The sequence below is a fragment of the Gordonia soli NBRC 108243 genome, from assembly GCF_000334455.1.
GTDB lineage: Bacteria > Actinomycetota > Actinomycetes > Mycobacteriales > Mycobacteriaceae > Gordonia > Gordonia soli.
Genome location: NZ_BANX01000035.1, coordinates 57672 through 106628, shown reverse-complemented (window position 1 = coordinate 106628; position 48957 = coordinate 57672). Strand labels below are relative to the sequence as shown.

The 48957-nt window shown below is 68.7% G+C and carries 42 protein-coding genes (1 of these 42 cut by a window edge); 19 read left to right on the top strand and 23 right to left on the bottom strand.

Going from position 1 to position 48957, the window contains the following annotated elements:
* The 6 genes from GS4_RS21660 to GS4_RS21635 all read right to left on the bottom strand — a co-directional run.
* Positions 1-1358, bottom strand: a 1358-nt coding sequence (locus tag GS4_RS21660) for a bifunctional ADP-dependent NAD(P)H-hydrate dehydratase/NAD(P)H-hydrate epimerase (RefSeq protein ID WP_007624604.1), incomplete at its 3' end; no start/stop codon positions are given.
* A gap of 15 nt (positions 1359-1373) precedes the next feature.
* Positions 1374-3236 (bottom strand): glutamine--fructose-6-phosphate transaminase (isomerizing), encoded by a 1863-nt coding sequence (gene glmS / locus GS4_RS21655; protein ID WP_007624602.1) that lies wholly within the window; start codon positions 3234-3236, stop codon positions 1374-1376.
* A gap of 6 nt (positions 3237-3242) precedes the next feature.
* Positions 3243-4163 carry a dienelactone hydrolase family protein gene (locus tag GS4_RS21650; protein ID WP_007624601.1) on the bottom strand — a complete coding sequence of 307 codons (921 nt, stop codon included), beginning with the start codon at positions 4161-4163 and terminating at the stop codon, positions 3243-3245.
* A 9-nt stretch (positions 4164-4172) separates the two neighbouring features.
* Positions 4173-4433 (bottom strand): hypothetical protein, encoded by a 261-nt coding sequence (locus GS4_RS21645; RefSeq protein ID WP_007624599.1) that lies wholly within the window; start codon positions 4431-4433, stop codon positions 4173-4175.
* On the bottom strand, positions 4430-5890 hold the full coding sequence (locus GS4_RS24955) for a hypothetical protein (RefSeq protein WP_007624597.1): 1461 nt from the start codon (positions 5888-5890) through the stop codon (positions 4430-4432). Before GS4_RS24955 ends, GS4_RS21645 begins: the two co-directional genes overlap by 4 nt.
* The gene (locus GS4_RS21635; RefSeq protein ID WP_007624595.1) at positions 5887-6258 is read right to left on the bottom strand and encodes a hypothetical protein; all 372 of its coding nucleotides are present in this window, start codon (positions 6256-6258) and stop codon (positions 5887-5889) included. Before GS4_RS21635 ends, GS4_RS24955 begins: the two co-directional genes overlap by 4 nt.
* A 185-nt stretch (positions 6259-6443) precedes the next feature.
* On the opposite strand from GS4_RS21635, the gene GS4_RS21630 reads away from it, so the two are divergent.
* From GS4_RS21630 to GS4_RS21620, 3 genes are read left to right on the top strand one after another with little or no spacing between them, the layout of a single operon-like run.
* Positions 6444-8285, top strand: coding sequence for a hypothetical protein (locus tag GS4_RS21630; RefSeq protein WP_007624593.1), 1842 nt, complete (start codon positions 6444-6446; stop codon positions 8283-8285).
* Positions 8282-8554 (top strand): hypothetical protein, encoded by a 273-nt coding sequence (locus GS4_RS21625; RefSeq protein ID WP_007624588.1) that lies wholly within the window; start codon positions 8282-8284, stop codon positions 8552-8554. Before GS4_RS21630 ends, GS4_RS21625 begins: the two co-directional genes overlap by 4 nt.
* Complete coding sequence (locus tag GS4_RS21620; RefSeq protein WP_007624586.1) at positions 8529-9875, top strand: hypothetical protein; 1347 nt, start codon at positions 8529-8531, stop codon at positions 9873-9875. Before GS4_RS21625 ends, GS4_RS21620 begins: the two co-directional genes overlap by 26 nt.
* Before the next feature lie 117 nt (positions 9876-9992).
* Here the strand turns inward: GS4_RS21620 and GS4_RS21615 are convergent, their stop codons facing one another.
* Together GS4_RS21615 and GS4_RS21610 are read right to left on the bottom strand one after the other, a co-directional pair.
* Entirely contained in the window at positions 9993-10769 is a 777-nt protein-coding gene (locus GS4_RS21615; RefSeq protein WP_007624584.1) for an enoyl-CoA hydratase, read from the bottom strand.
* Complete coding sequence (locus tag GS4_RS21610) at positions 10762-11847, bottom strand: enoyl-CoA hydratase/isomerase family protein (RefSeq protein ID WP_007624582.1); 1086 nt, start codon at positions 11845-11847, stop codon at positions 10762-10764. Before GS4_RS21610 ends, GS4_RS21615 begins: the two co-directional genes overlap by 8 nt.
* Positions 11848-11963: 116 nt before the next feature.
* On the opposite strand from GS4_RS21610, the gene GS4_RS21605 reads away from it, so the two are divergent.
* Together GS4_RS21605 and GS4_RS21600 are read left to right on the top strand one after the other, a co-directional pair.
* The gene (locus GS4_RS21605) at positions 11964-12419 is read left to right on the top strand and encodes a nitroreductase family deazaflavin-dependent oxidoreductase (RefSeq protein WP_007624580.1); all 456 of its coding nucleotides are present in this window, start codon (positions 11964-11966) and stop codon (positions 12417-12419) included.
* 115 nt (positions 12420-12534) lie between these two features.
* Positions 12535-13380 (top strand): hypothetical protein, encoded by an 846-nt coding sequence (locus GS4_RS21600; RefSeq protein ID WP_007624578.1) that lies wholly within the window; start codon positions 12535-12537, stop codon positions 13378-13380.
* Positions 13381-13649: 269 nt separating this feature from the next.
* On the opposite strand, the gene GS4_RS21595 is transcribed toward GS4_RS21600, so the two are convergent.
* The 6 genes from GS4_RS21595 to GS4_RS21570 form a co-directional block, all read right to left on the bottom strand.
* Positions 13650-14366, bottom strand: a complete 717-nt coding sequence (locus tag GS4_RS21595; protein ID WP_007624576.1) for an HAD family hydrolase — start codon at positions 14364-14366, stop codon at positions 13650-13652.
* Positions 14363-15709, bottom strand: a complete 1347-nt coding sequence (glmM, locus tag GS4_RS21590; protein WP_007624574.1) for a phosphoglucosamine mutase — start codon at positions 15707-15709, stop codon at positions 14363-14365. Before glmM ends, GS4_RS21595 begins: the two co-directional genes overlap by 4 nt.
* Positions 15710-16255 (bottom strand): 30S ribosomal protein S9, encoded by a 546-nt coding sequence (gene rpsI / locus GS4_RS21585; protein WP_007624573.1) that lies wholly within the window; start codon positions 16253-16255, stop codon positions 15710-15712.
* On the bottom strand, positions 16252-16695 hold the full coding sequence (rplM, locus tag GS4_RS21580; protein WP_007624572.1) for a 50S ribosomal protein L13: 444 nt from the start codon (positions 16693-16695) through the stop codon (positions 16252-16254). Before rplM ends, rpsI begins: the two co-directional genes overlap by 4 nt.
* A 237-nt stretch (positions 16696-16932) precedes the next feature.
* A complete protein-coding gene (locus GS4_RS21575; RefSeq protein ID WP_007624571.1) occupies positions 16933-18369 on the bottom strand; it encodes a type VII secretion-associated protein in 1437 nt (478 codons plus the stop codon).
* 10 nt (positions 18370-18379) lie between these two features.
* A complete protein-coding gene (locus GS4_RS21570; protein WP_040511427.1) occupies positions 18380-22459 on the bottom strand; it encodes a type VII secretion protein EccC in 4080 nt (1359 codons plus the stop codon).
* 116 nt (positions 22460-22575) lie between these two features.
* Between GS4_RS21570 and eccD the strand changes: the two genes are divergently transcribed.
* On the top strand, positions 22576-24120 hold the full coding sequence (eccD, locus tag GS4_RS21565; protein ID WP_040511396.1) for a type VII secretion integral membrane protein EccD: 1545 nt from the start codon (positions 22576-22578) through the stop codon (positions 24118-24120).
* Between the two features lies 1 nt (position 24121).
* Positions 24122-25528: a type VII secretion-associated serine protease mycosin gene (gene mycP / locus GS4_RS21560; RefSeq protein ID WP_007624568.1), complete on the top strand. Its 1407-nt coding sequence runs from the start codon at positions 24122-24124 to the stop codon at positions 25526-25528.
* A gap of 69 nt (positions 25529-25597) precedes the next feature.
* Here mycP and GS4_RS21555 read toward each other — a convergent pair whose 3' ends face one another.
* Complete coding sequence (locus tag GS4_RS21555) at positions 25598-26551, bottom strand: 4-hydroxy-3-methylbut-2-enyl diphosphate reductase (RefSeq protein ID WP_007624567.1); 954 nt, start codon at positions 26549-26551, stop codon at positions 25598-25600.
* Positions 26552-26716: 165 nt separating this feature from the next.
* Between GS4_RS21555 and GS4_RS21550 the strand changes: the two genes are divergently transcribed.
* From GS4_RS21550 to GS4_RS21540, 3 genes are all read left to right on the top strand, one after another.
* Positions 26717-27439, top strand: a complete 723-nt coding sequence (locus GS4_RS21550; protein ID WP_007624566.1) for a lipid droplet-associated protein — start codon at positions 26717-26719, stop codon at positions 27437-27439.
* 74 nt (positions 27440-27513) lie between these two features.
* Positions 27514-28770: an exodeoxyribonuclease VII large subunit gene (xseA, locus tag GS4_RS21545; RefSeq protein WP_007624564.1), complete on the top strand. Its 1257-nt coding sequence runs from the start codon at positions 27514-27516 to the stop codon at positions 28768-28770.
* Positions 28767-29060, top strand: coding sequence for an exodeoxyribonuclease VII small subunit (locus GS4_RS21540; RefSeq protein WP_007624562.1), 294 nt, complete (start codon positions 28767-28769; stop codon positions 29058-29060). The genes xseA and GS4_RS21540 overlap by 4 nt, the downstream gene beginning before the upstream one ends.
* Positions 29061-29077: 17 nt before the next feature.
* On the opposite strand, the gene GS4_RS21535 is transcribed toward GS4_RS21540, so the two are convergent.
* Positions 29078-29647: a DUF4245 domain-containing protein gene (locus GS4_RS21535; protein ID WP_007624560.1), complete on the bottom strand. Its 570-nt coding sequence runs from the start codon at positions 29645-29647 to the stop codon at positions 29078-29080.
* 123 nt (positions 29648-29770) lie between these two features.
* On the opposite strand from GS4_RS21535, the gene GS4_RS25370 reads away from it, so the two are divergent.
* The 5 genes from GS4_RS25370 to GS4_RS21505 all read left to right on the top strand — a co-directional run bounded on the left by GS4_RS25370 (position 29771) and on the right by GS4_RS21505 (position 35505).
* Positions 29771-31237: an ABC transporter permease subunit gene (locus tag GS4_RS25370; protein WP_007624558.1), complete on the top strand. Its 1467-nt coding sequence runs from the start codon at positions 29771-29773 to the stop codon at positions 31235-31237.
* Positions 31234-32091, top strand: a complete 858-nt coding sequence (locus GS4_RS21520) for an amino acid ABC transporter ATP-binding protein (protein WP_007624556.1) — start codon at positions 31234-31236, stop codon at positions 32089-32091. The genes GS4_RS25370 and GS4_RS21520 overlap by 4 nt, the downstream gene beginning before the upstream one ends.
* A gap of 168 nt (positions 32092-32259) precedes the next feature.
* Positions 32260-33255 (top strand): class II fructose-bisphosphatase, encoded by a 996-nt coding sequence (gene glpX / locus GS4_RS21515; RefSeq protein ID WP_007624549.1) that lies wholly within the window; start codon positions 32260-32262, stop codon positions 33253-33255.
* A gap of 90 nt (positions 33256-33345) precedes the next feature.
* Entirely contained in the window at positions 33346-34746 is a 1401-nt protein-coding gene (locus GS4_RS21510) for a class II fumarate hydratase (RefSeq protein WP_007624547.1), read from the top strand.
* 69 nt (positions 34747-34815) lie between these two features.
* Complete coding sequence (locus tag GS4_RS21505) at positions 34816-35505, top strand: PIG-L deacetylase family protein (RefSeq protein WP_007624546.1); 690 nt, start codon at positions 34816-34818, stop codon at positions 35503-35505.
* Here the strand turns inward: GS4_RS21505 and GS4_RS21500 are convergent.
* The 5 genes from GS4_RS21500 to GS4_RS21480 form a co-directional block, all read right to left on the bottom strand.
* A complete protein-coding gene (locus GS4_RS21500) occupies positions 35483-37048 on the bottom strand; it encodes an APC family permease (protein WP_007624544.1) in 1566 nt (521 codons plus the stop codon). The genes GS4_RS21505 and GS4_RS21500 overlap by 23 nt on opposite strands.
* Positions 37049-37265: 217 nt before the next feature.
* Positions 37266-38558 carry an NtaA/DmoA family FMN-dependent monooxygenase gene (locus tag GS4_RS21495; protein ID WP_007624542.1) on the bottom strand — a complete coding sequence of 431 codons (1293 nt, stop codon included), beginning with the start codon at positions 38556-38558 and terminating at the stop codon, positions 37266-37268.
* A 55-nt stretch (positions 38559-38613) separates the two neighbouring features.
* A complete protein-coding gene (locus GS4_RS21490; RefSeq protein WP_007624540.1) occupies positions 38614-39546 on the bottom strand; it encodes an LLM class oxidoreductase in 933 nt (310 codons plus the stop codon).
* Between the two features lie 2 nt (positions 39547-39548).
* Positions 39549-40799: an acyl-CoA dehydrogenase family protein gene (locus tag GS4_RS21485; protein WP_007624539.1), complete on the bottom strand. Its 1251-nt coding sequence runs from the start codon at positions 40797-40799 to the stop codon at positions 39549-39551.
* Between the two features lie 117 nt (positions 40800-40916).
* Positions 40917-42116, bottom strand: coding sequence for a GNAT family N-acetyltransferase (locus tag GS4_RS21480; protein WP_007624538.1), 1200 nt, complete (start codon positions 42114-42116; stop codon positions 40917-40919).
* A gap of 288 nt (positions 42117-42404) precedes the next feature.
* On the opposite strand from GS4_RS21480, the gene GS4_RS21475 reads away from it, so the two are divergent.
* The 4 genes from GS4_RS21475 to GS4_RS21460 are packed head-to-tail and all read left to right on the top strand — an operon-like array spanning position 42405 to position 47704.
* Positions 42405-43994, top strand: a complete 1590-nt coding sequence (locus GS4_RS21475) for an ABC transporter substrate-binding protein (RefSeq protein WP_040511420.1) — start codon at positions 42405-42407, stop codon at positions 43992-43994.
* Positions 43994-45055: an ABC transporter permease gene (locus GS4_RS21470; protein ID WP_007624536.1), complete on the top strand. Its 1062-nt coding sequence runs from the start codon at positions 43994-43996 to the stop codon at positions 45053-45055. Before GS4_RS21475 ends, GS4_RS21470 begins: the two co-directional genes overlap by 1 nt.
* A gap of 1 nt (position 45056) precedes the next feature.
* The gene (locus tag GS4_RS21465) at positions 45057-46013 is read left to right on the top strand and encodes an ABC transporter permease (protein ID WP_007624535.1); all 957 of its coding nucleotides are present in this window, start codon (positions 45057-45059) and stop codon (positions 46011-46013) included.
* The gene (locus GS4_RS21460) at positions 46010-47704 is read left to right on the top strand and encodes an ATP-binding cassette domain-containing protein (protein ID WP_007624533.1); all 1695 of its coding nucleotides are present in this window, start codon (positions 46010-46012) and stop codon (positions 47702-47704) included. The genes GS4_RS21465 and GS4_RS21460 overlap by 4 nt, the downstream gene beginning before the upstream one ends.
* A 52-nt stretch (positions 47705-47756) precedes the next feature.
* On the opposite strand, the gene GS4_RS21455 is transcribed toward GS4_RS21460, so the two are convergent.
* Positions 47757-48356 (bottom strand): pyridoxamine 5'-phosphate oxidase family protein, encoded by a 600-nt coding sequence (locus GS4_RS21455; RefSeq protein WP_217997703.1) that lies wholly within the window; start codon positions 48354-48356, stop codon positions 47757-47759.
* A 215-nt stretch (positions 48357-48571) separates the two neighbouring features.
* Positions 48572-48957, bottom strand: partial view of a L,D-transpeptidase family protein gene (locus GS4_RS21450; RefSeq protein ID WP_040511394.1) — the 3' end only. Its footprint extends 574 nt past the window's final position; the window shows 386 of its 960 coding nt (coding positions 575-960); the start codon falls outside the window, past its right edge — the gene reads right to left on this strand; its stop codon occupies positions 48572-48574.

Sequence of the window (48957 nt, the reverse complement as noted above, 5' to 3'; positions counted from 1 at the left end):
GCCGACGCGGCGTGGACCCGGGCGGCCGCGGCACCGGCGTCCAACGGGCGGAGTCCGGCGGCCAGCAGTGCGCCTGCGATGCCCGACAGCACGTCGCCCGCGCCCGCGGTGGCCGCCCACGAAGCCTGGGCGTCGTTGCCGAGCATCCGGCCGGACGGGTCGGCCACCAGCGTGATCCGCCCCTTGAGCAGCACCGTCGCATCCACTTCGCGGGCCAGACCGACGACTGCCCCCGCGCGGTCGGCGCCCACCTCGGCGCCGGTGAGGCGGGCGAACTCCCCGGCGTGCGGTGTCAGCAGCGTCGGGGCCGCACGATCGGCGACCCATGCGCGGTGCCTGGCGACGATCGTCAGCGCGTCGGCATCGAGAAGCACCGGTAGATCGGTCGAGAGGATCTCGCGCACCAACTGTTCGCCGTGGTCGTCGGTGCCGATACCCGGTCCGATCGTCCATGCCTGTACCCGACCGGCGTCGGCGAGGTCGGTGACGGCGACGACCTCGGGGTGATGGGACACGACCTCGTCCGCGGCGGTCCCGACGTATCGGGTCATCCCCGACGTCGCGGCGACGGCTGCCCCGGTCGCGAGCAACGCCGCCCCGGGATAGGTGGCCGAGCCGGCGATGACACCCACGACCCCCTGGGTGTACTTGTCGTCGGTGGGACCGGGAATCGGCCACCGGGAAGCGACCTCACCGTCGGTGAGGACGCCGAGCACGCTGTCGTCCGGATCGCCGGCGTCGCCGATTCCTGGTGCGGCGCCACCGATCCCGATGTCGATGATCTCGACGCGACCACATCGGGGCGCAGCCAGCAGATGTGCCCGCCGAGGAAAGCCGAAGGTGACGGTGACGGCTGCGGCGACGGCCGGCTCGTGTACCTCACCGGTGTCGGCATCCACACCCGACGGGACGTCGACCGCGACGACTGGTGCCGTGACGTCGGCGAACACCGCCGCCGCCGCGGGCCGCAGCGGACCGTGCCCACCGATGCCGACCACTCCGTCGATCACGAGATCCATTGCCTCGGAGAACTCTTTGACCACCCGACCGCCGGCGTGTCGATACGCCGACAATGCGTCGGTGTGGGTCTTCTCCGGGGCGAGCAGGAGGGCGTCGCAGCGGACACCGCGGCGGGCCAGGGTCGCTCCGGCGAATAGGGCGTCGCCGCCGTTGTCGCCGGACCCGACCACCAGCCCCACCCGACGGCCGTAGACTCCGCCACTCGCCGACAGCTCACCGGCGACGACGGTCGCGACGCCGAATGCGGCACGGCGCATGAGGATTCCGGCCTCGAGCAGGTCGGCCCGGGCGTGCTCGGCATGCCGCACCTGGTCGGCGGTCAGGTATCGGATCGGCACCTGAGGCTCCGCGGTCTATTCGACGGTGACGGACTTGGCGAGGTTACGCGGCTTGTCGACGTCGTAGCCACGGGCCTGGGCGACGGTCGCGGCGAACACCTGGAGCGGGACCGTCGACACCAACGGCTGCAGCAGCGTGGGCGTCTTGGGGAGCGGGATGAAGTGGTCGGCCACCGAGGCGGCCCCCACGTCGTCGTGCTCGGCGATGACGATCGTCTGCGCCCCGCGCGCCTGGATCTCCCGGATGTTGCTGACCATCTTGGAGTGCAGCACCGCTCGACCGTCGGGTGCAGGCATCACGATGATCACCGGCAAGCCGTCTTCGATCAAGGCGATCGGACCATGCTTGAGCTCGCCTGCGGCGAATCCCTCGGCATGCATGTACGCGAGTTCTTTGAGCTTGAGGGCACCCTCGAGCGCGACCGGGTAACCCACATGACGGCCGATGAACAACACGGTGTTCTTGTCTGCGAGCGAGCGCGCGAGCTTCTCGACCGGCTCCATCGTCGTCAGGACCTCGTCGATGACGCCCGACATCCGCTCCATCGCGGCGAACTCGGCCGCGACCTCGTCTGCGTACTTCGTACCGCGGGCCTGAGCGAGTGCCAGACCGACCATGTAGGCCGCCGCGATCTGCGCGAGGAAGCACTTGGTAGACGCCACACCGATCTCTGGACCGGCGTGGGTGTAGAGCACGGCGTCGGATTCGCGCGGGATCTGGGCGCCGTTGGTGTTGCAGATGGCTAGGACACGGGCCTTCTGGTCCTTGGCGTGGCGGACGGCCTCGAGGGTGTCGGCGGTCTCTCCGGACTGCGAGATCGCGACCACCAGCGTCGATCGGTCCAGGACCGGGTCGCGGTAGCGGAACTCGCTGGCCAGTTCGACCTCCACCGGAAGGCGGGTCCAGTGCTCGATGGCGTACTTGGCGAGCATCCCGGCGTGGTAGGCCGTGCCGCAGGCCACGACGAACACCTTGTCGATGTCGCGCAGGTCGTCGTCGGTCAGTCGCTGCTCGTCGAGGACGATCCGCCCGCCCTCGAGGTGGCCCAGCAGGGTGTTGGCGACCGCCTCGGGCTGCTCGGCGATCTCCTTCAGCATGAAGAAGTCGTAGCCGCCCTTCTCGGCAGCGGCGAGGTCCCAGTCGATGTGGAACGGGGTGCCCGACCGTGGGTCACCGTCGAAGTCGGTGATCGTGTAGCTGTTCGCGGTGATCACCACCACCTCGTCCTGACCCAGCTCGACCGCATCGCGGGTGTGCTCGATGAAGGCGGTCACATCCGAGGCGACGAACATCTCGCCCTCGCCGACGCCCACCACCAGCGGGGTGGACCGGCGGGCGGCGACGATCGTGCCGGGGTGGTCGGAGTGGGTGAAGACGAGCGTGAACGCACCCTCGAGACGACGTAGCGCCGCGTACGCACTCGCGGTGAAGTCACCCGCGGTGGCACCGGAGGTGTACTCCCGCTCCAGCAGGTGCACGGCGGTTTCGGTGTCGGTCTCCGAGGTGAACTCGATGCCGGCATCCTCGAGTTCCGCTCGCAACGGTGCGTAGTTCTCGATGATCCCGTTGTGCACCACCGCGATCCGACCGTCGGTGCTCGCGTGCGGGTGTGCGTTGCGGTCGGTGGGCTGACCATGGGTGGCCCAGCGGGTGTGGCCCATGCCGGTCGACCCGTTGAGGGTCGAGCGACCGACCGTGGCCAACTGCTTGTCGAGGTTCTCGAGACGGCCGGCCTTCTTCTCGATGGCGGTGTGGCCGTGGCCGTCCAGGATCGCGACTCCCGCGGAGTCGTAGCCGCGGTACTCCATACGCCGGAGTGCTTCGACGACGATGTCCAGCGCATCGCGCTGTCCCACATATCCGACGATTCCACACATAGGTAGTCAGCGTACCCGCGAGCGCTTCTTCGGCGGCTTCGCACCGACCAGGCGCGACACCATGTCGAGACCGTCCTCCGGCGGATCGTCGAGGTCCACCGGGGAGGCCGCACCGAGCGCCTGTTCGGGGTCGCCGAAGGCCTGGTACTCGGGATCGTCGGTGAGCTGGTGCAGGAAGAAGCCGACGAGCAGCGCCCGAGCCACGCCGTGCGTGCCGCGGTTGGCTCCGTTGACACCGATCAGCGACTTCACCGACCGCTTCTCCAGCAGCCCCCGGGACACCCCGCCGATGGTGCGCAGGGTCACGTCACCGCCATACGCACGGGTCAGTCTCAGTGCGTTCGCATCCACCGAATCGAGGTCGCCGGCAGTCGCGACGAACATTCCGGGCGCCTGCACCCGCGCTGCGGCGGGCTCGAGGATCGACGTCGTGGGTGCCGGGAACAGTCCCGCCACCGCACCGATCGACGGTGCCTGCTGACCGAGGAGTCGCTCATCCGAGGCCGCGATCACCGCGGCCGATGCGCCGAACCCGTGTCCGGCGAGACCGAGACGACGCGGGTCGACAGTGACCTGTCCCAGGCCCAGGGACACCGACGAGACAGCGGTCAGGGTTGCCCGCAGGTCCGCGGCGAGCGCGACGTCGGAGGGAAAGAACCCACGCTGCCCGTCGGGTGCTGCGGCGACGATGCCCCAGGACGCGAGGTGCAGCAGCAGGTCGCGGTATCTCCGACTGTCGGCACCCCAGGAGTGTCCGAAGGCGATGGCCGGCAGACGCGAGCCCTCCGCCGGGGTGAAGACCTGGCCGGAGATGCCGACGATGCCGAGATCTCCGCGCAGGACCTTGTGGGGTCCGCGTCGGGTCAGCGCCGACACGAGTTGCGACGGCGATCGAGAGGGCGTCTTCCCGCGTTTCTTCCCGGCCACCCCGACAGCCTATGCGTCCGGGTTGCGCCGGTGCGGGCTGGCCTCGGCCGTGTCGGCGGGCAACAGGATCCGCGGTGTCGCAGTGTCGGCGAGGTCGGCGGCCCGCTCGAGGGCCTCGCGGTGGTCGACCTCGGCCCCGGCGCCGGCTCGGCGGTGCTCCGCGAACTCGGCCGCGAGCCGGTTCTGGGTGGTCGAGAACTCGGTCGACGCCGCGACGATGGTGTCGGTGGCCCGACGCGACACGGCCTCGATCTGGTCGGCGAGGTTCATTCGTCGCCCGCCAGCGCGAGGTCGCCACCCGACCCCGAGTGCCCCGACCGTCCGGATGTGCCCGACGGTTCGTGTTCACCAGCGCCGCGCTCGCCCGACCCCCGCTCGTCAGTGCGCTTCTCGTCAGTGCGCTGCTCGCCGGCCCCCGCACCGGCCGCATCGTCGCCGCGGAGGGTGGAGGTCCCGTCCGGCACCGTGTCCCCGTCCCGGGTGTCGCTGTCCGGGGCGTCGGTGTCCGGGACGGCGCGATCCGGTGAGTCGGTGCCCGGAGATCCAGTGTTCGGAGAGGCCGTGCCGGGAGATGCCGTGCCGGGAGTGGGGGCACTCGCGGTGCCGGCGGCCCCTATCCCCGACCGGCCGACGTCGAGTCGCGTCTCCTCGGCGTGCTCGTTGGGTGCCTGGCGATGCGTCCCCGGCCGTTCACGCCCGTCTGGCCCGTTCCCGTCTGACCCGTCCCCGCCTGCACCTGCCCCGGCGCGCTCCGCCCCGGGCACCCGATCGCCGGTGAGGCGTTCGTCGACGGTGCCCTCATCCGCAGACGACGCGGCGGCGTCCGTCCGGCCGTCAGCAGGAACATCGGGGGCAGGGACATACGGAGCAGGGACATACGGAGCAGGGACATACGCCGTACTGGACTCCACCGTCGGCGCCCCTGGATTCGACAGTCGGAGAGGCAGATCCGAGCCCGGAACAGGACCGTCGGACGGTTGACCGCCACCTGATCCTCCACCTGATCGCCGATCCGGTTCGGCATAGGTCCTACCGGTCTCGACGGAGTTGGTGGAGGGCTCGACGCCCCGGACCTGCCGTACCTGCGCATCACGCGTCGTCGGTTGGTCGAGGCCGTCGACGGCGCGGTCGAGTGCCTGCAGGATCTCGGTGATCCCGGTGGCCGCTGCGGACGAGGTCGTGGTGAACAAGTGGATCCGCGCGGCGATGTCGTCGGCCACCACTGACAACGGCACCGCGCCGGTGGCGACCGCGGCCGGCACGGCGGGCAGTGGATGGTCGGCGATCACCGGGGTGGTCAGTCGGGCGACCGCGAGATACCAGGCCCGCACCAGACGGTCGATGCCGGCGGCCGCGGCAGTGGTCGAGTCCGCCAGGGTGCGGAGCACCTGGGCATCGGACTCCGTCGCGTGCCGGTGCTCGGCGATCCGGGCCAGCGCGGCCGCACCCGCCGCACCCGCCCATGCCTGCCCGATCCGGATCTCCTGCTCGGGCAGACGATCGAGATGCTCGCCGACCGCACGCACCGCGGCCTGCAGGCGCTCACCGTCGGCGGCCATGGCGGGCAGGCCCACCCGACCGACGGCGCGGAATCCGGCGCGGATCTCGTCCGCCGTCGGGACGTCGAGGCCGAGTGTCGCTCCGAGACCGAGCACGTCGGCGAGGTGCTCGACACCGGCCACCGCACGATCGCGCAGATCAGCGATGGGGTCGGCAGCGGTGGTCATCGATCACCGCCGCGCGCGGGAGGCGGGAACGACGCGGCGACCTCGGCGTCGGCGGTCCGGAACTCGTGCACACCGCGCTCGAGGCCGTCGGCCAACTCCGCTGCCGCGGCGGCCCGCGTCGCCAGCCTCTCGGCGACCCGCCCGACCATCGCGGTGTGACGGACCGCGTGCTCGTGGTGCTCATCGTCGGCGTCGGTCCAGGCCCCGAATCCGTGGTCGCGTAGGTCGCGTACCGCATCGCCCACGGTCCGCCCCACGCCGCGATAGAACTCGACCACCTCGGCTGCCCGTTCCACGTCGACCGACACGGCATCGGTCCGCCCAGACGGACCCGCCGACAGCCGTGGGGCTGCTGCGTCGTCGGTCATCGCGACCCTCCTCCGAGCAAATGCCGTGCGCATGATCTGGTGGCGCTGAAGTGTAGACGCAGTGGACCCGTTCACGGTTCCGTCGCGACCCGCCGACCAGGTGTCCGAGACGGCCTCTGCATCGCTCGCACACCATTTGCCGGGTTCTCTTCCGCGCGCCGACAGTCGTCTTGCATACTTCAACCATGACAACACGCGATGTCACACCGATCACCCTCGCCGCCGAGGGTGGTGGCGCGGCTCTGGACCAGGTCTTCCTGATGTCCGCCGTGGCCGCAGTCGTATCGGTGGGGCTGCTCTGGATCGGCTACATGCACCGCACCCACAAGATCACGTGGCTCACCGCGCTCGGCGACTGGGCCGCACGCCGCGTCAACCGGCCGCCGTGGGCCGCGTTGCCGATCTTCCTGTTCACGAGCACGATCATCTGCGCACTGTTCGGCTTCCTGTGGGACGTCAGCCTGCACATCGGCGACGGTCGCGACGAGGGCCCCTTGGCCAACCCGGCCCACTACTTCATCCTGGTCGGACTGTTCCTGCTGTTCATCTCGGGAATGCTGTCGATCTTCCTGCCCTTCGACAAGCCGGGCCGCTCGGCCATCCGCATCACGCGGCACTGGTACGCCCCGGTCGGCGGAATCCTGTTGGCCGGATGCGGTTTCTACGCATTGCTGGGCTTCCCGCTGGACGATGTGTGGCACCGCATCTTCGGTCAGGACGTCACGCTCTGGGGGCCCACGCACCTGATGCTGATCGGCGGCGCCGGGCTCTCCCTCATCGCGGTCGTCATCCTCGATCGTGAGGGCAAGGCGGCCATGGGCCCCGACGCACCGGCCGACGGCCGCAGCCAGTGGTTGGTCCGATGCCTCGCCTTCGGCGGTCTGGTCATCGGCATGTCCGTGTTCCAGATCGAGTACGACTTCGGCGTCGAGCAGTTCCGTCTCGTGTTGCAGCCCATGATGATCGCCGGCGCAGGTGCCTTCGCGCTCGTCGCGGCACGGATCAGCCTCGGCCCGGGCAGTGCACTCGTCGCGGCGGTGTTCGCCATCCTGCTGCGCGGTGTCGTGGCAGTGGTCGTCGGTCCCGCGCTGGGCGCTCCGATCAACGTCTTCCCGCTGTACCTCGGTGCGGCCGTGGTCGTCGAGTTGCTGGCGCTGACCCCGCTCCTCAAACGCCGAATCCTGTTCGGGGCGGTCGCCGGTCTCGGTGTCGCGACCCTCGGTTTGTGGATCGAATCCTGGTGGATCGCTGCGGCATACCCGTTCCCGTGGGTGACCGGTATGTGGGGTGAGGCGCTGGCCATGGCGATCCCGGTCGCCGTCGTCGCCGGTGTGTGCGGCGGGATGCTCGGACTGGTGTCCGTGGGTGAGCCGCTTCCTCGGCGATGGATCAGCGTGACGGCCGTCGTGCTGTCAGTGGTGGTCATCGGCGGCGCGGTCGCCAACGGACTGCGGGTGTCGGTGCCCGCGGACACCACCGCGCGAATCGTGTTGATCCCGTCCGGACCCAACGCCGCCGCCGAGCAGAACGCCACCGCCGAGGTCTTCCTCGACCCGTCGAACGCGGTCGGCGACGATCCCGAATGGGTGACGCTGATGTCCTGGCAGGGCGGTAAGGAGAATGCGCGCGGCATCGTCATCGATCGCCTGGATCGGGTCGGACCGAACCACTTCCGGTCGACCGAGCCCGTGCCCATCTCGGGATCGTGGAAGACCATCCTGCGTGTGCAGGACGGGACGACGATGGCCGGCGTGCCGGTCTACCTGCCGGCCGACCCGGCGATCGGCGCCCAGGGCGAACCCGCACTGCCGACGTCGACCAAAGAGTTCGTGCCGGAGATCTCGATCCTCCAGCGCGAGCGCAGCTTCGACCATCCGTCCTGGCTGTTCTCGGCTGCGTCGATCGTCGTCCTCGTCTGTTCGCTGGCGCTGATCGCCGCACTATCCTGGGGCGCGGGTCGGGTCAACGCCCGTGAGCAGCGCACGGAAGCGCGGGCTCCCACACCCCAACCCCAACCGCAGCCGTGATCGACGGCCCGGAACCGGTCGTCTATCACCTGGCGACCCACTCCCTGCTGCTCGCCCTGCCCGCGGTGGTCCCCGCCTTCCTGCTGGTGGGGATCATCATGGTCATCGTCGTCCGCGATCGCCGTCTGGGCGATGACGACGACGATCTCACGAACGACGACGAACCGTCGGACCCTCCAGCAGGTGACGGAACAGGCTCCGTAGCACCAGAACCGACCGAGAACACGACCGGAGACGAGGCCGATGACCCGGACCATGGGGCCCGATGACCTGTTGCTCGCCCATGGACTGGGGGGATCGCAGTACCTGCCCGTCCCACTCACCGCGGTACTGATCGGCGGAGCCTGGGCGCTGACGATCTCCTTCGCGGTGATCGCCTTCGCCTGGAAGCGGCCTCGGTTCGGCAAGCCGGACGCCGGACGTCCGCTCCCACAGTGGGTCACGCGGTTCGTCGACAACCGGTGGGTTCGTTCGGTCGTGGCCGGCGCCGCGCTGGTGCTGACCGTCTGGCTGGTCATCGCCGCCTTCGGCTCGGATGTCGACGAGAACCCGCTACCGGGTGCGTTCTATGTCCTCCTGTGGGTGGGCATGATCGTGGTGTCAGTGCTGATCGGTCCCGTCTGGCGACTCCTGTCACCGGTTCGCACGGTGCTCCGCGCCGCCGGTGCCGTCCTGCATCGCGAGATCGGCATCCGCGCCTACCCCGACTCCCTCGGCTGGTGGCCCGCAGCGTTCGGACTCTTCGCATTCGTATGGCTGGAGCTGGCCTACCCGCACAGCAGTTCGCTGTCGGCGGTGCGGATCTGGCTGCTCGTCTACCTGATCGTCACGCTGGTCGGCGGTCTGGTCTACGGGCTCCGCTGGACCAGCAACGCCGATCCGTTCGCCGTGTACAGCACGGTCGCCTCGCGGCTGTCCCCGTTCGCGCGTGCCCGCGACGGTCGGGTCGTCGCACGCAACCCGATGAATTCGCTCGGCACGCTACCGATCCGCGCGGGCACGGTCACCGTGCTGGCCGTGCTGCTCGGATCGACGGCCTTCGACAGCTATTCGGCATTCCCGAGCTGGCAGGGATGGGTGGACGATCGCGCGCAGGGCAGCGACGTCATCGACACCCTGCTCAACACTGCGGGCCTGCTGGTGTTCATCGGCGTGGTCGCACTGACCTTCTGGGGTGCGGCACGAGCCGTCGGCGGCATCGACCCCGGCAAGCGCCGACTGCTGCCCGGCCAGATGGCGCATTCGCTCATCCCGATCGTAATCGGCTACATCCTCGCCCACTACCTGCAGTCCCTGGTCGAACAGGGACAGGAGGCGCTGCACGCGCTGGGAGATCCACTCGGCAAAGGGTGGAACGTGCTGTGGCTCAGCGACATGCATCCCGAGTACGTGATGTCATCTCACCCGACCTTCACCGTGACCCTGAAGGTCGTCTTCGTGGTCGGCGGGCACATGCTGGGCGTCGCAGCCGCCCACGACGCCTCACTGCGCCTCTTGCCCAGACGTCAGCAGTTGACCGGGCAGCTGACCATGATGGTGACCATGGTCTTCTACACGTTCCTGGGGCTGTACCTGCTCTTCGGCGGCTGAGTCGTCGAAAGCCGGTCGCGATCGGCTACCGGCCTGCCGGAAACCGATCACGTTGCCGTCGGGGTCGCTCAGGGGCGCGAACCCTCGCTCACACCGTGGTTGCGACCGTCCCCGATGTCAACGGTGGCGGAAGTCCGGCTCCCGCTTCTCGACGAATGCGGCCATGCCCTCGGTCTGGTCGTCGGTGGCGAACGTCGCGAAGAACAGTGCGCGTTCGGCCCTGACCCCCTCGGCGAGAGTCGTCTCGAAGGCCGTGTTGACCGCCTCCTTCGCCAGGATCACGGAGGGAAGGGACTTGCTCGCGATGGTCTCGGCGACCTCGACGGCAGCGGTGAGGTGGTCACCCGCGGGCACCACCCGCGACACCAGTCCGAGGCGTTCGGCCTCGTCGACCTTCAGTCGCCGACCGGTGAGGATCAAGTCCATCGCCTTGGCCTTGCCGATGGCACGCGTGAGCCGTTGTGAGCCACCGATTCCGGGGATCACACCGAGGTTGATCTCGGGCTGGCCGAACACCGCGGTCTCGGAGGCGACGATGATGTCGGCGAGCATCGCGAGCTCGCAGCCACCGCCGAGCGCGTAACCCGACACCGCCGCCACGATGGGCGTCCGCACCCGGGTGAGCGCATCCCAGCCGGCGAACAGCGCCTCGCCCAGGACCTCTGCGTAGGACTTGGTCGACATCTCCTTGATGTCGGCGCCCGCGGCGAATGCCTTCTCCGAACCGGTCAGCACGATGGCACCGATCACCGGATCGGCGTCGAAATCCGCCGCCGCAGCTGTCACGTCGCGCATCACCTGGGCGTTCAAGGCGTTCAGCGCCTTCGGCCGGTTGAGGGTGATGATCCCCACGCGCCCGGAGGTCTCGGTCAGGATGGTCTCGAAGTCAGGCATGGCTCTCCTCGCGGGGCGTGCTGGGGAAGGTCAGATCGTCGGGCAGCGGCTCGAAGAAGCCGTCCACCGCGGCCGCGTCGACGGCGTCGAGTGTGGGCGGCCGCCACGATGGCGACCGGTCCTTGTCGATGACCTGCGCGCGAATACCCTCCGCGAGGTCGGGATGGATCAGGCAGCGCACCGAGACCCGGTACTCACGGATCAGCGCTTCCTCGAGAGAGGACTCGTCTGCGGCGGCGCGCAGCGACCTCAGGGTCACGGTCACCGCGGTCGGGCTCTTCGCCTCGATGGTGTCGGCGGCCGTGGTCGCGTCCTCGGTGCCGAGGCTGCGGAGGCGAGAGATGATCTCCGGAACGGAGTCTCCTGCGAACGCGTCACGGATCCATTCACGTCCGGCGGCCAGCGCGGAGGTGGGCGGATCGACGGCTGTGTCGGCGAGCGCCTCGCCCACCGACCGCGTGGCCAGCGCTGACAGCAGGTCGTCGAGTCGGTCGGCCGGGACGTAGTGGTCGGCGAGACCGAGTACGACGGCATCGGCCCCGCTGACGGACTTCGCCGTGAGCGCCGCATAGGTACCCAGTTCGTCGGGCACCTGGGCGAGGAGGTGCGTACCGCCGACATCGGGGACGAAGCCGATGCCGGTCTCGGGCATGGCCAGTCGCGTGCGGTCGGTGACGACGCGGGTGTTGCCGTGGGCGGAGACACCGACGCCGCCACCCATCACGATGCCGTCCATCACGGCGATGTACGGCTTCGGGTAGCGGGCGATGTCGGCGTTGAGGAGGTACTCGTCCCACCAGAACCGAGCGGACGGACTGGCCTCGGCAACCGAGTCGCCCGTCGATGCCGATGCGTCACGGTGGATGGCGACGATGTCGCCGCCTGCACAGAGTCCGCGCTCCCCCGAACCCGTCAGAGCGACGGCGGTGATCGAGTCGTCGTCGGCCCATGCACTCAGCTGGCGATGGAGGATGCGAACCATCTCGTGGTCGAGCGCGTTGATCGCTTTCGGCCGGTTCAGGATCAACCTGCCGAGTCCGCCCTCGACCCGGGTGATCACCGGTGCTTCGTCTGCCATACCGCTCCCTGCCGTGGAATACGTCGCAAGAGACATTACTTGCATCTCCTACTAAATCAAGGTCGGGGGGCTCGTGACCCGGTGCACCCCCGACCACCAGGTCTATCGTCGACCGCATGGGATTCGACACTCCGTCCGGGAGCCACGGCGGGCGGCAGCCCGGTGGCCTCGCGCTCCGACTCGTCAACTCGGTAGCCGCGCGATGGATTCGTCGGCGCGGGGCCATCGGCGGTACCAGAGCACTGATCCTGCACACCGTCGGTCGCAAGTCCGGGGAGCCGAGGACCAGCCCGGTGAACTGGTTTCCAGGACCCGACGGGAGTCGGATCATCGTCGCGTCCGCTGCCGGCGCACCCAAGCATCCGGCGTGGTACCACAACATCGGTGCTCACCCGGACCAGGTCGCCATCGAGGTCGATGGTGCAACCATCCCGGTCGTGGCAGCCGAACTCGAGGGGGCGGAACGCGAACAGGTGTGGGCCGAGATCAGCGGCGCCTCTGCGCAGTTCGCCGGCTATCAGGAGAAGACCGACCGCCGACTCCCGGTCATCAGGTTGTCCCCGCGAGTCTGACCGGGTGTCGGTCGGCGGGTGCCGCGCCGGCGGACGCGACCGGTGGTGCCAGCACTACCCGAAGACGGGTGACTCCACCACTGACCCCGAGCCGTCGCTGCGGTGAGGTGAGACCATGACCACCTCAACAGCTCTCAGACCTGAACGCCCGACAGCACCCCGGCTCTCGTCGTACCGATCCGGCGGCCTGGTACTCACGGCCATCGCCTTGGTCGGCGCCTTCGTCCTCACTCCCGCGCTCCTGGCCGGCGGCGGGTACGGCAGCGTTTTCGACGCATCGCCGCTCGTGCGTGCGCTGCGCGATGGATTCGTGGCGACGTGGCAGAGCGGACGCGTCGAACCGACGGCCGGATTGGATGAGGTCGTCCACTACTGGTCGAACTATCACCTGGTGAAGACCGTGATCGCACTCGCGCTGCTCGCCTGCCTCGTGATCCTGTCCCGCATGATCTGGCGCGCCTACGTCACGGCGGGACCGCAGCGTCAGGTGGCGCTCGCGACGTCGGGGGTGATCGCAACCACCGGCGCGGTGGGTGCACTGGGGCTCCTGATGGCCAACATCCAGGCGACCCTCGCCCCGCTCTCGGCGCTGCTACCGCTGCTTCCCGCGCGCCCGGGCCCTGGTTCGTACGCAGTCGTCGTCGGTGAGATCCGCAGCGGACTGTCGGCGAACGGCGCTGGCGGACAGCCCTTCCTCGGCGCACTGGTAGACGACTACGCGCGGTACCACCTGATCATGGCGGTGATCGCCGCCGTCCTCGTGGTGGTCGCCACGGTGTGGTGTGTGGCGTCGTGGCGACATGCGCGACGGTCCGACGGTCGGTCACGGAAACTGGCTCGATGGTCGACTGCGATCTCGGCCGTCGTCGGGCTCGGCCTGGCCGTCCTGCTGGTGGCGAACACGAGCACCGTCGTCGATCCCGAAGCCGGGCTGGCCATGTTCTTCTCGGGTTCCTGGTAGCCGCTACCGGCCACGGCAGATCATCGCGGCGGGCCCGATACCGTCGAAGATCTGTACGTGGGAGCGCCGCCGTCGACATATCGTCGGCGGCGGCGCGCTGGTGTACAGATTTTGTTCGGGCCCTGCGGACCGGAGGTGACCCGCGTTCTGACGCGGCGTCGTGACCCCACATTGGCGCCCAGCGCGACACCGCGTGGACAGTGCACGCGACCGACCACTCACCAGCAGTTTGTGGCCAGGCCAGACCTCGGTAGAAGTGGCCCCGACCCTCAGCCCAGATCGATCCCGAACGCCCCGACAGCATCCAGGAGCGCACGCGGCCGAGCGTCGGTGGGCAGTGCCTCGACCAGGGCGAAGCGCAATCCGACTGCCTCCGAACCACCGTCGGCTTCCGCGCTGTCCCCGACCATCAGCGCATCGGCGGGTGCGACACCGAGCCGGTCCAGGGCGTCGGTGAAGATCCGCGGCTCCGGCTTGATGGCACCGACCTCGTACGAGAGGCTGACGGCGTCGACGGCGTCGGTCAGGTCGTGCAGTGCGAGGACGGCCCGGAGGTCGAAGGCGATGTTGCTGACGACGGCCGTGGCGATGCCGCGATCGTGCAGGCCGCGCAACACGGCCGCGGTGTCGGGGTACGGCTGCCACGAGTGGGGATCGAGTACGCGCTCGTAGAGCGACTCCGCGTGGCCGGGCACGGCCAGGCCCGACGACCGGAGCATCGCGAGATACGCACGACGGTGCTGCGCAGGGTCGAGATCCCGCTCTTCCCAAGCGATCCGGTCATCGCCGGTGATGACGTCCGGCACGCCGACCGGGTGGGTCATCCGACGGATCAGTTCGGCCTGCGTCTCGACATGCAGCGGCTCACCGTGCTCGTCATGGAGGTCGGCGAACCATTCGGCGCGCTCCTCGAATCGGAACAGCGTGCCGGAGAAGTCGAAGAGGACCGCGCGAGGTGCCCCGACCTCGGTCGACGCTTTCGTCACGAGCGGACCGGCTCCACGCCGACGGCGGCGACCACGTCTGCGATGCGTCGGGCGATCCCCTGCGCATCGTCGGCGGTGCCGGCCTCGACCATCACCCGGACGAGTTGCTCGGTACCCGACGGTCGAAGCAGCACGCGGCCGTTACCCGACAACTCTGCTTCTGCTTCGGCGACCGCGTCCTGCACCGACTGTGCCTGAGCGACAGCGTGTTTGTCCGACACACGCACGTTCACCAGTTCCTGCGGCAGCACGGTCATGATGGAGGCGAGGTCGGCGAGCCGACGTCCGGTCGCGGCCACCTGCTGCATCAACAGGAGGCCGGTCAGGATGCCGTCACCGGTCGTCCCGGAGCCGGGTACCACGATGTGGCCGGACTGTTCGCCACCGAGCGAGTACCCGCCGCGGCGGAGCTCCTCGAGGACGTACCGATCGCCGACAGCGGTGGTGTGCAGGTCGATCCCGGCCTCACGCATGGCGATGTGCAGACCGAGGTTGCTCATCACGGTGGCGACCAGCACCCCGTCGTGCAGACGATCGCTCGCGCGGAGGGCGGTGGCCAGGACGGCCATGATCTTGTCGCCGTCGACGACCTCGCCGGTGGAGTCCACGGCCAGACACCGGTCGGCGTCGCCGTCGTGGGCCAGCCCGAGGTCGGCGCCGTACTCCAGGACCGCCGCCTGGAGCTTGTCCAGGTGCGTCGAGCCGCAGTCGTCGTTGATGTTGATGCCGTCGGGGTCCGCGTGGATGGCGATGACGGTCGCCCCGGCGTCGGCGTATGCGAGGGGGGCGAGGTCGGATGCGGCACCGTTGGCGCAGTCGACGACCACGGTCAGCCCGTCGAGCCGGTGGTCGATGGATGCGGCGAGGTGTCGGCGGTAGCGGTCACCGGCATCGGGCGCGTCCCGGAGGCGGCCGACGTCCGCACCCACAGGGCGGCGGCGTTCGGCATCCAGGGCAGCTTCGATGCGGTCCTCGACAGCGTCGTCGAGCTTGTGCCCACCGGCGCCGAAGATCTTGATGCCGTTGTCCGGCATGGGATTGTGCGAGGCGGAGATCATCACGCCGAAAGCGGCGCCGTACTCCGCGATGAGGAATGCGACAGCGGGGGTCGGCACCACGCCGACGCGGATCGCGTCGACGCCCGCGGCGGCGAGCCCGGCACACACGGCGGCTTCGAGGAGCTCACCGGATGCTCGCGGATCGCGACCGACCACGGCCTGGGGACGGTTGATGCCCTCCCCCAGGACGACGGCCGACGCCGAGGCCAGGCGCAACGCGAGCTCGGGAGTGAGCTCTGCGTTGGCCAGGCCTCGGACGCCGTCTGTTCCGAAAAGGCGTGCCACTTAACGCTTGGAGTACTGCGACGCCTTGCGGGCCTTCTTCAGGCCGTACTTCTTGCGCTCGACCGCACGCGGGTCACGCGTGAGGAATCCGGCCTTCTTCAGAGCCGGACGATCCTCCGGGGTGACCTCGATGAGGGCACGGGAGATGGCGAGGCGCAGGGCACCCGCCTGTCCCGAGGGGCCGCCGCCGACGAGCTTGGCGAAGACGTCGAACGACTCGGTGCGCTCGACGGTCACCAGCGGAGCCTTGATGAGCTGCTGGTGCACCTTGTTGGGGAAGTAGTTCTCCAGGGTGCGGCCGTTGAGGGTGAACTCACCGGATCCGGGCACCAGGCGCACGCGGACCACTGCCTCCTTGCGGCGGCCGACGGTCTGGATCGGACGATCGATGACGACCGGATCGCGGAAGTCCTCGGTCACCGCGACGTCGACCTCGGTGTCGTAGTCGTCACTGGCGGTCTCGACGGCCTCCACGGCCTCGTCCACTGCCTCTTCGACAGCCTCGACGGCCTCTTCGACCTGCTCGTTCACGTTCTCGGTACTCACTGGGCCACCTGCTTGATCTCGAAGGGCACCGGCTGCTGGGCCGTGTGGGGATGGTTCGGTCCGGCGTAGACCTTCAGCTTGGAGGCGATCGCCCGTCCGAGCTTGTTCTTCGGGAGCATCCCGATGATGGCCTTCTCGACCACGCGCTCCGGGTGCGTCTCCAGGAGCTCAGCAGTGGTGCGGGACGTGAGCCCACCGGGATGTCCGGAGTGGCGGTAGTTCAGCTTGCGCTCGGCCTTGTTGCTGGTGAGCACGACCTTCTCGGCGTTGACGATGATGACGAAGTCACCGCCGTCGATGTGCGGCGCGAAGGTCGGCTTGTGCTTGCCGCGGAGCAGGTTGGCGCTCTGCACGGCCAGCCGGCCGAGCACCACGTCGTTGGCATCGATGACGTGCCACGTACGCGTGACGTCACCGGCCTTCGGGGTGTAGGTGGGCACAGTTGTCCTCAACTCTTGTCGATACGGATGCTGGTCGGATGCGGCGGCAGAGGATGTTCCGGCGACCAGTGGGGACCCGGGCCTCGACTATCACCATCGTCCCGATCCCACGCCGACACGATGACCAGCGGTTACGGGTGCGAGATGATGCCGTGCACCAGCGGTCCAGGGTACGGGATGGCCCGGATCGGGGTCAAAACGCTGGTCGGAGGACCTGCTGACGGTGACCGGCCCCGGTCAGCGCGGGGCGACGGCGGTCGAGGCGACGGCGGCGGCACACTCGGTGTCGACCGGTTCGGCCGCGGTACCCGCCTGACAGCCGATGCTGACCTGCAGACCCTCGTCGACCAGCACGTACCAGCGGATACCACTGCCCGAGGCCGGTGCCTCGCGGTAACTGATCACCTCTCGACCCATGAACCGGGTCGACGGCGAGAACTCCGACACGACATCGTCGCCACGCTGGCGGATGCGGTTGCGCAGGCTGGTCGCGACCGACGCCAGTGTCGAGGCATCACGCAGCTCGGTCTGGACGACGAGTATCCGACGCCCGTCCGCGCGATCGGCGAACACGGTCCGTTCCGGCGGCGCCTCGTCGGCCCGCGTCGGACCCGTGTCCGTCCGTGGTGACCCGGGTCCGTCCGAGGCGGTGCCCGACGGCGGCGGCGACCCGCTCTCCCGCCAGTCTGCGGGAACATTCAGCGAGACACGTCCCAGCTGTGCCGTCCGGTCGGTCGGCTGGTCGTCACCCTGGCGCTGCATCAGCCCGACCACCACCGCCACCGCCGCGACCACCAGTGCGAGTGCGGCAGCCGCCCACACCAGCGGGCGACGTGTGCGTCCACCACCGATGTCGGCGACCTGCTCGGCCGGTGCCCCGACCGCATCGACGGGGTCGTCGGCCCCGGTTCGCCAGCCGTAGCGGCGGACCAGCCCACGATCGACGGCGACGACCCGACCGGCCAGGGCGTACGTGGTCACCGCCTCGATCGCGTCGCGGACCCGCCCGGGCTCGGCGCCGTCGACGAAGACCGCCTCGACGTCGTCGTCGATGGTCTCCTCGATTCGTTGCCCCACGAGGGCGTCGTCGGGATCGATGACCGAGGCGCGCTCGATCTCCCACCCGTTGGCCGCACGTCGCACGACCGTGACGTCCCAGTGCCGGAGCGGCGGCCGCCCCGGATCGGCGACGAGGTGCGGTACGTGGGTGGTCTCCACGACCACACAGCGCTGCATCACGACGTCGCTGTGGCTGCGAGCGACGAGGACGGCGCGTGGGACGAGTTCGGTGTCGGTGCCGCTGACGGCGCGAGCCAGCACCGACACCCGGCGCGCAGCCCACGTGGTCGGGTGCCCGACGATCGTCGTCAAGTCCCCCCCGGCGCCCCCGCCGCCTCCTGCCCCGCCGTCTCCTGCCCCGCCGCCTCCTGCCCCGCCGTCTCCTGGCCCGTGTTCTCCTGCTCTGCCGACCCCGAGCGTCGCCAGTTGCCGATGCCAGGCCCGGTCGGCCATCACCAGACGCCCGTCGACGAGCACCGACGCCGAGTCGATCGCATCGAGCAGCTCGGTGACGTCGGCCGACGCCCTGCCGCCTTCGGGGCGGTCGACCCGGACGCTCCCATAGGCGAGGTCGACGACCACCGGGCGGCGGACACGCGTCCTGCGGTTGGTCATCGTGCCCCCGTCAGATCTTCGGCGGGAGGTGACCGATCTGGATCATCTCCTGGGGACGCGTCCGCGAGATCAGCTCTCCGCGACCGGGAACGAGGTTCTGCAGCCGTGACCGGCCGACGATGTAACCCTCGTCGCGGTCGCCGCTCATCAGCAGGATGTCCGAGGACAGTTCCTTCAGCCGCGCGATGATCGGGTCGAACATCGCCCGACCGACGCCGCCCGACCGGCGGGCCAGGATGATGTGCATCCCGATGTCGCGCGCCTGGGAGGCCAACTCCACCAACGGCATCAGCGGATTGCTCGACGAAGTGGACACCATGTCGTAGTCGTCGACGATCACATAGATGTCGGCGCCCGAGTAGTAACTGCGGTCGCGCAGTTGCTGAGGCGTCACGTCGTCCGGCGGGAGCCGGTCGGTGAAGTGCTGCGCCAGTTCGACCATCATCGGCACCGATGTCTTGGCCGAGCTCGCGTAGCCGGCGAGATGATCGCCCTCGATGACGCCGAGCATGGTCCGGCGGTAGTCGATGAGGACGATCTTGACCTCATCCGGCGTAGAGGTCGCGACCAGGCCCTCGACGATGGTGCGCAGGAGTGTCGTCTTGCCGTGCTCGACATCGGCGAAGGCCATGAAGTGCGGCTGGGTGCCGAAGTCCAGGATCACCGGTGCGAGCTCGAGTTCGCCCACTCCGATCGCGACCTGGTTCGGTCCGAGCTCGATCCCGTTGTCGGTGAGCAGCTGTGCGATCTCGGCCGACTCGATGGAGGTGCCCAGCTTGCGGACCGGCATCGCCTGCCGCTCGCGGTAGGCGACCGCGAGCTTGTCGACCGCGAACTGCACACCGTGCGGCAGCGACTCCGGCGAGCTGATCCCGTCCAGTCGGGGCAGCGCGACCAGCATGTGCAGCTCGTCCGGCGTCAGGCCTCGACCCGGCCGGTTGTGCGGGACGAGAGCTGCTGCGCGACGCCCCATCTCGGAGTCCATCGCGTCGCCCAGCTTGAGCTCGAGACGACTGCCGATCAGGTCCTTCATCGCCGGACGCACCTCGGCCCATCGCGAGGCCGTGACGATGACGTGCACACCGTAGGACAGACCTTGCGAGACGATCGTGCCGACCTGGTCCTCGAGGAAGTCGAGTTCGTTGCGCAACACCGACACCCCGTCCAGAACGAGGAAGACGTCGCCGTGCCGGTCCCCGGCCAACGGATCGGCCGGGTCGATCGCCCCGCCGGCGAACCACTCTGCGCGCCGCTGCCGATAGTCGCGCATCGACTCGATGCCCAGCCGCGCGAACAGTAGTTCGCGGTCGCGGACGACCGCGGCGACCTCGGCCACCGTCCGCCGCACCGCGTCCATGTCGCCACGGGAGGCCACCGAACCGACGTGCGGCAGGCCCGCGATCCCGGCCAAACTGCCGCCACCGAAGTCGAGGCAGTAGAACTGCACCTGCTCGGGCGTGTGGGTCGCCGCCGCGGACATGATGATCGTGCGCAGGGTGGTCGACTTGCCCGATTGCGGTCCGCCGACCACGGCGACGTTGCCGGCGGCTCCGGCCAATTCGAGGACGAACGGGTCCCGGCGCTGCTCGTACGGTCGGTCGACGATGCCGACCGCCACCCGCAGGTCGCCGGGCACCCCGGGGCGCGAGAAGTCGCGTGAACCGACCAGCGAGTCCACCGTCGGCGAATCGTCCAGCGGCGGGAGCCAGACCTTCCGTGCGGTCGGACCGACACCCTCCATCCGCGTCACGAGGGTCTCGAGCAGAGTCGGGTCGGAGGCGGAGACCAGCGCATCCGTCCCCGACTCGTCGTCGGCTCCCGGCGGCTCCTCGTCGAGCAACGCCTCGGCCTCGTCGAGCAACGATGCGGGCGCGCCTTCGTCGAGCGGGACCGGTAGCGCGGTGAACACCTTCAGACGTCCTCGACCGGTCGCGGACGCGTAGGCCTCGTCGTAGGCCTCCTCGTCGGCGATGGGCGACGAGTACGGACCCGACACGTACGAGGTGTTGAATCGCAGGGGCTCGGCCGAGTCGCACTTGAGGTATGCCGATCCGGGCACGCTCGGCAGGTGGTAGGCGTCGGGGACACCGAGCACCGATCGGGACTCGTTGGCGGAGAAGGTCTTCAGACCGATCCGATACGACAGATGACTGTCGAGGCCGCGGAGTTTGCCCTCTTCCAGGCGCTGCGAGGCCAGCAGCAGGTGGATGTGCAGCGATCTGCCCAGGCGGCCGATGGCGACGAAGAGCTCGGCGAAATCCGGCTTCTGCGAGAGGAGTTCGGAGAACTCGTCGACCACGATGAACAGGGCCGGCAGGGGTTCGAGGCGGACACCGGATGCGCGAGCGCGTTCGTAGTCGCTGACATTGGCGAAGTTGCCCGCCGCGCGCAGGACCTCCTGACGTCGGTTCATCTCACCCGACAGAGCGTCCTTCATACGGTCCACCATCGAGAGTTCCTGCTCGAGGTTGGTGATGACCGCCGCGACGTGCGGAGCAGACTCGAGGCCCAGGAATGTCGCGCCGCCCTTGAAGTCGACCAGCACCAGGTTCAGCTCGGTCGGTGAGTGCGTGGCCAGCAGCGCCACCACCAGGGTGCGCAGGAACTCCGACTTGCCCGAGCCGGTGGCACCGATGCACAGACCGTGCGGGCCCATGCCCCCGTGTGCGCTCTCCTTGATGTCGAGTTCGACGGGCGTGCCGGTCGGCGTGTAGCCGATGGGCACCCGTAGGCGGTCACGGCCGACGCGCGTTCGCCACGCGACCGACGGGTCGAAACGGGTCGCGTCGTCGATGCCCAACAGCGCGGTCAGCCCCGGATCCGTCTGTGCCGCCTCGGACTCCAGGCTCGCCAGTGCGGCCGCGGTGGCCAGTCGGTACCGCGCCAGGCGACGGGCGAGCGCCTCCGCCTCGGCAACGGTCATCGAGTCCATGTCGGCGAATTCCTCGATGCCGAAGGCACTGCGGGCCGCGACGGTCTGGTTCCGCACGACCAGTTGCAATCCACGACGTGCGGCGAGCCCGTCCGGCGGAGCGGTGAGGTCGACGAGGGTCACACCCTCCATACCGGCGTCGGTGATCAGACGCTCGTCGCCGGTGACCCGACCGTCGTCGATGATCACCACGAGGTGCGCCCGACCCGGGGTAGGCGGTGCCGACCGGCTGAAGCGGCCGCGTTCGAGCAGATCCGCGGCCAGCGAGTTCTCGAAGTCGGTGAGGCTCGGGTAGATCATCCGCATCGCGCCGAGTCCGTCGCGCAGGGTCGGGTGCCCGACGTGCGGCAGCCACTTGGCCCAGTCCCACGCCTCCCCCGCCGGATCACCGGTGATGATGGCGATCTGCAGATGGTCGGGTCCGTGGAAGGTGGCGAGTTCCAGGATCATCGACCGGACCAGCTCGCGGGTCTCCTGACGTGCGCCCTCCACGTTGACCGCCGGGAAACCGCGCAGCGAGATGGCGGTCGGCAGTCGGTGCACCACCGAGTGGGTGCGGACGAATCGCCGGAGCGCCACCATCGACACCGGCTCCATGTCCTCGAGCGGACCGGTCTCGGGCGGCATCAGCCGGGTCGCGAGTCGTTGCGAGCCGACGCCGACACGGACATGCGCGAAGTCGGTGTCCGTTGGTCGTCGCTCCCACATCCGCCGCGTACCGATCACCTCGAGCAGCGACGCCGGATCGGGATGGCTCCACACCAGTGCGGATCGTTGGGCGTCGACCGTCTCGTCGACCTGTGTACGGATCTGTCCCAGGTAGCGGAAGTAGTCCTTGCGCTCCTCGTTGAGTTCCGCGGCACGCTTACCCCCGCCCCGACCGCCGGTCGCGAACATGCCGAACATCGACATCAGCATCATCAGCGGGAACATCATGAACAGCGGGTTGGTGAGGATGTTGCGACCGCCGGTCATGAACATCATCGCGATCATCCCGACCACGGCGACGATCATCACCACCGGCAGCATCTTCATCAACATGTTGCCCGGAACGACGCGCGGTACATCGGGCGGCGGTTGGATGTTCACCTCGCCGCCGGGCGCCCGCGGTGGCGTGATCCGCGGTCGCCGGACAAAGCCCTCCGTCGTCGCTACCACGGTGGTTCCCCCGAACTGTTTCTCCCCGACGTCGGCCATGGACCGCACGCCTGCGCTAGTGGACTATGACGCGGTTCAGTATGTTATCTCCCGAACCGGCGGGGAGGATCCACCAGATGTCCACTCTGGATGCACCATCGACAACGCACGCCATACGGTCACCGTCCGGGGGCGGTTCGACCAGGTCAGGGCGGGGCGAGGCGGCCATCGAGCCCGACCTCGTGCGAGTGTCGGTGTTGGGGGGCAACACACAGCTCGACGTGGGGTTGCCGGCTGCGGTCCCGATCGCCTCGCTGATCCCCGATCTGGTCGCGCAGATCGAATCGCGCAGTCCGCACCGGCGCGATCCCGACGACCCCGATGCCGACGACCGTCCACATGATCGTCAGCACCGCTGGACGCTGGCGCTCGTCGGGCAGGAGTCGATCGCACCGCAGCGCACCCTGTCGGAGGCCGGGATCCGCAACGGCGATCTGCTGGTCATGCGCTCTACGCGCACGGCCGAGTCCCCTGTGCTGTTCGACGACGTCGTCGACGCCGTCGCACGTCTCACCGAGTCCCGCTTCGCCAACTGGTCGGCCACCGCGGCGCGATTCGCCGGATACGCCGTCGCCGTCCTCGCCGCCCTGGTGTCGGCGGTCGGGCTGGGGGCCATCCGACTCACCAGCGGCAGCATCTGGCCGGCCGGTCTCGCGGCCCTGGGCGCGGTCGCGACGCTCGTCGCCGCGACCATCGTCGCGCGCCACTACCGCGACGCCGCGACCGCAACGGTGTTGGCGGCCACCGGTTTCCCGCTCGTGTTCGTCGCCGGGATGCTGGTGACACCCGATCGCTACGGTGCAGCCCATCTGACCCTGGGATTCGCGCTGGTGCTCGTGTACACCGTCGTCTCCTACCGCGTCACCATGATCGGTCCGGTGACCCATTCGGCGGTCACCACCGCCGCGTTGCTGGGCGCCCTCGGCAGCGCGGGCGTGCTGTTGACGCCCGGCACGGTACCGCAGGTCGCCGCCGTGGTGGCCGCGGTCGGCATCCTGGTCATCGCGATCGCCCCGCGGGCGACCATCGTGCTCGCGAAACTCCCGCTGCCGCCGGTGCCCACCGCGGGCGCGCCCATCGAGTCCGACGACCTGGAGCCACGGCCCGCCATCGAAGGCATCGGAGCGATCGGTGCCATCGCCCTGCCCAAGGCCGACGCTCTGGAACAGCGTTCGTACGTTGCGACCGCCTACCTGACCGGCATCGTCATCGGTACCACCGCGGTCACTGCCGTGGCAGCACTGCTGGCCGCGGCTCCGTTGGCCGGCTTCGAGCCGAAGTCCGCCGCGTACGCGACCGTGATCGGCCTCGTCTTGTGTCTGCGCGGACGCTCGCACAGCGATCTGGCGCAGGCGGCCGTGCTCATCGCTGGTGGCTCGCTGGCGGTGCTCGGGGTCCTCGTGGGGCTCGCCTTCGGCGATGGGTCGTGGCCGATCGCGGCCTTCGCCGTCGGGCTGGGGGTCCTCACCGGTGCCCTCGTCTTCGGCGTCGTGGCGCCGACCCAGGAGTTCTCGCCGGTGGTCCGTCGGTTCGCCGAGATCGGCGAATACCTGCTGGTCGCCGTCATCGTGCCGCTGCTGCTGTGGATTCTCGACCTCTACCGGATCGTGCGGGAGATCTGAGATGCGGGCTGCGGTTCGCGTGGCCCGCACCCTCGGCGTCGGACTCGCGGTCACCGCGCTGACCTCGACGCTCGGTGCGGCACCCGCGGTGGCGGTGACACCGCCGACGGTCGATTCCCGCGCGCTGGTGCGATCGGCACCGGTCGCCCCGACGGAGAAGACCGAGCAGCGCACGCTCTGTGCTGCTCCCCGTGTCGCCGGTGGTCGCGACCTGTCCATTCCCTCTGCCGCGCAACGGATGATGAACCTCCCCGAGGCGTGGCGGTTCAGTCGTGGCGCGGGGCAGAAGGTCGCGGTCATCGACACCGGCGTCACCCCGCACCCCCGCCTCGGTCGGGTGCAGGCCGGCGGCGACTACGTGTCGAACGGGAACGGGCTGAGCGACTGCGACGCCCACGGCACCCTGGTCGCGGGGATCATCGCCGCGCGACCGAGTTCGGCGGACGCCTTCGCCGGCGTCGCACCCGCGGCCGACATCCTGTCCATCCGACAATCCAGCGGAGCGTACGCGGCCAAGGACCAACGTCGCCGCGGCGAACCGGATCCGACCGTCGGTGCAGGCTACGGCTCGGTCCGCACCCTTGCCAGCGCGGTCGTGCGGGCCGTCGACCTCGGGTCGACGGTGATCAACATCTCCGAGGTCGCGTGCTCGACCAGCGCCGGGCGCCTCAACGATCGCGCGCTCGGCGCCGCGGTCAAATACGCCTTCGACCGCGACGTCGTGGTGGTGGTGGCCGCGGGCAACCTGTCGCAGGGATCGTCATGCGGTGAGCAGAACCCGACACCCGCAGCCGCCGACACGACCGGCTGGAACTCCGTGCGCACCATCGCGAGTCCCGCGTGGTTCACGCCGTATGTGCTGACCGTCGGGTCCGTCGACGCCGGCACCGGCGCACCCAGTCCGTTCAGCTTGCACGGACCGTGGCTCGGGGTGGCGGCCCCCGGCACCGACATCGTCAGCCTCGACAGTCGTCGGGGATCGTCCGGACTCGTCGACGCCCAACAGGGCGACCAGGGGCCCGTGCCGATCCTGGGCACCAGTTTCGCCACGCCCTACGTCTCGGGGACCGTCGCGCTCGTGCGGGCGCGATACCCGAAACTGTCGGCGGCAGAGGTGATCGAACGGGTGACCCGATCGGCGCATGCGCCCGGCACCGGACGTGACGGGGTCATCGGCCACGGCGTGATCGACCCCGTCGCCGCCCTGACCGGCGATCTTGCCGCGGAGCAGCCGGATGCCACGAAGTCGAAGGCGATCGCCGCGCCGACGCCGCAGTCACCACCGGACACGACGGCACGCACCGTCGCAGTGGTCGGCGTCGGGGTGAGCATCCTGGTCATCGCGGCCGTGCTCGGCATCGCCATGCCCCACCGTCGGGTCAAGCGGCTCGATCCGGACGACTTCTGAGGACCAGGCCAACCGAGTCCCGGAGGCAGCGAGCCCCGGCCACGATTCAGAAGCTCCGCGTACGCCGCGTCAGCGGGTGGTGCGCGCCGGACGCAGTTCGCGCGGCAGGGCGAAGGTGACGGTCTCGTTGGCCGTGGTGACCGGCTCGACGGTGTCGAAGCCGTGCTCGGCCAGCAGGTCGAGCACGCCACGGACCAGGACCTCGGGAACCGATGCGCCCGAGGTGATCCCGACGGTCTCGACTCCTTCGAGCCACTCGACCTCGACGTCGCGGGCGTAGTCGACGAGGTGGGATGCCTTGGCACCGGCCTGCAGCGCCACCTCGACCAGCCGGACCGAGTTCGACGAGTTCTTGGAACCCACCACGATCACCAGGTCGCACCGGGGCGCCATGGCCTTCACCGCGACCTGACGGTTCTGGGTGGCGTAGCAGATGTCGTCCGAGGGCGGGTCGTTGAGCAGGGGGAACTTCTCCCGCAGACGCGTGACCGTCTCCATGGTCTCGTCCACCGACAAGGTGGTCTGGGACAGCCATACGATCTTGGACTCGTCGCGGACGGTGACGTTGTCCACACTCGCCGGGCCGTCGACGAGTTGCACATGCGACGGCGCCTCACCTGCGGTGCCCTCGACCTCCTCGTGCCCCTCGTGACCGATCAGCAGGATGTCGTAGTCGTCGCGCGCGAACCGCTTGGCCTCCTGGTGCACCTTGGTGACCAGCGGGCAGGTCGCGTCGATCGTCTTGAGGTTGCGCTCGGCCGCGGTACGGTGGACCTCCGGGGAGACGCCGTGCGCGGAGAACACCACGAGCGCACCCTCGGGCACCTCGTCGGTCTCGCCGACGAACACGGCGCCGCGCTCGGCCAGGGTCTCGACCACGTGCCGGTTGTGCACGATCTCCTTGCGTACGTAGACCGGGGCACCGTGCTTGTCCAGCGCCTTCTCCACGGTCTCCACGGCACGGTCGACCCCGGCACAGTATCCCCGGGGTTCCGCGAGCAGTACCCGCTTCGTCTCAGCCATGCCTCCAGCGTACGGGGTGAGCGACGCCACGCCCGGCCGACGGCACGGGGTTCGGCATCGGACCGGCCGCCTCGCGTGCCGACGTCCGCTCCGACCCGACACCCGACTTCGGCGCAGATGACGGGACAGGTTGGCCGTCGTCAGGTCAGATGGCAGAGTGGTCCCATGGTCCGCGCACCGTATCCAGCCCGTATCGCCGCAGGTCTACTCGTCACGGCGGTCGAGGAGACCCGGAAGATCCCCGCCCTGCTCATCACGCTGCCGATGACGGCCGTGAGCCAGACCCTGCAGGCGGGTATGCGAGCACAGCAGAACATCGCCGAGCTCGCCATCAAGGGTGACCTCGTCCTCGAGCAGTTCTTCGATCGTCCCGACGAGCAGCCGTCCTGGGCCCGCTTCGACGAGGACGACGCCCTCCCGCCCGCTGCAGAAGACGCCGCAGAGGACACCGTGCGGGAGACCGCACCCGACGAGAACCCGGCGGCGACCCTCGCCGACGACGCCGACGACCCGACCGCGGAACTCCCCGCAGCCGAGGACGACGATGTCGCAGACATCCCCGACGAGAACCCTGTCGCCCGCCTGGCCGGCGACGGCGAGTCGGGCAGCCGCGGCGCCGGTCGCTTCGCGCTCTACAGCTCCGCGCCCGACGCTGTGACAGCGACCGCTCCGAAACCCACCACCGGCACCGACGACGGTCCGGTCCCCGAGATCGTCGAGTATCTGGAGTACGACGGACTCACGCTCGCGCAGCTGCGGGCCAAGATCCGCACCGTCGGTCTCGACGAGCTCGAGGAACTGGCCGCCTACGAGCGCGATCATCGCGCCCGTGCACCGTTCGTCACGATGCTCGACAACCGGATCACCGCACAGAAGAACAAGAAGTAGTAGGCCCCGTGACGGTGACCCTGCTGGTGAAGGCAACTCCGCAGTGAAGGTAACTCTGTAGTGGAGGCGACCCGGTGACGGCGCCCTCGCCGGGTGGTGGCGCCTCGTCGGGCAGTTCACCCGAGAGTCCGTGGCCCGTCCGCACGGTCAACACCAAGATCGCCGACTGGATCCACCGCTTGGGCCAGATCTGGGTCGAGGGCCAGATCACCCAGATCAACCGTCGGCCCGGCACCCGCGTGGCGTTTCTCACCCTGCGTGATCCCGCCGCCGACATCTCGATCTCGGTCACCTGCAGCCCCGACCTCCTGCATCGCACCGAGGTGCCGCTGACCGAGGGCAGCCGTGTCGTCATGCTCGGCAGGCCGACCTTCTACACCGGGCGGGGCACCGTCTCGCTGCGTGTCTCCGACATTCGGCCCGTCGGGGTCGGCGAGTTGCTGTTGCGGATCGAGCGACTGCGACAGTTGCTGGCCGCCGAGGGCCTCTTCGATCCGCGACTCAAACGTCCCCTCCCCTTCCTGCCGAAGGCTGTCGGACTCATCTCCGGTCGCGCCAGCGCCGCACAGCGCGACGTGGTCGCGGTCGCCGAGAGCCGTTGGGGAGCAGTCCGATTCGAGATCCGTGACGCACCCGTCCAGGGGCCGACCGCGGTCCCGCGCATCCTCCGACACCTGACCGAGCTCGACGAGCATCCGGACGTCGACGTGATCATCATCGCCCGGGGTGGCGGCAGTGTGGAGGATCTCCTGCCGTTCTCCGACGAGGCCCTCCTGCGTGCGGTCGCGGCCTGCTCGACACCGGTGATCAGTGCGATCGGGCACGAGCCGGACTCACCGCTGCTCGACCACGTGGCCGATGTCCGGGCCGCCACACCCACCGATGCCGCCAAACGTGCCGTCCCCGACGTCGCCGCCGAACTCGCGGCGATCGCCTCGCTCCGTCACCGGACGGCCCAGGCGCTGCGCAACTGGGTGCGGCGAGAAGCTCACGGACTCAGCGGTATCCGCGCCCGTCCGGTACTCGCCCGACCACATCAGATGGTCGATGCCCGGTGGGACTCCGTGGAGCGGATGCGCGCCGACATCCGGCGTGACGTCGTCCGGCACATCGATGCCGAGGACCGCCGGACGGAGCATCTGTCGGCGCGGTTGGCCACACTGGGACCGGCGCAGACCCTCGCCCGGGGGTATGCGGTGGTGCAGCGCACCGACGCCGACGGTGCACACGTCGTCGGATCGGTGGCCGACCTCCCGATCGGCGCGGCGTTGCGTATCCGGGTGGCGGACGGCGCCGCGACCGCCGAGGTGACCGAAGGAGAGAGCCGGTGAGCACGAGCGACGACGATGCCGACACCCTGCGGCCGGTGACCGAACTCGGTTACGAGGAGGCCAGGGACGAGCTGATCGAGGTGGTCGCGACGCTGGAACGCGGCGGCCTGGACCTGGACGCGTCACTGGCGTTGTGGGAGCGCGGCGAGGCGCTCGCGGGACGCTGCGAGGAACACCTCGAAGGCGCGCGCGCCCGGATCGAGGCGGTCATCTCCGACAGTGACGGAGACGAGGACCTCGACGAGTTCGACGACGACGACCCGGACGACGACAATCCGGACGACGACTGAGGTCGTGCCGGCCCGGCTCAGGAGGGCGATCGTGGCAGCGGCTGCTGCGCGAGGACCGACGACCCCAGCTGCTCCATCTCGCTGTCGGGGCCCCGGGAGAGCAGTCCGATCCGCACGTCGCCGAGGTCGGTGATCCAGATCTTCTTGCCGTCGCCGGTGTAGGTCACCCATTGCCGTCCGCCGACCTCGCGGGTGCCCGCGCCGAAGACGCGGCTGTCGCCGGCGATCGACGACACGAGGTCTTCTTCCTTGCCACCCGACTGGCTGAGCTGCAGATAAGCACCGCTCGCGGTCACCCATCCGGCGTTGCTGACGAAGCTCCCCCCGACCGGCTGGGTCGATCCCGAGTTGGGCTTCCACTTCTCCGGCGTCGGCGGGAGCCGTACCGGGAAGGGCAGCGCACGCGCGTCGGCGCGCAACGCGGTGGTGACGTCGAATGCGGGGGTCCGGTCGTCACTGGCTCCGCCGGTGAGACCGACCGAGCAGTTGCCGGACGCGACGACGACGAGCGCACACACCGCCAGCAGCGGGATCAAGGACCAGATCATGTCCTTGTTGCTGTGCAGGATGCGGGGTTTTCCGGCCATGGACGCCAGTATCCCAGCCGCCCGCAACGCCCGACCGGGGTGGTTTCGACTCATCGCAGCAGAAGGTGGTCACCGACCTCCCCGAGCGGGTTACATGAACGGGTGCGACGACACCCGCGGTCCGTGACCGCATTCCTCCTGGCGATCCTCGCCGTTCTGGCGTTGGCCGGCTGCGGCAGCGACGACAGTGGTTCCGGCTCGGCCCTGGACGAGGTCCGTGAGAGCGGCGTCCTCCGCGTCGGTACCGAGGGCACCTACGCGCCGTTCAGCTATCACGATCCGCAGAACAACCAGCTCAGCGGTTACGACGTCGATGTGGCCAACGCGGTCGCCAAGAAGCTGGGCGTGCGGACCGAGTTCGTCGAGACGCCATGGGACTCGATCTTCGCCGCACTGGGTGCCGACCGCTTCGACGTGGTGGCCAACCAGGTCACCATCACGCCGGAGCGGCAGGCGAAATACGACCTGTCCAAGCCTTATTCGGTCGGCGAGGGCGTCATCGTCACTCGCGCCGACGACACGTCGATCACCGGTGTCGACGACCTGGCGGGCAAGACCACCGCCCAGTCCGCGACCAGCAACTGGGCCCAGGTGGCACGGGACGCGGGCGCGAACGTCGAGTCGGTGGAGGGCTTCACGCAGGCGATCAAACTGCTCAACCAGGGACGGGTGCAGGCGACGGTCAACGACAGCATCGCCGTCTACGCCTACCTCGCCGAGACCGGCGACACGAGCATCAAGATCGCCGGTACCACCGGCGACAAGAGCGAGCAAGCCTTCGCCGCCCGGAAGGGCAGCGGGCTGACCGGCGAGATCGACAAGGCCCTCGACGAACTGAAGGCCGACGGCACCCTCGCCGGGATCTCACAGAAGTACCTGCGCGCCGACGCCAGCGGCGCCGCGGAGAACAAATCCGCCGCCGCGAACCGCAGCACCTGGGACCTGATCGCCGACAACCTGTGGCCGATGGCGAAGGCGACCATCACGGTCACCATCCCACTGGCCGCGATCAGCTTCCTCATCGGCCTCGTCATCGCACTGGGCGTGGCACTGGCCCGGCTCTCGGCCAACCGTGTGCTCTCATGGCTGGCCAGCGTCTACATCTCGATCATCCGTGGCACCCCACTGCTGGTCCAGTTGTTCATCATCTTCTACGCACTACCCGAGCTGGGACTCAAGGTGCCGCCGTTCCCGGCGGCGGTCGTCGCGTTCTCGCTGAACGTCGGTGGATACGCGGCCGAGATCATCCGGAGCGCGATCCTCTCGGTGCCGAGAGGACAGAGCGAGGCCGCGCAGACCATCGGCATGAACTACGCGACCACCCTGAGGCGGATCGTGTTGCCACAGGCCGCGCGCAACGCCGTACCCGGCCTGTCCAACACGCTGATCTCCTTGGTCAAGGACACGTCACTGGCGTCGACGATCCTGGTCACCGAACTCCTCCGGGTCGCGCAGGTCGCGGCCGCGCCGACCTTCGAGTTCTTCGCGCTCTACACCACCGCGGCCATCTACTACTGGATCGTCTGCTTCGTGCTGTCCTCACTCCAGGGACGCCTCGAGCACCGACTGGGAAGGTTCGTATCCCGATGACCGACACCCCGAGCCCGGACGACGCCCCGAGCACGCACGACGCCCCGTCGAACGCACTCCGGACGGGCACGCCGACGGCGCCGCGGTACCACCGCGAGCCGGGCGAGACCCTCATCGAGGTCTCCGGGCTGCGCAAGTCGTTCGGTGACAACGAGGTCCTCAAGGGCATCGACTTCACGGTCGCCGCCGGCTCGGTGACAGTGATCCTCGGCCCGTCCGGCTCCGGCAAGACCACCATCCTGCGATCCCTCAACGCGCTGGACATCCCCGACGCGGGGACCATCCGGATCGCCGACGGCGTCATCGACTTCGCGAAGCCCTACACCAAGGCCGACCTGGTCACCTACCGCAAGCAGAGCGCCATGGTGTTCCAGAGCCACAACCTGTTCCCCCACAAGACGGTGCTGGAGAACGTGATCGAGGGCCCGGTCATCGTCCAGCGCCGCCCGAAGGCCGAGGCGATCGCGGCCGCCGAGGCGCTCTTGGAGAGCGTCGGTCTGGCCGAGAAACGCGATCAGTATCCCGAGCAGCTCTCCGGCGGTCAGCAACAGCGGGTCGGCATCGTCCGCGCGCTGGCCATCGAGCCCGAGGTCATGCTGTTCGACGAGCCGACGTCCGCACTCGACCCCGAACTCGTCGGCGACGTGCTGGAGGTGCTGAAGGACCTGGCCGGTCAGGGCTGGACGATGGTGGTGGTCACCCACGAGATCCGGTTCGCCCAGCAGGTCGCCGACCAGGTGATCTTCGCCGACGGTGGCGTCGTGCTGGAGCGCGGGACGCCGGCGCAGGTGATCGGCGAGCCCACGCACGAACGGACCCGACAGTTCCTCAAGCGTCTGCTCGATCCCATCTGAGTCGCCCGCCGGCCGGGCTCCGAGCGGAGGTGGCACCTCCCCGTCGACGACCGCGTGGCGCATCCCACAGCCGCCGGGTGCCTTGTCGTGCGCGCCGCGTGACATGCAAGGATGGGCTCTAGTCACATCGCACGAAAGTGTCACCGTCGCCACGCCGAGGAGTCCACGATGTCCGAATCCGTCCCACAGGCCCCCGACCGCAACCTGGCGATGGAGTTGGTGCGTGTCACCGAGGCCGCGGCACTCGCCGCGGGCCGCTGGGCCGGGCGCGGCGACAAGAACGGCGGGGACGGTGCCGCCGTCGACGCCATGCGCGAGCTCCTCTCGACCGTCTCGATGCGCGGCGTCGTGGTCATCGGCGAGGGCGAGAAGGACGAGGCGCCGATGCTCTACAACGGCGAAGAAGTGGGCAACGGCCAGGGACCCGAGGTCGACGTCGCGGTCGACCCGATCGACGGCACCACGCTGATGGCCGAGGGACGGCCCAACTCCATCTCGGTGATCGCGGTCAGCGAGCGCGGCACGATGTACGACCCCTCTGCGGTGTTCTACATGGACAAGATCGCCGTGGGCCCGGACGCCAAGGGCGCCATCAACATCGACGAGTCCGTCGAGTGGAACATCAACTCTGTGGCCAAGGCCAAGGGCATCGACGTCGCCGACCTGACGGTCATCGTCCTCGACCGCCCACGCCACGCCGAGCTCATCGCCGACATCCGCAAGGCGGGTGCCAAGATCCGCCTCATCTCCGACGGCGACGTCGCCGGCGCGATCGCCGCAGCGGACGACCAGAGTTCGGTCGACATCCTGATGGGTGTGGGCGGCACTCCCGAGGGCATCATCACCGCGGTCGCGATGAAATGCATGGGCGGCGAGATCCAGGGCAAGCTCTGGCCCAAGGACGACGCCGAACGTCAGAAGGCGATCGACGCCGGTCACGATCTCGACCGCGTCCTGACCACGGACATCCTCGTGCGCGGTGAGAACTCCTTCTTCTGCGCCACCGGCGTCACCAACGGCGACATGCTGCGCGGCGTCAGCTACCGCGCCAACGGTGCATCGACCCGGTCGCTGGTCATGCGGTCCAAGTCCGGTACCGTGCGCCGCATCGAGGCCGTGCACCGCCCGCAGAAGCTCCGCGGCTACGCGCGCCTCGACATCTAGCCCGCTCGCCCCGGCGCGCCGGGCGGCCACATCACCGCACTCTCTGCAGCCCTGACATCTGACGAGCACTCAACGAGGATGGTTGCCTCCATGACCGAACAGCAGTACCGGATCGAGCACGACACCATGGGCGAGGTGAAGGTCCCGATCGACGCGCTGTGGCGGGCCCAGACCCAGCGCGCCGTCGAGAACTTCCCGATCAGCCACCGGCCACTCGAGCGCACCCAGATCCGCGCGATGGGCCTGTTGAAGGCTGCCTGCGCCCAGGTCAACAAAGATCTCGGACTGCTCGACGCCGAGAAGGCCGACGCGATCATCGCAGCGGCCAAGGAGATCGCCGACGGTCAGCACGACGACCAGTTCCCGATCGACGTGTTCCAGACCGGTTCGGGCACCAGCTCCAACATGAACGCCAACGAGGTGATCGCCTCGATCGCCAAGAACAACGGCGTCGACGTGCATCCGAACGACCACGTCAACATGTCACAGTCGTCCAACGACACGTTCCCGACCGCCACTCACGTCGCGGCCACCGAGGCGACGGTCGCCGAGCTCGTACCGGCACTCGACCACCTCCGGCTGGCGCTGCTCGGCAAGGCCGAGGAGTGGCGCGAGGTCGTCAAGAGCGGTCGCACGCACCTGATGGACGCCGTGCCGGTCACCCTCGGCCAGGAGTTCGGCGGTTACGCGCGCCAGATCGAGGCGGGCATCGAGCGGGCCACGGCGACCCTCCCCCGCGTCGGTGAACTACCGATCGGCGGCACCGCGGTGGGTACCGGCCTGAACGCTCCCGACGAGTTCGGCACCAAGGTCGTCGCCGACCTGCAGAAGCTGACCGGAGTCGACGCGCTGTCGCTGGCCAAGGACAACTTCGAGGCGCAGGCCGCCCGCGACGGATTGGTCGAGCTCTCCGGCGCATTGAAGACCATCGCGGTCTCCCTGACCAAGATCGCCAACGACATCCGCTGGATGGGCTCCGGCCCGCTCACCGGGCTCGGCGAGATCGCGCTCCCCGACCTCCAGCCGGGCAGCTCGATCATGCCGGGCAAGGTCAATCCGGTTCTGCCCGAGGCGGTCACCCAGGTCGGCGCCCAGGTCATCGGCAATGACGCAGCCGTCACCTGGGGCGGCGGCAACGGCGCCTTCGAGCTCAACGTCTACATCCCGATGATGGCCCGCAACGTGCTCGAGTCGATCAAACTGCTGGCCAACGTGTCCCGGCTGTTCGCCGATCGCTGCATCTCCGGGTTGCAGGCCAACACCGACCGGCTGAAGACGCTCGCGGAGAGCTCGCCGTCCATCGTGACCCCGCTGAACAGCGCGATCGGTTACGAGGAGGCCGCCGCGGTCGCCAAGCAGGCGCTCAAGGAGGGCAAGACCATCCGACAGACGGTCATCGATCGCGGTCTGATCGGCGACAAGCTGTCCGAGGCGGAGCTCGACAAGCGGCTCGACGTCCTCAAGATGGCGAATCTCGACCGGAAGCGCTGACCGCGCCGGCATCAGTCACGACGTGGCGAGGTGTGTCGTTTTCCGACACACCTCGCTACGTTGTCTCGTATGGCCGATGAGCTGAGCGACTTCCCGACCGATTGGACGACGGCGCTGGTCCTCGTCGCCCATCCCGATGACCCCGAGTACGGTGTCGCCGCCGCGGTGGCACGATGGACCGCCGAGGGACGCCGCGTCGTCTATGCGCTGGCGTCGTCGGGCGAAGCCGGGATCGAGGGCATGGATCCGGCCGTCGCCGGTCCGGTCCGCGAGGACGAACAGCGACACTCCGCCTCGATCGTCGGTGTCAGCGAGGTCGAGTTCTGGGGATTCCCCGACAGCGCGATCCGCAACTCCCCCGAATTACGGGAGAAGGTCGTCGAGACCATCGAGCGCGTCCGGCCCGAGGTCGTCATCTCCCTCTACGGAGGTCCGGAGTGGGCACCGGGGTTCCCCAACCAGCGCGACCACATCGAGTTCGCGGCAGCTGTTCTCGACGCGTACGACAGTCTGGACGACCCTCCGCGATGGCTGTTCGAGAACGGTCCGGACGACACGCATGCACTCGAGGTCACCGACCAGGTCGAGGCGGCCGTCGCGGCCCTGGCCGCTCATCAGGAGTACCTGTCGGTGCTCGATCCGGACACCCCGGTGGTCGATCAGGCGCGCGCCCAGGTCGACCAGACCACCTCCGCCCGAACCGATTTCGGAGGGCGGCGGGCGGTCGGCTTCGGTCTCAGGCGCGGTCGGACCCGGTGACCGTCCGGTCCGTGGCGGTCTCGTCGGTGAGGACGTCGACGATCCCGAGATCGGCGAGTCGCTCCTGCTCCGCCACCGACAGCGTCTGGATCGATCCGATCCGGCGAGCGACCTCGGGGCGCGCCCGACGCAGGTAGAGGTACCAGCCGACGGCGACTGCGAGAATGCCGAGGAACACGAACGGCAGGATGTTGAACGGCCACTCCGGTTGCGGGTAGACGTTGTTGACTATCACGTAGCCCAACCCCAGCGCGGCGAGCCCGGAGACCGTCGCCCGGACCGGGGTGAGCGCCTTGATCTTGTAGAGCCAGATCGGCGTCGCGATGACGACCAGCAGGTAGCTGATGAGGAAGCCCCAGTTGGCCACGTAGGCGCCGTAGACGTCGAAGACCAGCCGGCCCGCGGAGCTGAACGTCGCCACCACCGCGAACACCAGCGCGGCGGCGCCGACGACCACGATGCCCACCCATGGCGTGCGGTGTCGCGGGTGGACCTTGGTGAGCGCCTTGGGGAGTGCTCCCTCGTGGGCCAGCGTGAAGAGTGATCGGGCCGCGGACGTGGTGACCGCGGTGACGAACACGATGAAGGCGACCGCGACTGCGGCGCTGACGACCGAGTTGATCCAGCCGACGCCGGTGGTGTCCGCGAGTTGCGGGAGCACCGCGTCGTCTCCGTCGATCCCGTCGAAGTGCAGGACCTGCGGGTAGGTCGCCAGCAGGTAGAGCACACCGATGATGAGGACCACCCGCAGGAGCGCCCGGGCGATGGTGCGATGTGCGTCCCGCGCCTCCGCGCCCAGCGACGCGACGCTCTCGAATCCCGCATAGGAACCGACCGCGGTCACGGCCGCGACGAAGGTCGAACTGTTCCCGAGGTTGGACAGGCTCCATTGCTCGCCGTCGATCTGGAAGCCGTACGCGACGTAGGACGCGACGATGATGACCGCGATGGAGACCAGCGCCAGGACCTCGAAGGCCAACTCGTACTTGGCCGCCAGGGTGGCCCCGCGGAGCGGCAGGTAGACGGCGATGCCGACCACGATCACCACCAGCAGCAACTTGAACCAGGTGGACTCGCTGCCCAGACCGATCGTCGTCAGGAACGAGTCGACGTAGAGCACTCCGCCGAGAGCGCCGGTGGTCGCGAAACCGATGTAGCCGAGCAGCAGGCTGACACCCGCGACGAACGCGAATCCGGGACCGAGCCCGTTACCCGTGTAGGTGCCCAGCGATCCACTGGAGACCGTTCTGCGAGCTTGGAATCCGATGGTGATCGCGATGAGCAGTACGATCACCAGACCGACGATCGCAGCCCACGCAGCACCCTTGCCTGCCGCGGTGAAGAGCGCGAACGGGACTCCCGCGATGGCGACGCTGGGCGCCGCGGCGGCGAGCCCCTGCGCGAACACGCCCCATGGTCCCAGCGCGTTCTCCTTGAGACCGGTGGTCTCGGCGGCGGTGATGTCGCGTCCTCTCAGCGACACCGCCGGCTCCCCGGCGGGGGCCGATGGTGTCGGCGGTGAGGTGTCCGGCGTTGCGGTCATGACTTCCCTGCTCTCTTCACTGTCACGACACGACGACCGGAGATGTTGTCTCGCAAGATCTCCGGACGGCGATTCGATCGTCGTTCTGGTCGAGAGTCGAGTATCCCCGCTCAGCCGCTCGTCGAACCCGTTGTGTGCGTGCCGGTTCTATGTGTCCGATCTCGGATTCGCGACAAAGGATCGACAGCACCGCCGGTCAGCGAGTCGGCGGGCGGGCTCAGCCCACCGGCGGGGTGGGCGCCGCAGCACGCAGATGGTCACGCAGAGTATGGGTCTCGTATTCGGTGCGATAGAGCCCACGTCTGCGGAGGATCGGGATCAGTTCGTCGACGATCACCTCGAGTCCGTCGATCAACACGTCGGGTTGCAGGTTGAACCCGTCGATCGCCCCGGCGTGGAACCAGTCCTCGATGTGGTCGGCCAGCTGTTCGGGGGTCCCGACGAAGCCGGCGTGCCCGGAGCCGGTGTAGCGCGTCTGGCGCAGGTACTCCCGTACCGTCGGGTTGGTCCGTCGGATCTGCGCGACGATGGACTCTCGGAAACCGACACTCCCGGAGAAGGTCTGGAGGTCGGCGGGTGGGGCGAGCACCTCTTCGGGGAAGGGCTCGTCCAGTTCGAGTTTCGATGCGTCGTAGCCGATCGACTGGGAGAGCCAGCCGATGGAGTAGGAGGCGGGCCCCCGGTCGTGCAACTCGTCACTGCGCCGTCGTGCCTCCTCTTCGGTACTCCCGAGCGAGAGGAGCAGTCCCGGCAGGATCCGGACGTCGTCGGGTGACCGACCTGCGTCCACGGCCAACGACTTGACCAGACGATAGTGCTCTACGGCCTTGTCTCGGGTCAGTTCTGCGGCGAACACGCCTTCGGCGACCCGTCCGGCGAGCCTGCGCCCCTTGTCGGAGCCACCCGCCTGGAAGAGGACGGGATGGCCTTGCCGCGACGGCGGGGTCGAGAGTCGGCCATCGACGGTGAAGTGCTCGCCACGATGGTGGACGTCCCGACCGGTGACGGCCGAATCCCACAGGGCGCGGACGACGTCGACGAACTCCGCTGCGCGCTCATAGCGGTCGTCACGAACGGGCACATCGGGCAACCCGAAGTTGCGGGCCGGGGCGGCGCCACGGGTGGTGACGATGTTCCAGGCTGCTCGCCCACCGGATGCGTGGTCCAGGGACAGCAGCCGTTCGGCGAGTTCCACCGGGTCGTTGAAGGTCGTCGATGCCGTCGACACCAGCCCGACGTGCTCGGTCGCTCCGGCGACGTACCCCCAGTTGACCGTCGGCTCGAGATGGGCGGGGTTGGCATCGTGGGCCGGGTCGCCGAGTGCCGGGGCATCGGCGAGGAAGAGCGCATCGAGCGTGCCGCGTTCGGCCAGTTCGCCGATCCGGCGCCAGTAGGCCGGGTCCACGAACGAACGAGGATGCAGTTGCGGCGCCTGCCATGCAGCAGGCAGATATCCGAGGACGAGCACGTTGATACCGAGGATCACGTGATTGTCGCGTCGATCCGTCATCGGATCTCCTCTGGGGGTCGGGTCGACCCGGGCGACCGGGTTGCCGATGGTGTCTTCACAGCCATGGATGAGGTTGCGGGACGGGGAATGCCGGACGTCGTCGGGCGCCCCGCACGGGTGCCGGACCGCCGACCACCGAACGCAGCGTGCCTGCCGGCCCGGTTGGTCGGAATCCGTCTGCGAGCAGGTGACGCGCGGTGTCGAGGACGGCGGCCACATCGGCGTCGTCGCCGCTGCCCAGCACGATCCCGTCCACCGCACCGGTCGGCAGGTCGTCGCCGATGCCGACGACCGGCACACCGTTCGGCCCGCCGAGCGTGATGTCCACGAGCTCGTCGATCTCGGGTGCGCCCACCGCGGCCGGGTCACCGACCCAGGCGAGCACCGACGGACCACCGGGCGGTTCCGGGACCGTCAGCGGTCCGGCGATCCGGTACTGCCCTTCCAGGTCGACGTGGTCGATCTCGTCGGACCTGACGAAGATCCCGCTCTCCAGGTCACCGACGACCGACTCCAGCGGCCAGCTCTGCTCGAGCGCGCGCACCGCCGCGATCGCCGCGGCGAGCCGACGCGGGGCAGCGCGGTCGCTACGGCCGGTCACGGAGTCGTCCGCGGTCACATCCGTCCACGGATCGGCGGTCGAGTGTCCTGAGGTCACCGACTCGGTCGGCGTACCGAACACGACGCCGGAACGACCGGCAGCGAGATGGCCCAGCGATGCCACGCGGCGAGCGAGATTGTAAGGATGGTCGCGGCGTGGCCCCGCGGCGACCAGAAACCGGGCCGCACTCGTCCGACCCGCGAGAACCGCACCGACGACGCTGGTCTCGGTGGTGACCGCGGTCGACGGTCGACCATCGACCTGGTCGATGCCGAGGACGGTGAAGGCCAGCGGTAGCGCGTCCCATTCCTCGATCAGTACCGAGTCGTCCAACAGTTGCAGGACCTGGGGACCGCTCAGCGCCAGCGCCAGATACGGATCGCTCATGGTCAGTTGCCTTGTCCGCCGCGGCCGGCCGCGAAGAGGTCGGGTACCGGGTCGGTCCCGTTCACCAGCCAGTCACCGAGGATGCGCGCCTTGTAGACGCGCGGGTTGTGGGAGGCCAGCGTGCGGGCGTTGCGCCAGTGACGATCCAGCAGGTTCGTCGTCGAGACCCCGGAAGCCCCCAGCGCATCGAACACGGTGGTGGTCGCCGACAGTGCGGCGTCGATGATGACCAACTGGGCCTGGTCGGTGGCGATCTGTGCTTCCAGGACCCGCTGCGCACGTAGATCCGGATCGCCTGCCGCGTGCGCCGCCGCCAGCGCGTCGAGCGCGCGTGCATTCTGGCGGAGCGCGGCCTCGGCAGCGAATCCACGCGCCGACACCTCGCCGATCACCTGCAGTAGTTGAGGATCCGCGGCGGCCACGGGGTCTAGACCGTGCGGATAGTTGCGGCCGCGCTTCTTCAACGCCCGCACGCCGTCGCGCAACGTCGCGCGCACGATTCCGGTCAGCACGGACAGGATCGCGACCTGGTAGAAGTGCCCCTGATAGACGAACCTCTCGGTCACCGGGAACACGTCGCCGGCCTCGGCGGGGACGTCGACATAGGTCGCACTGCCACTCGCAGTGGTCTGTTGGCCGAAGCCGGTCCAGTCGTCGACGAGTTCGACGCCCGGATCGTCGCGACGTACCAGGGCGGTGAGAAGGGCTCCGTCCTCGGTCCTCCCGATCACGTCGAGCCAGTCGGCGTACAGGCTGCCGGTGGCGTAGAACTTGGCGCCGGTGACCAGGTGGCGGTCACCGTCGGGCCGGATCGTCGTCGCCATCGCGGCGAGGGTCCCGTTGTTGGCCTCGGTCCATCCACCACCGACGAAATCCCCGGCCAGGAACCGTTCGATCCAGCGGTCGTTCGTCGCCGACCGCGGTGCGTTGAGGCGGTCTTCGACGAACGCACTGTGATTGCGCCACACGTGTGCGACGTTGGCATCGGCCTCGCCGAGGGCGGCCAGCAGCACGAAGGTCTGCTCGAGTGAGGCACCGAAGCCGCCGAACTCCTCCGGGATGCGGAGGCGTCCGAGGCCGGCCTCCGTGAGCCAGCGCACCTGTTCGTGCGGAAAGATCCGCTCGCGTTCGCGAACTGTGTTGCCCTCGGCGATCCGGTCGAAGATCGGCTGGAAGACGTTCTCCAGCTCGGCATCCGCGGCGGTCGCGGGGCGCAGGTAGACGGTGGTGGTGATCGTGCCGAGGTCGGTCATGGCGGTTCACTTCCTTGTCGAGATGTGTTGCTCGAGATGTCGATTCGTTCCGGGCTAGTGGTCCTGGCAGAGCCACTCGTCATCCGACCGGGTTCGGCCCCGAGTGGGCTCGCGGTCTCAGAAGCTCACGCCGGAATGCGGCAGGCGGTCGGTGCCGAAGAGGACGTCGAGTCGACGGATGGCATCGGAGTCCTGGACGTCCACGCGTCCGACCGCGGCGAGCCTGCTCCAGCGGGTCCCACCGAGATAGCTCGCCGCGAGGGTGGCGACGTCGACGCCGACGTCGGGTGAAGCAGTGACACGCCGAACGGTTTTCGGGCCGATCTCGAAGACCGCCGAGTTCACCGGTATCAGTTCGTCACGCACCTCGACAACCACGGGGTCCTCCTCGGCGTAGCTTCGTGCCGCGAGCGCGGCCTCCACGTCGATCAACCGCAACCAGGTCTCGTCGTGTTCGGCGCCGAGGTGGACGGCCCGACGATCGGTGACGGCCAGCGTGATGGGGTCGTCGAGGGCGACCGATTCGATCGTCACCGCGTCGGTGAGATCCAGGGAGAGCAGGTGCCGCCACAGACCGGCGCGCGCCTGGTCGTCGACTGCTACGAAGTCGGTCACCGTGATCGATCGTTCCCGACTCGTGAACCAGTGGTCGGGATCGTCCGGTCGATAGATCACGTAGCCGTCGTCGACACCGTCGGTGCTGTGCACCGCGACGTAGTTCGAGACCGGTTCGGCCGCGCGTCGAATCCGGTTGAGTTCCCACCACCCCGCAGGCAGACCGATCGTGCCCGACGACTCCACCCTGGTCGCGATCGCGTTCAGGGTCTCGGTGGTCGCCTCGGCATCGGCGAGGCGGATCTCGCCGACATCGGGCACGGCGTCCCGGAGGCCGCTACGGCGCAGGTCGATCCGCACGGACCGCGCGGACGTGGCGACGCCGTACCCGAACCGCTCGTAGATCACCGCCTCCGAGGCGCGCAGCGTCGCGACCACCTCACCGCGACGCGCGAAATCCTCGAATTGCGCTGCGATGAGCTGGCTCACGATCCCCTGCCGGCGATGTGTCGGCAGAACACCGACGTGGGTCACCGCGGCGTGTGGCACCTGCGCTCCACCGGGGACGGCGAGCCAGCTGGTGTAGGAGTCGGCCCCACCGATGACGGCACCGTCGGCGACGGCTCCGACGTACCGGCCCGGCTCGGTGATGGACACCGCGTCGAACTCCAGGTTCGGCAGCCCGACCATCGACCGGAAGAAGGTCGCCAGTGCGGCACGGACCTCCCCGGGCTCGGACAACGGCCGGATCTCGACACTCATTCCGAGGAGTATCGGCGCGCTCCATCACACCGGCGACCCTTGTCGTCGGCGTGATTACATCGCGGCGGTCGGGAATCACCAGCTCGGATCGATCTGCCTTCCGGTTCCCACGACCGGAGGACGACGCCCCCCTTTCCGGACGGCGACGCGCTATTCCGGGGGTACCGAGATCTGATCGCCATGAGCCGAACGGGTGCCTGATCCGCGTCTGTACCCGTAGGTTTCCTCTCCGACGTGCGCCGCACTCTCGCCGGCGCGGCACTCTTCACGAACGGGCTGGGAACACTCATGCGCATCGACCGAATCCGCCGCCGCAGCACGGTCGCGGTTCTACTCGGACTCACGATCGCAGTCGTCGCCTCGGCGTGTGGCGGTGAGAGCACGTGGGTGTCGAAGAGCCCCGCCGACACACTGGTCGTCGGCCTGTACACCGAGCCGACGGCCGTCGATCCGCAGCGCGAGTACTTCTGGGAGACCTTCCGGGCGTCGCGCAACGTGTACGAGCCGCTCGTGCAGGAGGTGCTCTCCAGCGACCAGGGCGTGACGAAGCTGGCCCCGGGACTCGCGACCGCCTGGCGCCCCAACGCCGACGCGACCACCTGGACGTTCGATCTCCGGAAGAACGTCAAGTTCCAGGACGGCACCGACTTCGATGCCGCAGCACTCGATTTCAACGTCAAGCGCTTCACCGACCCCGCCTTCGAGTTCTATGACGAGAAGAGCGCGGCGATGCTGAAGGCACGTTTCAGCGACCTCACCGGGACGCGCATCGTCGACGATCACACCTACGAGTTCACGTTCACACGCCCCTACCTCGGATTCCCTCGACTGCTCGCCCAGTCCATCGGGTCACCGTTGGTCTTCAGCCCGGCGGCGTTGCGCAAGTACGGCAACGACGGTCTGTCCGAGCATCCCACCGGTACCGGTCCCTATCGCTGGGTCGAACGCAAGATCAACGACCACATCACGCTCGAGAAGTTCGACGGCTACTGGGGAACCGCGCCGAAACTGAAGCGTCTGGTGTTCCGCACCATCGCGAACAACCAGAGTCGGCTCGCGGCTTTCCAGAGCGGTGAGATCGACATCCTCACCCGAGTCCAGCCCACCGATGTCGAACTGCTCGAGCGTCAGGGCGCGTCGGTCCCGAAGGGCACCGCCGCGCAACTCGACTACGTCTCGTTCCTGTTCGGCAACAAGTGGTCACAGAACCCTCGCGTTCGCGAGGCGGTGTCGCTGGCCATCGACCGAAAAGGCCTCGCCGACAACATCTATTCGGGTCACGCGCAGCCGTTGTGGTCGTTCCTGAACCCGGGCAACGAAGCCTACGACGCCGGCGCACGGAATTACTCCTACGACCCGGAGAAGGCCAAGCAGGTGTTGGCGCAGGCCGGTCTGACACCGAACCAGGTGTCGTTCAACATCATCGCCGACCTCGCCGGTCAGCCGGAGGCCGAGGCGATCTCGGCGGACCTGAAGAAGGTCGGGATCAACGCCCCGGTGGTGGCGCTCGAGCGTGGCAACTACTCGTCGCGGATCTCCAACCCGCAACCCGACGACGGTTTCCACCTCGGTGAGTACGGCGGCACCTACCCCGAGTGGGCACTGGAGGGCTTCAATTCGACTGTCCTGGCCAACGGTGGAGACAAGTTCGTCGACTACCCGGCCATCACCCGCGCACTGGACGCCGCCCGCTACACCAGCGACGAGAACGCGCGAATCCCCGCGTGGCAGAACGCCGACAAGGTCATCGCGGCCGACCACGCAGTGATCCCGACGGTGAACTTCACCAGCTACTACGCGATCTCGCCGAAGGTCCGTGGATTCGTCTTCGCGAACACCAACTGGTACGACCTCGGACCGGTGTCGAAGGAGAACTGATGACCACGCTGATCGAGGCCGACGACACCGTCGCCACCGATGACACCGTCCACGCCGACCCGCGCACCCTGCCGCCGGCGAGCCGGTGGGAAGCGGTCACGTCCTGGGCGCGGCGGCACGCGTTGGCATTGCGAATCCTGGGTCGTGTCCTGCTGCTGGTCCCGGTACTGTTCGTCATCTCGATCCTGGTCTTCCTGCTCGGCAAGGCGAGCCCGGGCGATCCGATCAAGGCGAGCCTGCACGGTGTCCTCTCGCCGGATGCAATCGCGGACCTGCAACAGGCCTACGGGCTCGACGACGGTGTCGTCACGCAGTACCTCACCTGGGTGTCGAGTCTGTTCACCAGCGGCGGTGGCCGCTCGATCCTCAACGGTTCACGGGTATTCGACACCCTGGGCACCGCTTTCGCCAACACACTGGTCCTCACAGCCGCCGCGGTAGTCGTGTCGCTGGTGTTCGGCGTCGCGATCGGGACGATCGCGGCCCTGAACCACAACCGATTCGTCGATCGCGCCATCATGCTCCTGGTCCAGGTGGGATCGAACCTGTCGGTCTACTGGTTCGGCCTGATCCTCATCTGGCTGTTCGCGCTGCAGTGGAAGGTGCTGCCGGCCACCGGAATGCGCGACACCGCCGACGGCGGTGGCCTGCTCTCCCACCTGATACTCCCCGCGATCAGCGCGGCGCTCATCTCGATGTTGATCCTGGCGCGGTTCGCCCGCGCCGGGGTGATCGAGAGTTTGGAGTCCGACTACATCCGCACCCTGCGGAGCCAGGGGCTGCCGCGGTGGCGGATCCTCACCAAACACGTCGGCCGCAACGTCGCGCCGCTGATCATCACGACCACGGGACTCGAGATCGGGACCCTGCTCAGCGGAGCCGTGTTCGTCGAGTTCGTCTTCAGCTGGCCGGGAGTCGGCACCGATCTGATGAACGCGATCAGCGCCCATGACTATCCGGTGATCCAGGGCGGCGTCATGTTGGTGACCGTGGTGTTCGTCGTCGTCAACCTCGTCACGGACGTGATCGGTGACCTGCTCGACCCCCGTCTGAGGAGCTGAGATGACCATCCACGACGATCAGGCGACCAGCGAGGCGACCGATCTCGAGCCGACGTCGCCGTCCGACGACGCGCCTTCGCGACCGGCTGCCCCACTGGCTGCGCGACACCGGCGGACACGGCTGCACCGACCCGCGTGGACACACCATCACCAACTGGTGGCGGCGGTGACGGTGCTGGCGCTGGTGATCGTGGTGTCCGTCCTCGCACCGCTCATCGCGCCGCACGATCCGACCGTCGGCGACGCGGCGTCGCGTTACCTCGAACCCGGTTCGGCCGGGCACCTGCTGGGCACCGACGAACAGGGCCGCGACATCCTCAGCCGATTGATCTGGGGTGGCCGCGCCACCATCGCTCCGACCGCATTGGCGACCACGGTCGCCGTGCTCATCGGATCCGTGGTCGGCCTGCTCGCCGGATGGTCACGCTCGTGGATCTCCTCGGGGGTCATGCGGATCGTCGACATCCTGTTCGCTTTCCCGGTTGTCATCGTGGCGTTCGCGCTCGCCGAGGTGATCGGGATGGGTGTGTGGGTGGTCGCCGCCGCGGTGATCTTCGCGGCCACACCGTATGTGACCCGGATCGTCTACGCGGAGACACGACGGCAACGCGAGCTCGAGTACGTGGAAGCAGCAGTCGGACTGGGCGGTTCGTCGTGGACGATCCTGCGCACCGAGATATTGCCGAACGTCGGCGCCACCGTCATCGTCTATTGGACGAGCCTGATCGGCATCCTGATCGTCCTGGCGTCCAGCCTCAGTGCGCTGGGCATCGGTGTCCAGCCACCGACGCCCGACTGGGGGCGGATGGTCGCCGAGGGCGCGAAGGTGCTCATCTCCGGCAGCCCGTACGTCGCCATCGCTCCCGGCATCGCGATCCTGGTCGTCGGGCTGGCATTCAACTGGCTCGGCGACGGACTCCGCGATGTCCTCGATCCCCGATGGAGCGCACACCGATGACCTCGACACGCATCGCCCCCGCGATCGACACCGGACACCCGTCCTCGGACGCGCTGCTGAGCATCCACGGCTTGTCGGTGCGGTTCCCCCATCGCGCCGGAGGCGTCGACGCCGTCACCGACCTCTCGCTCGAACTACCGACCGACCATGTGCTGGCGTTGGTGGGCGAGTCCGGATCGGGCAAGAGCGTCACGTCCTCGGCCATCGCAGGTCTGCTCCCGGCCAGTTCGCGTCCCGAGGTCAGCGGTTCCATCCGTTTTCACGGTCAGGAGATCGTCGGCTCCCGCGACAAGGTGCTGAACTCGCTGCGCGGCAGTCGGATCGGGACGATCTTCCAGAATCCGGCCACATCCTTCGATCCGTCGTTCACCATCGGCAACCAACTGGTCGAGCTGATCCGGCTGCATCGGTCGGCCAGTCGCGCCGAGGCGCGTGATGTCGCCGCCGACTGGCTGGAACGCGTCGGTATCGCCGATCCCGCACGAGTGTTGGGCAGCTACCCCCACCAGCTCAGCGGCGGGATGCGGCAGCGCGTCATGATCGCGGTGGCGTGCATCCCGCAGCCAGACCTGCTGATCGCCGACGAGCCCACGACCGCGCTCGATCCGACGCTCTCGACCCAAATCCTCGATCTCATCGACGATCTCCGCCGTGAACTCGGCATGGCCGTGCTGCTGGTGACGCACGATTTCGGCGTCGTCGCCCGACTCAGCGACAGCGTCGCCGTACTCCGGCACGGCCGTCTGGTCGAGTACGGCAGCACCGTCGGTGTGTTGGGCCGACCGCAGCAGGAGTACACGCAGCGTCTCATCGCGGCGGTGCCCGAACTGTCCGCCGACGCCGATCGTGGCGACAGACCACATGACGATGCGGACTCCACGACCGGCACACCGGCTCCGGCCGCCGCCGTCGCCGACGTCTCGAAGAGGTTCACTCCCAACGGCGCACGACCGGGCGCGGAGTTCGCCGCACTGCGTGATGTCTCGGTCCGGATCGAACGCGGGCGTTCCCTGGGATTGATCGGCGAGTCCGGTTCCGGCAAGTCGACATTGGCGCGGATCATCGCCGGTATCGAGCCGGCAACCGAGGGGTCGGTGACGATCCACCGGGACGGACAGCAGATCGAGATCGGTCGCCTCTCGCGTACCCAGCGTGCACGGCAGGTGCAATTGGTCTTCCAGGACCACGGCAGCGCGCTCAACCCCAGGATTCGGGTCGCCGATCAGATCGCCCGACCCATCAGGCGGCTCGGCGTGGTGACCTCCGGATCAGCGGCGCGACGTCGCAGCGACGAGCTGCTGGACCTGGTCGGACTCGATCCCGCAGCACTGCGCGACCGCTACCCGCATCAACTGTCCGGCGGTCAGCGTCAGCGCGTCGGCATCGCCCGCGCACTCGGTGTCGAGCCGGCGCTGATCATCCTGGACGAGCCGACCTCGGCACTCGATGTGACGACGCAGGACGAGATCCTGGACCTGCTGCGCGAACTCCGCCTCACCACCTCGGTGACCTATCTGCTGATCGCGCACGACCTCGCGGTGGTCCAGGCCTTCGCCGACGACGTCGTCGTGCTCGATCGCGGTGAGGTCGTCGATCGATTCGACGCGCGCGACTTCCGCTCCCCGACACGACATCCGGTTACCCGACGGTTGGTCGACGCCGTGCTCCCGCCGCGGCCGGTGTCGCGCTGATGACCCCGGGGCCGTGATCTCCGACTCTGAGTCGTGCCCCGGCAGGATGCGGTCAGTCCGAGGAGATCGCTACCGCCGACTCGTGGCCTCCGCGGGTCGCGTCGATCCTCCACGCGCCGGCGTCATCGCGGCTGTACACCACCCTGATGTGCCGACGATCGGTCGATCCCTGCCAGAATTCGACACGACTCGGTACCACCCGCCACAGGGTCCAGTCCCCTGGCGCCGAATCGGCGCGAGCGGCTGTACTTCTGGCAGCGAGGTCGGCATCGCTCTCGGCGCGCGACGCCTCGACGACGCGCCCTCGGACGCGCACACTGCGCACCTGCGGTTGCCACCAGAATGTCAGCGCGGCGACCGGTGCCGCAGCGAGCTGCGCGCCTTTCGCGCTCGACGCCGGTCCGGCGAATGCCCATCCGCGATCGACATGGACGTCCCGCAGGATCAGAGTGCGGGCATCGGGGAGGCCGTCCTCGCCGATGGTCGACAACACCAGCGCATGCGGCTCGGGAACGCCCACTGCGAGAGCGGAATCCAACCACGCTCGAAACGCCGCGGTCGGCTCGACAGGCCATTCGGTGGAACCGAGGTCGGGTGCGTCCCCCGTCAGAGTCGGTATCCGACGGAGGAACTCGGTCACGGATTCGCTCACCCTGCGATGGTCTCGCATCTGCGTTGATGATGTCCCGGTTGGGCCCCGGCCGATTCCATACGGGCCGGCCCGGCGAACCTCCACGCGTACGATTCGCCAACCCGCCCAGCAGACCTGCGCACGGCAGATGGGCCCGGCCAGTCCAGCCGGACCCATCTGTGGCAGAAGCCGATCGGGAGGTGTCACCCCGCGCGGGGCATCACCCGCGAGGTCGCTCACGGGACAGGAACGGACTCCGCGCTCCCGGCCCCGGTTGCCGTGCCGAGCAACGACGGCACGAGATCGATGAACTGCTTGAGGATCTGGTTCACCAGATCGCCGCCGGGCAGCGCCGGCGTCGCACTGGGCGTGTCCGCGGGCGGAGCGCTCTGATTGACGCCGATGGTGATCTTCGGGCTCTTCGCCGGGTCGAGCCACACCAGGATCTTGCGCATCAGTTCCTTGTCGATGGCGACACAACCCATCGTCGGCTGACCGTTGGTGACGTGCAGGAACATCGCCGACGCCTTGCCCGGGATGCGCTGCGGATTGTGCGCGATGTTGACCGCGTAGTCATAGACGGGGCCGGAGTTGTACAGGTTCTCGCTGTCGCCACCGGGGC

Coding starts and splice junctions, on each gene's coding strand:
- GS4_RS21480 (WP_007624538.1), bottom strand. CDS start 42,116: ATGAGTGTCGAGATCCGGCCGTTGTCCGAGCCCGGGGAGGTCCGTGCC.
- GS4_RS21460 (WP_007624533.1), top strand. CDS start 46,010: ATGACCTCGACACGCATCGCCCCCGCGATCGACACCGGACACCCGTCC.
- GS4_RS21635 (WP_007624595.1), bottom strand. CDS start 6,258: ATGACCGACGACGCAGCAGCCCCACGGCTGTCGGCGGGTCCGTCTGGG.
- GS4_RS21470 (WP_007624536.1), top strand. CDS start 43,994: ATGACCACGCTGATCGAGGCCGACGACACCGTCGCCACCGATGACACC.
- GS4_RS21575 (WP_007624571.1), bottom strand. CDS start 18,369: ATGACCAACCGCAGGACGCGTGTCCGCCGCCCGGTGGTCGTCGACCTC.
- GS4_RS21510 (WP_007624547.1), top strand. CDS start 33,346: ATGACCGAACAGCAGTACCGGATCGAGCACGACACCATGGGCGAGGTG.
- GS4_RS21465 (WP_007624535.1), top strand. CDS start 45,057: ATGACCATCCACGACGATCAGGCGACCAGCGAGGCGACCGATCTCGAG.
- GS4_RS21630 (WP_007624593.1), top strand. CDS start 6,444: ATGACAACACGCGATGTCACACCGATCACCCTCGCCGCCGAGGGTGGT.
- GS4_RS21600 (WP_007624578.1), top strand. CDS start 12,535: ATGACCACCTCAACAGCTCTCAGACCTGAACGCCCGACAGCACCCCGG.
- GS4_RS21520 (WP_007624556.1), top strand. CDS start 31,234: ATGACCGACACCCCGAGCCCGGACGACGCCCCGAGCACGCACGACGCC.
- eccD (WP_040511396.1), top strand. CDS start 22,576: ATGTCCACTCTGGATGCACCATCGACAACGCACGCCATACGGTCACCG.
- GS4_RS21550 (WP_007624566.1), top strand. CDS start 26,717: ATGGTCCGCGCACCGTATCCAGCCCGTATCGCCGCAGGTCTACTCGTC.
- GS4_RS21620 (WP_007624586.1), top strand. CDS start 8,529: ATGACCCGGACCATGGGGCCCGATGACCTGTTGCTCGCCCATGGACTG.
- mycP (WP_007624568.1), top strand. CDS start 24,122: ATGCGGGCTGCGGTTCGCGTGGCCCGCACCCTCGGCGTCGGACTCGCG.
- GS4_RS21490 (WP_007624540.1), bottom strand. CDS start 39,546: ATGAGCGATCCGTATCTGGCGCTGGCGCTGAGCGGTCCCCAGGTCCTG.
- GS4_RS21605 (WP_007624580.1), top strand. CDS start 11,964: ATGGGATTCGACACTCCGTCCGGGAGCCACGGCGGGCGGCAGCCCGGT.
- GS4_RS21535 (WP_007624560.1), bottom strand. CDS start 29,647: ATGGCCGGAAAACCCCGCATCCTGCACAGCAACAAGGACATGATCTGG.
- GS4_RS21505 (WP_007624546.1), top strand. CDS start 34,816: ATGGCCGATGAGCTGAGCGACTTCCCGACCGATTGGACGACGGCGCTG.
- glmS (WP_007624602.1), bottom strand. CDS start 3,236: ATGTGTGGAATCGTCGGATATGTGGGACAGCGCGATGCGCTGGACATC.
- GS4_RS21500 (WP_007624544.1), bottom strand. CDS start 37,048: ATGACCGCAACGCCGGACACCTCACCGCCGACACCATCGGCCCCCGCC.
- GS4_RS21495 (WP_007624542.1), bottom strand. CDS start 38,558: ATGACGGATCGACGCGACAATCACGTGATCCTCGGTATCAACGTGCTC.
- GS4_RS21610 (WP_007624582.1), bottom strand. CDS start 11,847: ATGGCAGACGAAGCACCGGTGATCACCCGGGTCGAGGGCGGACTCGGC.
- GS4_RS21615 (WP_007624584.1), bottom strand. CDS start 10,769: ATGCCTGACTTCGAGACCATCCTGACCGAGACCTCCGGGCGCGTGGGG.
- glpX (WP_007624549.1), top strand. CDS start 32,260: ATGTCCGAATCCGTCCCACAGGCCCCCGACCGCAACCTGGCGATGGAG.
- GS4_RS21485 (WP_007624539.1), bottom strand. CDS start 40,799: ATGACCGACCTCGGCACGATCACCACCACCGTCTACCTGCGCCCCGCG.
- GS4_RS21645 (WP_007624599.1), bottom strand. CDS start 4,433: ATGAACCTCGCCGACCAGATCGAGGCCGTGTCGCGTCGGGCCACCGAC.
- GS4_RS21475 (WP_040511420.1), top strand. CDS start 42,405: ATGCGCATCGACCGAATCCGCCGCCGCAGCACGGTCGCGGTTCTACTC.
- GS4_RS24955 (WP_007624597.1), bottom strand. CDS start 5,890: ATGACCACCGCTGCCGACCCCATCGCTGATCTGCGCGATCGTGCGGTG.
- GS4_RS21555 (WP_007624567.1), bottom strand. CDS start 26,551: ATGGCTGAGACGAAGCGGGTACTGCTCGCGGAACCCCGGGGATACTGT.